The organism is Methanoregula sp., from assembly GCF_035543475.1.
Classification (GTDB): Archaea; Halobacteriota; Methanomicrobia; order Methanomicrobiales; family Methanospirillaceae; genus Methanoregula.
Genome location: NZ_DATKKA010000010.1, coordinates 1 through 57,289, shown reverse-complemented (window position 1 = coordinate 57,289; position 57,289 = coordinate 1). Strand labels below are relative to the sequence as shown.

The window sequence follows — 57,289 nt, the reverse complement described above, 5'->3', positions numbered from 1 at the left end:
GCAAAAGAGATCCACTCCGGGAGGGTGCATTTTTTATGCCGGATGAAAAGAAGAACGCCGAACTGAAGATCACCGGGATGCACTGCGCCACCTGTGCAGTCACCGTGGAAGAGGCGCTTGCAAACGTCAGGGACGTTGCCGGGGCGCAGGTCAATTTCGGGACCGAGACTGCACGGGTGGAATATGACCCGGCCACGATCTCGATCCACGATCTCGAGAAGGCCGTGCGTGAGGCCGGGTATGACGTGATCAACCGCGAGGTGACGATCCGGGTCGGCGGCATGATGTGCGCCACCTGCGTCCAGACCATCGAGGCGGCACTCCGGGCACTGCCCGGTGTGGTTGAGGCAAATGTCAACCTGGCAAACGAGCAGGCCTACGTTACCTATAACCCGTCTGTTACGGCGATCCCGGAGGTGAGGCACGCGATCGAGGATGCGGGGTACCAGTACCTCGGGATTGCAGGAGAGATCAGTGACGAAGCGGAGAAGGCGGCACGGGATGCCGACCTCCACGACAAGCTGCTCCGGTTCTCTCTTGGTTTTGCGGTCGCCATCTCCCTGATGGTGCTCATGTGGGTGCCCCTTGGGATCCCCATGCAGCTCCTCGCATACGGGATGCTTATCGTCTCCACCCCGGTCTTTGTCTACGTTGCGTACCCCATTTTCCGGGCCGCGTGGGGATCGCTCAAAAACCACGTCCTCTCCATGGACGTGATGTACGCGATGGGTACCGGCGTTGCTTTCGTGGCAAGCGTGATGGGCACGTTCTCGGTTGTGCTCACGAGCGAGTACATGTTCTACGATACCGCCATCATGCTCGCGGCATTTCTCATGCTGGGGCGGTACCTCGAGGCCCGGGCCAAGGGGCGAACCTCGGACGCGATAAAGAAACTGGCCGGCCTGCAGGCAAAGACCGCGACCATCATCCGCGAAGGAAAAGAGGTGGAGGTGGCTGTCGCGGACCTTGCGGTCGGCGATATTGTCGTAGTAAAACCCGGCAGCCGGATCCCGGTTGACGGCGAGGTGGTAGCGGGCGAGAGCTACGTGGACGAGTCGATGATCACAGGCGAACCGGTCCCGCCCCTGAAAAGAAAGGGGAGCCGGGTAGTCGGCGGCACGATCAGCACGAACGGGATCCTCTCGGTCAAGGCTGCAAAGATCGGGCGGGACACGGTACTTGCCCGGATCATCCGGCTCGTGGAGGAGGCGCAGGGGTCAAAGCCTCCCGTGCAGCGGATCGCGGACGTGGCGGTCACGTACTTTATCCCGGCTGTCCTCATCATCGCCGCTGCGGCGTTTGTTGCCTGGTACTTCGTGCTCCACGCCACCCTTCTTTTGGCCCTGACCGCGCTCATCTCGGTGCTCGTGATTGCCTGCCCCTGTGCGCTGGGACTTGCCACGCCGACCGCGGTGACTGTCGGGGTCGGGCGCGGGGCAGAACTGGGGATCCTGATACGGAATGGCGAAGCGCTGGAGACCGCGGAACGGGTGACCACCGTGATCTTCGACAAGACCGGCACGCTCACGAAGGGCCGTCCCGAGGTGACCGATCTCGTCACTGCCGGGGTTACCGAAGAGACGCTCCTCTCCCTTGCAGCCTCGGTCGAGAAGAGCTCCGCCCACCCGCTTGCGCAGGCCGTGGTCCGGGCTGCAGCACAGCGCAGGGTTGCGGTCGAACCGGCGGAGAAGTTCGATACGGTCGGGGGAAAGGGCGTGACGGCGGAGGTGCTGGGCGAACCGGTCTTTGCAGGCAACCGCGCACTGATGCAGGACCATGGTATCGCAGTGCCCGCAGATCTCGAGACCCGGATTGCTGCGTTCGAACAGGACGGGAAAACGGTCATCCTCGTGGCATCCTCCGGTGGACTTGCCGGGGCGATCGCGATCGCCGACACCCTCAAGGAGACCAGTGCTGAGGCGGTCCGGCGTTTTAAGGCACACGGGCTTGCCACCCTCATGGTGACCGGCGACAACCCTCGAACCGCCCAGGGCATTGCCCGGATTCTCGGGATCGACCGGGTGGTGGCCGGTGTCCTCCCGGACCAGAAAGCCGCAGAGGTCAAAGCCCTGCAGGCGAAGGGGGATGTCGTGGCCTTTGTCGGTGACGGGATCAACGATGCCCCGGCACTTGCGCAGGCGGACGTGGGGATCGCGATCGGGAGCGGGACGGACGTGGCCATCGAGAGCGGGGAGATCGTGCTCGTGCGTGACGACCTGCTCGACGCGGTGGCGGCGCTGGAACTCTCCAAAAAAGTGATGAGCAGGATCCGGATGAACATCTTCTGGGCCTTTGCCTACAACGCGGCGCTCATCCCGGTGGGCGCCGGCATCCTGTACCCGTTCACCGGCTACATGTTCCGGCCGGAGCTTGCCGCCCTTGCGATGGCCGCGAGCTCGGTCACCGTCGTCACCCTCTCGCTTCTCCTCAAAGGGTATATACCGGAAGCAAAGAAGAAGGATCCTAGGTGAAAGAGTATGGCCATTGACCCGATCTGCGGCATGACCGTCGATGAAAAGACGGCAAAGTTCACCAGCGACTACAAGGGGAAAAAGTACTACTTCTGCGCCCCGGGCTGCAAGAAGAAGTTCGATGCCGATCCCGCGAAGTACGCAGGCGCTTAAGAGAAAGGAAACCGGGCGCATACATCCGCGCGATCGCGCCAATCTTACCAGATCTCCCTTTTTTAACCGGATTTCCCCGTAATGTTGATATAGAAACGACGGCATATGTTGTGCAATTTAACCCCGCCGCCCCGGCGGGCCAGATGACCTCCTCCCGGACAGAAGGCAAATACCGTGGCATTCTACCTTGTCAATCCCGAGATCTTCAACTACGTTATCATCCCTCTGCTCATCTTCCTTGCCCAGATCGCAAACGTCTGCATGGAGACGCTCCGGATCGTCTTTTTGTCCAAGGGGATGAAGTATCTCGCCCCGGTCATCGCGTTCTTTGAGATCATCATCTGGCTGCTGGCGATTGTCGGTGTTCTCAACAACCTCTCCAATATCTCGTACTTCCTTGCCTATGCATTCGGGTTTGCGCTGGGGACGTACGTGGGCCTTGTCATCGAGGAGAAACTCTCGATCGGGATGGTGATCATGCGCATCATCACGACCGATGGCAGCGGTGACGGGATCATGCAGTTTATGCAGGCGGAGAACTACGGCACCACCTGCCTGGATGCGAAAGGGGCCCGGGGCGGGGTTACGATGATCATCTCGCTGGTGAACCGCGACGATGTCCCCCGGATCACCCGGCATATCGAGGAGACCAACCCCGGTGCATTCTTCTCGATCGAAGATGTCAGGTACGTCAACCAGGGCGTCTTCCGGCCCAAAAAACAGGATCCCCTCACCGGCTTTATCCACTCCCTTGCCCGGCCCCGGAAAAGGCCGTGACCGGACCCTGCAGCACTCCCGGTTTTTTTTGATTTTCCGGCCCCGTGAGCAGGATCCTAACGTTTTTCCCTCTTTACGTGAAATCTACCCGTTACGTCAGGTAAGAAGATATGGCGGTGCAGCAGGATGAAGACGGGAGAGGATGACGGGCCATGAAGACCAACATGCCCCTCACCCGGCCTATCCGCCGGTTCATTGCGGAGACCGAGCGGATGCTTGACACCGAGGTCACCCTGCTGCGCAAACCCGAGGCTCCCCCGGGCGGGACGCTCATCGACGTCTATTCGTATAACCTTGACAAGAACATCATCATCTTTCCTGCAAACTACATCGGCCTGTTAAAGGACTTTGTCATCGCAAAACAGTGCACCCACCTCCTCGTCAAGGGGGCGGCAGCAAAGACCGGCGGGTACCGGGTCCTCTCGTACAACGCGGACACGGTCTATACCGGGATGCGGCAGGTGTACCTCGACGCGCTCAAGGACGAGGCAAAGAAGGACAAAAAGCTGCCGGTCAAAAAACTCATCGACATGCTTTTTATCCTGTATAAGCAGTTCCACGATGATATCAACGAACTGCCCTGGAACCCGGTGGTCAACGCCCGGATCTATTATCGGATGGAGCAGCTGCGAAAGACCCAGCTCTACATCCTCCTCAAGGACGGCAAGCAGGACATGGATGAGATGATGGACATGATGGAGATCATCCCCCGGCGGTACTTCGTGCTCGACAAGTCCATGTTCTATGCCCGGGACCTCTACCTGGCAAAGACGCTTCCCGCCGACAAGCTGATGCCGGTAGTAAACATCCCCCAGATGAAGAAGTTCGACCACCTCGAGGTCAAGGAGATGCTCACCACCCGCTGGACGCATACGGCATGGTACCAGTCCAAGGTCTTTGGCGACAACATGCTCACGATCATGGAAAAGCACCTGACCGCAGACTGGAGTGCAGATTCCAGTCTCGAGTATTACGGGAACCTGTACAAGGTTGGGGTGAACCTCACCAACGCCATGCTCGCCTACATGACGATGAAGGACTGGTTTATCTGGGAAACGCCCCAACACCTGCTTGCCGCGGAGCAGGAAGCGCCAGTGTACGAAAAAGCAGCCTTAAAAAAGATCTTCGGCGACCTGATCGACGAATCCTGAGTATGACCGACCCATCCCATCACCTGGAAAAAGCCAACCCGGCCGGGAGCACCGTATGCCGGTGAGCGAGATCCCCCGCATCCTGAAGCGGGCGGAACAGTACGTCCGGCAGACCAAGTACAAGGAAGCCCTTGCACTGTACGACCAGGCGATCCGGCTCGAACCCAGAAACCCCGAGTGCTGGAGCCAGCGGGCGGGGGCGAAGATAGAGATGGAGCGTTTTGCCGATGCTGTCGCGGACTGCGACCAGGCACTCGCCCTCAACCCGAACCAGGCCGATGCCTGGTCGAGGAAGGCTCTGGCCCTTTCTCAGGTCGGGCAGTACGTGCCGGCCCTTGCTGCTGCCACCCGGGCCTCGACCCTCAATGCTAACGATGCGGTGGCCTGGTACGTGAAGGGGATCTGCCTTGAGGAGACCGGGAAGAGCGATGAGGCAGAGATCGCTTTTGCAAAATCGCTCGAGCTGGAGATCCTTCTCGATATCAAGGAAGAGAAGAACCGGATCCGGCGATAACCCGGGCCGCCATCCTTCTTTGCCCGCTTCCGGGTGGGCATCCCGTTTTTCCCGGACATTTGTTGTCACGGGCGATACCCTTATTAAAAACCAAATCAATCTCACGCGCATACAGGAGATCTTAGTATGTTATCCAAAACCATGGAAGAAGCACTGAACCGCCAGGTCAACCGCGAACTCTATTCCTCGTACCTCTACCTGGGAATGTCGGCTTATTTTACTTCGGTCAATCTCACCGGCTTTGCCCACTGGATGATGATCCAGTCCAATGAAGAAAGAGGGCATGCCATGAAGTTCTACGAGTACATTTTCGCACGGCAGGGGAAGGCAACTCTCGACACCATCGAGGCTCCCAAGGCAAAGTGGTCGTCGTCCGGCAAGGTCTTTGAAGAGGTGTATGCCCACGAGCAGAAAGTGACCGGGATGATCAATGCCCTTGTTGACCTCGCAATTAAGGAAAAGGATCACGCGACCTTCGAGATGCTCCAGTGGTTTGTCAAAGAGCAGGTCGAGGAGGAAGCAAATGCTGCCCTGATCGTGGATAAGATAAAGACCCTGGGGGATATTCCCGGGCACCTCTTCTATCTCGATCACGAGCTCTCCAAGCGCGCCTGATAATACATCCTTTTTTATCTTTTGCCGGATAAAAACGACATAACGGTCTGACATGCTCTCAGTGCTTATTATTGACGATGAGACGGAGGTCCTCAACGTCACCCGGCAGTTCCTGGAGCGGTTTGGCGAAATGAAGGTGATCACTTCCACCTCCGCAAAGGAGTCCCTGACCCTTTTAAACACCCAGACCTTCGATGCAATTATCGTGGACTACGATATGCCGGAGATCAACGGGATCGAGTTTTTAAAGATCCTCCGGTCCAAGGGGGACTCGACACCGGTTATCATCTTTACCGGGGTAGGCCGGGAATACGCGGCCATCGAGGCGCTCAACAACGGCGCGAACTTTTACTTAAAAAAAGGCGAGGAGATCCAGCCGCAGCTCCGGGAGATGGTCCACATGATCCGGCGGGCCGTCGAAGGCAAAATCGTCGGCAAAGGGATCGGGACCTCCCAGAAGATCCTTTCCGATGCTGTCCACTTCTTCTCCGAGCCGGCCTTTGCAATCGACCGGGACGGCAAGATAATCGCCTGGAACAAGGGGATGGCAGACCTCTCGGGTGTGGCTGCAGCGGACGTACTGGGAAAGAAGGACCATGCCTATGCGGTCGCCTTCTTCGGCAGCAAGGTGCCGTTCCTTGCAGACATGGTCTTCGAGGACGAGGCGGTCATCCGGAAGAACCGGTACTCGGTCATCGCAAAGGAGGACGGGATGATTACTGCCTGGATCAAGGCCCCGGCTAAGGAAGGAGGGGAGCGGGTTCTCTGGATGAAGGCAAAGGCGCTGTATGACGGCCGCGGGATCTTTGTCGGTATCATCCAGGCCATCCGGGACATCACCCATACTATCGGGACCGACCTCCTGCTCCAGGAAGAAAAGGCAGAAAAGGGAGAAAAGCCTGCCACTCCTGCCGGCCAGGGAAAGATGTTCGACCGGCTGCTGGGCAGGTCCAAGTCATATTACCAGGAAGGGCTCCGCCTCTATTACCGGGAGGGGAAGTACGAGGAGGCCATAGCCGCCTTTGACAAAGCGCTCGAGATCGAGCCCTCGCATGCCTTTGCATGGCATGACCGGGGTATCTGCCTGCGTGCCCTGGAGCGAAACGAGGAGGCCCTTGCCTCGATCACAAAAGCACTCGAACTTGCCCCCTCGGAAGAGGAGATCCTCTTTACCTGTGGGGAAACCCTCCAGAAACTGGGGATCCTCCGGGACGACAGCAAGATCCTCTCGGCCGCAGTGGACACCTACAACCAGCTGCTGGACAAGAACCCTGCCAACGCCGCGGCCTGGAACAACATGGGGATCTGCGTCCAGGCAATGGGGCGTGACGACCTCTCGCGCCAGTACTTCGAGCGGGCAAAGGACCTCAGGCGGTACAACAAGGAAAAGATCCGCAAGCGCAACCTTGACACACTGGTCTGAGGGTGCGGGCACGACTTTTAGATAGGTGTTGCGACAATAATCCTTCCGGGGATGAGTTCGGAAATGAAAAGCACCGTCTGGTTTGCCAGCATGCGGGCGCGATCGCCAAACGAGAGTACCGAGGCAAAGGTCCGCAGGCTCTTTGAGGCCGCGGGTTTTGATGCCTGTCTCCAGCCGTGGGACCGCACGGCGATAAAGCTCCATTTCGGGGAGCAGGGAAACGACTCCTACATCAGCCCGGTCTATGTCCGGCAGGTGGTGGAGAAGGTTAAGGCAGCAGGTGCCCTGCCGTTTGTGACGGACACCAATACCCTCTACCTGGGGAGCCGCTCAAATGCCGTTGATCATATCACGACCGCGATCCACCACGGGTTCGATTACGCAGTGGTCGGGGCGCCGGTGATCATTGCCGATGGCCTCTGCGGGAAGAACGTGGCACACGTGCAGATTAACAAAAAACATTTCAAGACCGTTCTGATCGCCGGAGATATTGCAGCGGCGGAGAGCATGATGGTCCTGACGCACTTCAAGGGGCACGAGGTGGCAGGCTTTGGCGGGGCGCTCAAGAACCTTGCCATGGGTTGTGCCCCGCCCCAGGGGAAGCGGGCGCAGCACCAGGCAAAGCCGTTCTCGATCCGGGATGCCTGCACCGGCTGCGGGCGGTGCGTTGAGGTCTGCCCGAAGTCGGCGATCACGCTCGTACACGAAAAGTCCTCGATCAACCACGAACTCTGCATCGGCTGCTTCGAGTGCATGACGGTCTGCCCGGCCCATGCGATCGATATCGACTGGGAGACCGAGATCCCGCTCTTCACGGAACGGGTGATCGAGTACGCGTACGGGGCGGTGCAGGGAAAGGCCGGAAAAATCGGTTATATCAGTTTCCTTACCCGGATCACACCTGACTGCGACTGCGTGCCGTGGAGTGATGCGTCCATTGTTCCGGACATCGGTATCCTCGCCTCGAAGGACCCGGTGGCGATCGATGCGGCGGCCTGCGATCTCGTGAACCAGCAGGCAGGCTTTAAGGAATCGTTCCTGCCCCGGCACCACCATGCAGGAGAGGACAAGTTTGCCGGCATGCGACCGAATACCGACGGGCCGTGCCAGCTGCGGTATGCCGAGGAGCTCGGGATGGGCACCCGGGATTACGAGCTGGTCCGGCTCTGATTTTTCAGGGTGTGGCCGTGGCTCTGGCGGTCCAAAAAACCTCTCTTTTCACCTGACGATCTCCTGCCGGTCTCTTCCGTAGCCCGCCAGGATCTCTTTTACGGGAAGCGGCAGAGTGTCTTTTGGTAAAAAGGGGAATTATAATTAATACGTTGTAAAAGGATCATTGATTCGGGGATGGTACCTTCTCCCCGGTGATTTATTATGGAGATTAAAAAACCCGAAGTCTCGGAAAAAGAGCTCAAGGCCGGCGTCATGAACCTGAGTAAGGGGGCACAGGGATTCAGCGAAGAGTTCATGGATTTTTTGAAGAAATACCAGGTCATCGGTCTTGCCGTTGCATTTGTCATAGGCACGGCTGCATCGACCCTGGTGACGGCACTGGTAAAGGACATTATCATGCCGTTTGTAGGCGTCATCATCCCCGGCGGGGACTGGCAGAACATGGTACTGCAGATCGGGCCCATCAAGTTCATGCCCGGGGATTTTGCGAGTGCCCTGATCAATTTCGTTATCATTGCCCTGGTGATTTTCCTGCTCGTAAAGTACATCATGAAGGGTGATGTGTCAAACAAAGTCTGAATTTTTTATCCCGATCCCGATTATTTTTCGGGCTTCCGGGCCCTGATCGGCCCAGATGTGCTGGCCGTACTTATTATCAGATCCGTGCGGTTCGGCCCGGGAGTTTTCATTCACCGGCAGGCAGGGAATTTTCCAGGACGTGGAATCCAGGCAGCTCAAGGGGAATACGTATCCCTCTTCCCCTGTTTTTCCTAGAGTACCCCAAGGCATACTGCATAGATCCCGACCTGTAAGAGTGTCAGCGGTACGCCGATCTTTGCAAATTCAAAAAAGGTAAGGGTTTCTCCCCGTGATTCCGCCTGCTGGATGATGATCACGTTGCTTGCCGCACCGAGGATCGTGAGGTTGCCGGCGATCGTGCTCCCGGCGGCAAGCGCCATGAGCCGGGCGGTGCCGCCGCCGGCCTGGAGGATGAGGGGCGAAAAGAGGGCAACAAAGGGCACGTTCGAGATGAACTGGCTGATGACCACGCTTGTTGCAAGGATTGCGGGGACGGAAGTCACCCCCGCGGTGCCGGCCACTGACTGGAAGAACCCGGTCTCCCAGACCGCTGCCATTAAAACAAACATCGCGGCAAAGAAGACGAGCGTGCACCAGTCAATGGACCGGAGCACCGCGACCCTCCGGGACGAGAAGACCAGGACGGGGAGGGCGGCGGCAACCCCGATCAGTGGCAAGGGGATGACGATCGCACCGGTGAAAAGCGATGCGATAATGTTTGCCAGTGCGAGCCCGACAAGGATCGCAAGCGAGCACTGCACGATCCGGGTGAGTGCGGGGTCCGGTGCGGTTGCCGGGCCGGTCTCACCGGCCAGCGGAACACCCAATTCCTTCCGATAAAAGAAGAAGAGCACCAGCCACGTCGCGGCAAGAGAGATCACCGTCGGCAGGAGGAGCGAGGAAGCAAACGTGACAAACGGTGCGGTCATCCCGCTGTTGACCGCCACAAGAAGGTTCTGCGGGTTACCGATCGGGCTTGCCACGCTCCCGGTGGTGATGGCAAAGGCGAGGGCGAGAAGGAGCATCTTTGCCGGGAGGCGGGACCGGGCGGCAAGTCCCAGAACGAGTGGCGTACCGATGATGGCGAGCGTATCGTTCATGAGCAGCGCAGAGAGGATCCCAAAGCAAAAGAGTACAAGGATTACGAGCTCCCCCGGGGTGCGTGCATGACGGAAGAGCCGGCGGGCAAGCATATCGAGGTACCCGCTCCGGGAGAGCGCCTCCCCCACGACGAACATCCCGAAGAGAAAGACCATCACGTCAATGTTGATCGCATAAATGGCGTTGACCGGGGAGATCTGGCCCAGGAGGAGGACTGCCAGTGCTCCACCGAGCATGACCTGCCAGATCCGGAGGGTGAACCTGCTCACCTGCCTTACGGCGATCAGGAAAAAGACCGCGGCAAGGACAATAACCGCAAGATACGTAGCAGATTATTTTCCCGTGCCGGCAAAAAAAGCATCGGACAAAAAAGCAGATTAGCGCCGGACGGTCCAGTGGAGGAGAACACCGTCGTCCACCCGGGTCACGTCCGCAAGCGTGAGCCGGGCAAAATCGCTCTCCCGTACCCAGCCCTCGCCGTCGGCAAGGGTGGGTGCATCCTTCCCGCTGATCACGATACTCCCGATGTAGGTGTAGATCTCGTCTACAAGCCCGGCCCGGACGAGCCCGGCAATCAGCGTTCCCCCACCTTCTACCATCAGGCGCCGGATGCCCATGTGCCCAAGCTCATCAAGCACCCGGGGGAGGTCCACCTCGTCCCTGCCCGCGGTGATGACCGTTGCTTTCTCCCGGAGCGTCGCCACCCGTGCCGGGTCGGCCCGCTCTGCAACTGCCACGACCCGCAAACCGTCGCCCTTATTGAGGATCGCAGCTTCGGGAGGTATCCGGGCCCCGCTGTCGATGACGACCCGTACCGGGTGCTCCGGCCTCCCCCCCTGCTGGCGCTCTGCTTTGAGATCGGGGTTTTTCACCGTCAGCGAAGGGTCGTCGGCAAGTACCGTCCCGATCCCGACCATCACCGCGTCGCACCCGGCCTTGAGCCGGTCCACGCGGGCAAAATCATTGCTGCCGGAGATCTTCACCTGCCGGCGTTCGCGGGTGGAGAGCTTCCCGTCCGCACTCATCGCCACGTTGACCACGACCGAGGGGCGCATATGCATAAGTGTCTCGCTGTGGTAATTTTTATATTCCCCGGTGCCCGGGCAGACTATCATACCGGCGCCGAGAAGAGCGGGATGATCTTTCCTGCCTTCTCGTCCGTGATAAATAAGACCAGCGTGTCCCCGGCCTCGAGGCGGAGGGACGGGTCAGGAGTGGAGAAACGCATCGATCCCCGGCGGAACCCGAACTCCCGGATGCCAAAGCGCTCTTTTAATGCCAGTTCACCGATGGTCTTTCCTTCCACTTCAGAACCTGCCTCCACCTGGACCGTGTGGATGTGCGTTGCCTTAAAAAGCGTCTCAAAGTTCTGGACCTTCTGGTGCTGCGTGGGGTCGGTGCACCGGGTAAAAAGAGCGTCGCCCAGGCGCCGGGTCCGCTGGATGATCCGGTTCACCTCCTCATCGGGGAACTCGTAGCGTTTCAGGGCCCGGACAAAGATCTCGAGGGCCGACTCAAACTCCTCGGAGATGACCTCGTCCGCCCCAAGGTCGAGCAGGTGCTGGGCATTCCTGACATGCCGGGTCCGTGCAAGGATATGGACGCCGGGTGAGAGCTGCCGGGCCGTGTGGATGATCCGGGGAACGGCCTCCTCCTCGGAAACGGTGACGACCATCGCCCGTGCATGCCGGATGCCGGCGTGTTCGAGCACCTCCTCCTGCACGGCATCGCCAAAGATGAAGTTGGGACGGTACTGGGATCGCTCCTGCCGGATGATCTCGGGGTTGAGCTCGATGACCATGTAGGGGATACCGGCGAGCGTTGCCGCCCGTGCCACGCTCTTGCCGGTAATGCCGTAGCCGGCAATGACGATGTGGTTGGAGAGGATCTCGGCCGGGGAACTCTCTTCCGGCTCCGGGGTCTTTTGCCGTGACGATCGCGCCGGGAAGACCCGGTAGAAGAGGTCTACCGCGCGGGGGGATGCGCGCATGGCAAAGGGCGTGAATGCCATGGTTACGATGGCGCCGGCCAAAAAGACCTGGTACACCGGCTCCTGGATGACCCCGGCATCCCGGCCGGTCCCGGCAAGGACAAAGGAGAACTCCCCGATCTGGGCGAGCGCAAGACCGGTAAAGATGCAGACCCGGGTGGGCATCCTCAGCACCGTTGCGGCGAAGGACCCGGTCAGGACCTTGACGAGGAAGATCCCCAGGATCGTGATCACGACAAAATAGAGATTGTCGAGTATGGTGCCCGTGTCTAAGAGCATCCCGATCGAGAGGAAGAAGATGGCGGCAAAGACATCGCGGAAGGGGATGATGTGGCCCAGGGCGTCGATGTTGTAATCCGATTCGCCGATGATCAGGCCGGCAATGAATGCCCCCAGCGTAAACGAAAGCCCGGCTTCGCTCGTGAGCCAGGCAATGACGATGCAGATGCCGGCAATGGTGAAGAGGAAAAGCTCACGGCTGCGTTCCTTTGCAACCTTGAAGAGGAGCCGGGGGATGCCCCAGTACCCCAGGACAACGATCACAAGGAAGATGAGGGCTATCTTGGCTGCCTCGTAGGGGACCTCGGAGAAATCGAAGGTTGAGCTGTTCCCGGCCAGGAGCGGTACGATCAGCATCATCGGGATGATGGCAAGGTCCTGGCAGATCAAAATCCCCAGAAGCGTCCTACCCTGGAGCGTGTCCACCTCCCCCTTGTCCTGGAGGATCTTCATCACGATCGCGGTGCTCGAAAGGGAGACGATAAAGCCGAAGAGCAGTGCCTCGTTAAACGGCATCTGGAACGCCAGGTTGATCGCGGTCGTGGCAACGATGGTAGTGCAGATCTGGGCAAGGCCGCCGATGATGACTGCCCGCCACGAGCGCAGGAAGGACTGGAACGAGAACTCGAGACCGATTGTAAAGAGGAGCAGGACGATACCGATCTCCCCGATCGTGGCAATCAAAGACTGGTCAGTGATGAGTGCAAGGCCAAAAGGCCCCGCTACCATCCCGATCACAAGAAAACTGACAATGCTGGGCAGGCCGAAGCGGTGGCCATAGTACAGGAGGATAATCGACAGGACAATAACACCGACGGCAGCAAGCATGATGTCCATGAAAGAATCCTCCCTGAGTACCCCACAACGAAGTACCAGAGTTCCGTCGGGAAAAGTATTATAGGTTCCGGGAATCCGCCGGGCCGGTCACCAGGGGCAGGAATTGCCGGATAGGGGCCTCGCTGCCGTACAGGACATGGACGTCCCCGGGCTGAATATCAGGTAAAAACAGAAACAATTATTGCGGGTAATGATCTACCCCGTCATATGTCTAAGAAAAAAGCCATTGTTTTTCTTGCCCTTGTTTGTCTTGCGGTGATTTTTGTGGCTGGATGTACCAGCAGCACGACCAGTTCCAGTGCTCCGGCTGGCACGGTGCCGGCTTCGCCGGCCACAACACAGATTTCAACACCTGGCGCGGCAACTCCGGCAGCAGCACCCGGAGCTGCAGCATCGCAGGATCCTATTGTCGGCAAATGGTCAACTCCCACGGTACAGGGTGACAGCGCACAGGTTGTCTTCGGTGCTGACGGAAGTTTCACCGGTTATCTCAACGGGGGGAGCCAGGTAATGAAATCCGGGACCTGGCAGAGTGCCGGCAATGGCAAGTATACCATAACGATCACGGGCCGGACTGCACCGGCGAACTGGGTGCTTGATGCCAGTTCCGGTACGGCCCATGATACCGAATATCCGTCACTGGTATATTCACGTGTCAGCTGAAAGGAAGGTAGTTTCACCTTCTTTTGCAGGGCCATTTTTTACTTTTTTAAGTATCCCGGGACAACGATAACGAGAAAGATGAGGGCTATCCTGGCTGGCCCGTAGGGGACCTTGGAGAAATCGAACGTCGGGCTGTTCCCGGCAGGGAGCGGTACGATCAGCATCACCGGGATAATGGCAAGGTCCTCGCAGATCAAAATTCCCCGGGCAGCTTAGGCAGGGGCCGGTACATCATGCCTTTCAGAACCTTATCGGCACCGAAAAGAGGGGGACTATTTTCTCCGTAGCGTAAAGAGAGCGATAAAAAGCACCAGGATGGGGACGAAGAATATCGAGGTTTCACTTGGTGTCAGGGGCCTCAGGGATATTGTGGTGGAAGTGGTGGGGGCAACGATCACTTTCTGTGGCACAACAGATACCAGCGCGAACATGGAAAGTCCCCCTGGTGATTCGCCGGTATAGATCATATTGAAAGAGCTATCCAGTCCGGAAAATTGTGTATTGAGCAGCTGGGATGTCCCGTCATCTGCCAGCCGGACGATTTTCACACCCGAGATCCCGCCGTGGTTCAGCACCCACGATGGCGCAATGCTCATGGTGACAGAAGATTGACCGATATAGGTCTTATCTGCAAGATCCGTCTTTTTAACCTGCGCAGTATAGGCAACTGCATCCAGACGATATCCATTTTCATTGACGGTATTCCCGATTACGGTCGCCGTATGGGCATCCGGCTTTTCGGCAAGAGAAAGCCCGACCAAGGCATCTTCAGGAGGCATATTATTCATTTCTGAATGGAATGCCGCAGAAACCATGCCTTTTCCGGCAAACTGCGCGGTAACGGGGAAACTTTGCATTGAAATTGATCCAATTTCTGCAGAAATTTGTCCGTTATTCACTGTCGGGGCTGATTGAGGTGTAATGGTGATTACCACCGGGCCATTCTCCAACGAAATGGCATTATTATGTTCTGAAATTTTCTCTCCTGAACGTTGGGCTTCCTGCTCGTTGATGGTGATCATCTTGCCCGTACCAGCAGAGCTTACTGTTGCTCCCTTGACACCTGCCGTGACAAAATAGGATCCTTCACGCTGGGTTCCTGTTTGCGCCTGCCCCTGATTCCCTCCGGAGTTACCGTTTCCGGAATTGGCATTATTCCCGGATCTGCCTTCTCCGGAATTGCTGTTTTTGGAGTTACCGTTTCCGGAATTGGCATTATTCCCGGATCCGCTCCCTCCGGAATTGCTGTTCCCGGAGTTACCGGCCCCGGAATGGCCGCCTCCATTGCCACCACCGGATCCACCGCCACCGGATCCACCGCCACCGGATCCACCACCGGATCCACCACCACCGGATCCACCACCACCGGATCCACCGCCGCCGTGGCCACCGCCGCCGTGGCCACCGCCACCGCCATGGCCGCCGCCTCCACGTGCCAATAATGGTGTGGTGGAGGCAGAAGAATCAGGGACTGCCATTGCGGTCACCGGAACCGAATTTCCGGAACTGCTCTCCTGTATTCCTGCTCGTCCCGAACCATTCTGTGAGAACGATGACGTAAGCAACACACCATTTACCGTCATCTGCATGACACTCAGAACAACAAGGAACACCAGAATTTTTCTGATGTGCATGTACAGATTGGGTCCAGACATCCGTATCCTGACCAGATACTCGTTCTTACCAACATATTTTGATATTATATGCGACATTGTACCCGTTTTTAAAAAAATATACGATTGAGGGTAGGTTCTGCTATCCTAGTATGGAATGATAAATTTTTCGCATAATTGTCATTAAATAAATCCCATTGACAAAATGATTTCCGGAAATCCCCGTAGTTATCTCCTGTACTAAGGGAGACCAATTGTTTTTAACATCCGGGATAAAAATTGAAACGCGACTGTTGTTTTATTTTTTTCCCAGGCCGTAATATTTCCGCAGGAATTCGCGGATTTTTTCAGATTCAATATAGCCTTGGTCGAGTTTACAAACAATCTCATTTATCATTTTCGCCAGCCGGATGAGTTTTTCTTTATGGACATCCTCCATCAGATCGGCGGTCCCGATAATACCCTGGATGGGATTTCGCAGCTGATCATTGAGGATTGCAAACTGCTGCATGTTCTTCTCGATCTGCTGGAATGCTTCCCTCTTCAGTCGCTCAACATCCTTTCGTTCGGTGATGTCGCGAGTGATGATCAGAACCGCTTTTTCACCAAACTCGTCGAAGGTGTGAGCAATGACTTCGATGGGGATCAGGGTTCCCTGCTTTGTGCGATACGATCCTTCAAAATGAACCTTCCCGTTTGAGATAAGCTGCTGTATCAGGGAATCATGATCCGTTGAATTTTCTGTTGCAAGGAAATCAACCAGCTTCATTGAGGCCAGTTCAGGGCGGGAATACCCGAGTATTTCAACTGCTGCATTATTCGCCTCAATCAACTCGCCGAACCCCTGCTCGTTACTGAACCGCCAGACAAGAACGGGATCAACGATACTGTTAAAAAAAAGCTGATAACTTTTCTCTCTCTGGTCCAGACGGCTTTTGAGATACTGCTGGGACACTTCGAGTTCACCCAGCATGGAGTTGACACCGGTGGCCAGTTGCGCCACTTCATCGGTCCCGGTAACCGAAACACGCGCCGAGAAATCCCGGGCAGCTCCGATAGAGTTCACGCGATTGCTCACGTACAGGAGCCGGGAGATAACGGTTTCATCGAGCAGCATCAGCATGATCACTCCCAGGGAGATCCCTAAAATGACCAGACATGCAAAGAAGTAAATAATCGTCGAATTTCCTTCGGCATAGATAAGCCGGGGTATGGTAAGTCGCAGGATAAGCAGTGGCGACCCGTTTATGTCCCGTATGAGTGCGTAGGTCCCGATATTGTTACTGTCAAGGACTGCGATATACACCGGGGCGTTGACAGTGATGGCATCGTTTCCCTGGATCTGGACAAAAGGTTCCGTTCCGTTCTCAAATGATGCCATCGCCGCTTCATAGTCCCCGGGAGGGGCAGGGTCGTCATAGCGACGTATCTCAAGTGGCAGCTGTACCAGGTTGCCCAACCGCTGAACTTCGGCTGCATCGAGATACCTTGCCATGAGTATATAGCCAACCGGTGTGGCTGATGAGTCAGGACCATATACCGGCTGGACTGCAAGGAGAAGAGGATCCTTTGGATCACTCATAATACCGATGAAACCGGTCCCCTGCGATTGCATGGTTGAAATAACGGCCGGAGACAGGGGGATGGTTACAAGAGATAATGGGACCGGTGTCTCCTGCTGTTTTTCTATATCGTACCCTGTTCCGGCGATTAATCCCCCGGAAGCGTTATAAAAAAGAATATAGTTGAACCTGAGGTGATCGAGCGTTCGGTTATCGAGTTCCAAAAGAAGGCCGGGTTTATTCGCCTGTACAATGGAATCCTCTATTGAATTCCGCGATGACCAGTCCTGGGCGACAGCATCGAGCTGGTTGGTATCTGCTGCCAGTATCGAGAGGGCACGGTTCGTATCTTTTTGGGCACTCTGGACTTCAACGGTATGAAATGCATCCATAACGATGGTTTCCGAGGCGATCAAAAAAACGAGTAAAATGGCGACAAGCGTTGCAGAGAAGATGAGGATGGTCTTTGTCCGGATTTTCACAACGTATCCGCCACCACGCTGTTCTGCTTAGTTCTGGTAATGATTCCCCGGGAGTTATTACACTATCGCCAGTACATTTCCCGGGTTTTCATCGACCAATTCAGGATGACCCGGCGACCTGAAATCCGCAGAAATGCCGGAACTACACCACGAGAATTGTATTATGTGTAATCTGCAAAGGGAAAATGCGGGCAAATAAAGCCCGAAAATAAAATCAGGATTTAACCCTTTGTCCAAATGCCCCAGCCCGGATTTGAACCGGGGACAACCAGATCTTCAGTCTGGCGCTCTCCCAGTCTGAGCTACTAGGGCAGGAGTACAAATGTTGGCACTTGTGCTTAATAAATGATACGCCCGGCCGGGGATCATCTCCCCTGACGTCTCCTATTTATATCCCGCCATGCCAGTATTAACCTGATGCCCCCCCCGCCTTCCTACGAGGATGATGCCGGCCTGGCCCGCGCCGTAGCGTCCCGTACCGCTCATGTGGTCCACCTGACCCACAATGATCTCGACGCGGTCGGGGCCGATGCAATCCACCGGATGAGGTTTGGAAAGGAGGGCGTGTTTACCATCTGGTGCTCGGTGGGAAAGTTCCCCGGGCTCTTCTCTCTTGTTGCGTCCTGCCCCGGAAAAGGGGACCTTCTCTCGGTCTCCGACTTAGGCTGCCGGAAGGATATGAAAGAGACGGTTGCACGGGCACGGGCAAACGGGTGGGTGATCGAGTGGCGCGACCACCACCGATGGCGCGAGGAGGAGATCGCAGGTGTCAGGAACGCAGTCTCTGTTCTTCATATCGATACAGAGATCTGCGCCACGGGGATCGTTGCCCGCGACCTCTTGCCGGACAACCCCGTGGCGGCGGAAGTGGCCCGGGTTGTCTGCGATTATGATCTCTGGCGGCACGCAGATCCCCGGTCCGCGGTACTGGGCCAGGTGCTCCAGCGCAAGAAGAACCGGGAGCATGTCCGGGACTGCCTGGTGGCGGGGATCTTCTCCGATGCACTCATCGAGGCCGAGAACGCTGAGATCCGTGCAGAGATGGCAGAGATGATGAAGCGCAGCCTTGCCCATGCGAGCTTCCGGGGGAAGAAGTACCGGATTGTCTTTGCCCCGCTCTACGGGTACCCGAGCGAGACAGCACACTTCATCAGGAAGGAGAAGGGGACCGATATCGAGGTGATTATCGGTAAAGACGGGAAGTTCTCGATCCGATCGGTACCGCCGGTCAGCCACCTGATCGCCCGGGAGTTTGGCGGTGGGGGCCACCCGAACGCGGCAGGCGGGAGTTTCTCCTTTACCGTTGTCGAGCGGTTCACGTGGTGGCTTTTCAAGAAGAGCCGGCATTTCGATGACTTGGTTACCGTTGCCGAGCGGCTCTGAGAGCCGCCGACCTGTTCTTATCCGGAAAAACACCATTTTCCTGTGCAGGAAATCCGATCCTGAATGATCCGGGACATCCCCGGGAAAATAACCGCTTCTCCGACGTAATTATGGTGTCAGCAGCAAGCCTTTATAGCTAAAATTGTAATCTAAACCTGACACCTATGAAGCGCAGTTATCTGATCCTTGGGGGAATCCTCATTGTTTTACTGGCGGTCATGCCGGCACAGGCATTCACCGCAAAGACGCTTACCGTGACCTTAAACGGGAACGGCGATGCACAGGCAGATATGCAGTACGATCTCTCGTTTGTGGAACAGGCTGCGATCTTTCTCCACGCGGCCAACCCCTCTGCCACCCTCCAGAACGCCCTTTCAGAGAACCTCGGCCGGCCGGTCACCGTAGTCAGCGCCGACATGTCCTCGGCAGACGTGATCATCCCCTCTTTTGCCAGCGTCGTGCAGTCGGGAGGCAGTACTATCATGACCACACCGGCCTTCTCCTTTGCAAATGCCCAGCAGGAAGTCAGGAACGAATGGTACGGATCCCTGATCTCTGCCAATTTCGCGCCGCAGACCACCACGATCACCTTCCCGGACGGTTACCAGGCGGGCTTCAACAACCAGATCAGCATCCCCTCCCTCACTCATACGCTGGCAGCACAAACCGGCGCCTGAGAACCTATTTTCCCGGAACCCGGGAATTAATATAAAAATCTTTATCGTGGTGCACGCCGGAACGGTTCATTGGTGCCTATGGCCACGAATGTATCTGCCGGCGACAATACTACCGGCGTAAAATGGGGAGCTCTCGTGCTTCTCGGTTTGCTTGCAGTAATCTTTGGTCTTCTGGTTGTTCTCTTCCCGACACTCTCAGCAACGGTGCTTGTTGAACTGATCGGGATCCTGATCATCCTGTCCTCGTTTGCTGCGGTGATGCTTGCCGCTCTCTCGCCAGGAGGCTGGAAAGAATCGTTCCTCCTTGCGTTGCTTGCGATCATCGGGTTCTTCTTCGGGATTGCCACGATTATTGCTCCCATAATCATGGGTCAGGTGATCATCGTGATCGCCGGCATCGCCCTGTTCCTGGGAGGCCTCATCGGGCTGGTCCTCGCTGTCGGTGAACCGCACATGATGCACCGTGGCCTTTTCGCTCTCCAGGGGGTCCTTGCGATCATCCTGGGTCTCCTGATCTCCCTGGTCCCGGTTATCGGTGTTGCCCTGATGGTGATCATTGTCGGCGCACTTCTGGTGATCTACGGGATCGTGGGAATTGTCCTCGGGTACTGCGTCCGCGCTGCCAGCACAGCCTGAACAGCAGAAAACATCATCTTTTTTTCCCGAAGGGATTGCCTGTCCTTCTTCCGGCATCATTCCCGTGCCGGCGTGAGTGCGGGGCGCCCGGAAAAGAGGATCAGGGAAAAAGTGATAATTAAAATAAAACAGAAAAAACCGCCGCCGGGCCTAGTCCAGCGGTATTGTCTCGAGCTGGGACACCAGCTCCCAGATCCGGGTCCGTGCATGAATGGGCATGTTGGGATCATTGGAGATTTCATCGATTTTTGAGATTGCTTCTGCAGCGCGCAGGCCCATGGCCTTGTTGTTGTTGGAGAGCAGGATCCGGGTTTCATCGGCAACACGCCGGATGTTTCTCGGGATCGTGCTGTCCTCCTGGATGTGCTGCAGCATCAGGATACAGTTTTCCATTGTCTTTTCGGGATTTGGCATGGTATCACCTACCGCGTACCTGTAGTTAATACGTATAACTCGCATATATAGTTTGGATATTAACCAGACGGTGACGTATGCCCGAGAAAAAAGACGATGAGATCATGGCCGAGTATCTCTTGAAAGGGGGAAAGATGCTCGAAAAGTCCTGCCCGGTATGCGGCTGTCCGCTCTTTGAATACAAGAAAAAGACGTTCTGTGTTGTCTGCGCGGAGAAAGATGCCGCGGCAAAGCTCGCGAAGACCACAAAGGCCCCTTCAGCGCCGGCGGCAGCAGACCCCCATTCCCACAACCACGCCATAGGATGTTCCTGTGGCGGGGATCATAATGCTGAGCCCTGTTCATGCGAAGAGGAGGAAGGAGGCATGCTTGCCGAAGAAATTGCGATGACGGTCCATGCGCTCTGCGAACGGATCAATAACGAAAAAGACCCAAACCATATCCTGACGCTGATGACCGCGGTGAAGACCGGGGCCGAGGCACTTGAGATTTTGTGCCGGTTGTAAGTGGAATATTTTTGTAAACATTTTTTTCACCGGTTCACATGGGCTGGTGTGCGACCTCTTCCCGTCAAGGGGCTTTTCCGGGACACGGCGGGACTGATTGTTAACGATCTGATGCATTTGCAAAATGAGTTTTCCCATCCCTTTCGGGGACCTCGACAGGCCCTCGCTGGGCAGATTACCTGTTTCCCGGCTAGCAGGTGATTGAGGCCGCCGTGGGGCGCCCTTCAGGGCGGCGGCAAGGCATCGTTGCAGGTCTGGCGAAAATTACAAAAAAGAATTCAGAGATGGTAGATTTGGCTCAACGGGAGTAAAGCATCACGTTATAAAATTGAATGTTTGAATTGTCAGACACAATTTGCACAATAAATATGGTAAATTCGCCACTCCCTTCGATCACAGCAATGGAAAAATAGAGTGATCACCCGTACTTTCTCCGGCACAACTCAAAGATCTTCGTCCCCGTCTTCTCTCCGATCCCCTTCACCGCAACCAGTTCCTCAAGCGTTGCATTTGCAATCCCCTGGATGGATCCAAAATGCGCCAGCAACAGCCTTGCGTTCTTCAGTCCTATCTCGGGAAACGCCGAGATAATATATTCCTGCTCCTCTTTTGCCGACGTAAATGACTTGTGCGGATGGAGTTTGCGCTCACCGCGTTCGCCTTCCTCCCTTTTTGCCATTACAAAGAGCATCTGCGCCGTGTCCTGCTCGTCCCGGGTGAAAAGCAGGGTGATGCCCATATCGATGGCTAGTGCTGCGAGCACCCCGCGGAGTGCGTTCGGGTTCATATCCCGTTGCATGTAGATGTCGCCTCCCTCGATCACCATGACCGGCCGCGGTACGGCATCCGCGAGTGCCTTGGCCTGCCCGAGAAGGTCGCGGTTGATGAGGGTATCGACAAAGTCCCGTGCGGTCTTGCGCTCGACAAGGATGCGGTCACCGATGGCATAGTCCCCCCGGGGCAGGCGTTGGAGCCGGATCGCCGCTCCCATGCCGGAGAGTTCCTCGACAACTTTCGAGGAAGTCTCGCGGTCGTCGATCCGGATCGCCGGGCCCTGCGGGGTGAACTCCTCGATCCGGGTCTGGTCGGCCACAACCGGTTGCTGTGCCGTGATTCCCTGTCCGCTCATCTGCCGCAGGTTCTTCTGCATCTGCCGCTCCTTGGTCTGGCTCACGTACCGGTACACATCGTCTGATGTTCCTTTGGTGGTAAGCACCACCACTCTTCCTGCACCAGACCGCCCGGTCCGCCCCTTGCGCTGGATGGACCGGATCTCGGAGGGGACCGGCTCGTAGAAGATCACGAGATCGGTGGAGGGGACATCAAGTCCCTCCTCGCCGACGGAAGTGGCGATGAGCACCTTGAATTCCCCGGCCCGGAACCGGGCCAGGGCAGCGATCTGCCTCTTCTGCGAGAGTCCTTTCTCCGCGTCCTTCGTGGCCTGGCCCACGAACCGTTCACAGGAGATCCCGTTTTTGGAGAGGTAATCGACGAGAAGCTGGACCGTGTCCCGGAAGGTGGCAAAGATGATGATCCGGCTGTCGGGATGAGTATCGATCTGCTCTTTTACAATCTCAAGGACTGCTGCGGGTTTGGGATGAAGTTCCCCGGTCCAGGTAAGCGTCTGTTCGTACAGGGTATGGAAGGCAGGGTCCCTGCTCAGTCGCTGGCTTGCCTTGCTCCCACCTGGACCCGTCCCCTCGGCCACCAGTTTTGCGATGTAGCCGCGGAAGACCTCACTCCCCTGTGATTCGGCAAGGGTCACGGCATGTTTGAGTTTTAAGCACTCCGCGTACACCGAGGCGGCCGAATACCCCGCCGGGTCGCGGTTCTGGATCCGCTGCTGGATCTGGGCGTTGATACCAGCCAGCTCCTTCATCGACAGCCTGTCCCTTTTTGGGACTGCAAAACCGAGTGAGGCCAGGAGTCCCAGCCGATCATCGATCAGCGTGTGAATGGCGTGGATGGCGCCTTTAAGTTCTGCCGGAAGATCGATCTGGTGGACTTCAACTTCGCGCTCGTGGACATAGGGGCTGACATCGGGATCGCTCTCGGTCCTGTTCTCGATCTGGGCGATGCCGAGATTCGCGCAGACATCGCTGACTTTCTCCTGCACTCCCCCGGGCGAGGCGGTCATGGCCAGGAGGAGGGGTTTTGCAGCGGTGTCGTGGTAGCGACGGGCGAGAAAGACATAGGCATAGTTTCCCACTGCCCGGTGGCATTCGTCAACAATGAGGAGCGTTACGTCCTGCAACGTATAGCGCCCGGCAATAAGATCGTTTTTTACCACCTGCGGGGTGGCAAAGACCACCTGTGAGCGTTCCCAGTCTGCAGTGCGTTCGGCGGGCGGGGCCTCGCCGGTAAACATGGCAAACGGCGAACCTTCAGCGCCTGCCGGGCTCTTCGCGATAAGGTACTTCTCGAAAAAACGGAGGTGTTGCTCTACAAGTGGTTTTGTGGGGGCAAGCATCAGCACCCGTCCCCCCTCGTTGTAAAGCCGTGAAGCGGCAACGAGCAGGGCGACAGCAGTCTTCCCAAGACCCGTGGGGAGGATCACCATCGTATTGGCATCCAGCGCCTTCATCGCGATCGCGAGCTGGTACTCCCGCGACTCGATACTGTCAGGACGGATGAGGGGATGGCTGATGCAGGGCATATTTCTGATGAGGATTTGATCTCGCCGGGTAATATAGGGAATTGTGGGGGGAAAGGAGAATTCTGTTTCCGTTCTCTCATTGGAGCGAGGGCTCCCTGCCTCAGGGCCCCCGGGGCACGGCGGGGCAAATTACCGGTTTTGTCGGCGGGAAAAGAAAAGGTAATTGAGGCCGCCGCGGGGGCGCCCCGTCGGGGCGGCGGCAGGCATCGTACTCTCAGGGAGCAAAAATTTACTAAATGATATAGGTAGTAACCCGAAAAAGGATATCTTATCCCAGTTCCGCGAATTTTTTGTCGCCCCTGACCAGTGCACTTATTGTGCCCGGGATGCTGTCAATAGCCACCCGGACCTGCTTCATGCTGTCCCGGTCCCTGAGGGTAACAGTGTGGTTCTCTTTCGAATCATAGTCGACCGTGATCGCAAACGGGGTTCCGATCTCATCCTGCCTGCGGTAACGGCGACCGATTGCACCGGAATCGTCGTACTCCGCGAGGATACCCTGCTTCTGGAGCGTTGTCGTGATCTCCCCGGCCAGGGTGTCGAGGCCGTCCCGGGCCATGAGCGGGAAGACGGCAACCTGTACGGGGGCGACCTGCGGGGAGAGCCGGAGCACGGTGCGCTTCTCGCCGTCCGCGGTGTCCTCATCGTAGGCCTGCTCGAGCACCGCATAGCACATCCGGTCGATGCCGTACGAGGGTTCAATCACGTGGGGCACGATCTCTTCGCCCCGGATATCCACAACCTCATCTCTTACCTCGAAGAGGTTGGCCGGGATATGGATGGTCTCGCCATCCACGGTGACATCTGCACCTTCTGCAGTCGGTGTTGCGGTCTCGAGGGCGGCAAAGATCGCCTTTGCCTTCTGCCGGTACTGCTTGCCCAGCACTCCCATGTTCGGGATAATGCGCCGGCGCTCTACCTTTTTTGGCGTCTCGTACTGGATGAAGACCGTCATCGAAGTGCCGCTCTGTCCTGCATGAGCATTGAGATCGTAACTGGTCCGGTCGGCGATCCCGACAGTCTCGACCCAGCCGAAGCGGTCCGAGTACACTTCCGCATCCCAGCAATCTGTGGCATAGTGCGCCCGTTCGTCGGGAAGATGCTGCCGGAACCGGAGCCGGTCCGGCCTGATGCCAACGGTCACCAGCAGTTCATGGGTGAGGGCTACATAGTAGGCGACATACTCGTTTGCGATAATACCGCCGTCTACCGCGTCACGCATCGACATTTCAACTGCGGGTTCACATTTTTGCTGGTGCGTGTAGGTCAGCAGGGGCATCCGGTAATTCGCATATCGCTTGAATGCCGGGTGGCGGTTCTTCTCGGCCGGGTGGACAAAGATCTCGGCTTCTGCCTGGGTGAATTCGCGGAGCCGGATCATACCCTGCCGGGGCGAGATCTCGTTCCGGTAAGACTTGCCGATCTGCACCGCCCCAAACGGAAGCTTGTCGCGGTAGAACCTCAGGAGCCGGGAAAAGTCCACAAACATACCCTGTGCAGTTTCGGGGCGGAGGTACCCGACGCGCTGGGACCCGGGGCCAATCGTTGTCTGGAACATGAGGTTGAAGTTGTATACGTCGACGTTCCCGAGTACCTCATCGCAGGCAGGGCACCTACAGGTTGCAATCGCAGCGGCAAGCGTTGCATTGTCCATTGTTGAGGCTCCGCAGACCCCGCCGCCATCAGCCACGTGGTCGGCCCTGAGGTATTCCTTACAGTGCGGGCACTGGCACATCTTGTCGGAGAATCCCTTGACGTGACCGGAGGCGATAAAGACTGCTTCCTGGGCGATCGTCGGGCATTCGATCTCGTAATACCCTTCCTGGACAACGTAAAAATGCCGCCAGATATTCTCTATCCTCCGCTTCATCATGGCACCGAGAGGGCCGTAATCGATAAAACCGGCCACCGCCCCGTAACATTCCGAGGTCGGCCAGATAAAACCCCGACGCTTGGCCAGATCCATTACATTTTCAAAAACATCGCTCATGCAGGTTCCCTGAATCTTCTCTTATACAGTTGCACCACTCCCGACAAAAAGGCTCGCGTCCGGGTCTTGCATGACCGCATGGGGTGTTTGGCAGCAACAGGATCTGTACTGATACAGATTTCATTTATCCAGTCCGGAACTGCATTTTGTGCGCGAATCCCGAAAGTCCATAAAATGCGATCCAGCGCTAAATAAAAGGTTTCTGGTCAAAAGAACTGTAAAGATAGCATTAAATAGTTGACGAAGTATTGTATATCCTAATCCCAAGACGGGGTATCCAATGACGGAAGACAAACGGAAAGCACAGTTGCTGGAACTCTTCAGCACCATGTCCGGCAAGACAAAGATTGTCGAGCCGATGAAAAACATTCATGGCACCCTCCGGGACAGTGATGCGATCGAACGCGAGGTCGCCCTCGTTATGCGGGAGATCATCGAACAGGGGATCTTCAAGACCTCGCTCAAACCCATCCAGCTCGCGAAGCTGGTCACCTCCTTCTATGCCGGAAAGAACGATACCGAGATCGCCCGCGAACTGGGAGACGAGAAGCTGAGCAAGACCGTCGCAAGGGCAAGGGTGCGGCTCAAGCTCTTCCGCGACCTGGATTTCAGAATGCCGTTTGACAAGGAGAAAATGGAAGACCTGATAGCCTCGGGAAAGACCATGAAGGAGGTCTCCGATGAACTTGGCGTCAGTCCCTCCACGCTTCGCGAATACCGGCATGTCATTGAAGAACAGGAAGACCCCACCATCGATCCGTACATCCATCGGATCCGGGACGTCATGGAAGACCGCGATCTCTCCGAACAGATGACCCGGAGCGCGACCGCTGACAACCTGGGCGAATCCATTGATATTACGGAAGCCGAACTGATCGATGTGACATAAAACCGTTTCATTATCTCCTTTACCCTTTTTTTCGCCCCCCTCCCGGCCATAAAAATGTTCATCCCTGCGCACGCCCCACCGGTATATATGCACCTCACGTGGTTTGGCCATGCCTGTGTCCTGCTCAGCGGTACAAAAAAAGTCCTCATCGACCCTTTTGTTGATGAGGGGAGCATTGCCGGCATCGATCCGGACCTTGTTCTGGTTACCCATGGCCATTTCGATCACCTGGGAGAAACCATACACCTTAAAAAACCAACCGTGGCAATCGGCGAGTTAGCCCATTACCTTCAGGCCAAAGGTGTTCCTGCAGAGGGCATGAACATTGGCGGTACTCTTGACATCTGCGGTGTCAGGGTCACCATGACCCAGGCACTTCACTCTTCAAGGATTGATGATCCGGCCATGACAGGAAGTACTGGCGCAGCTGCAGGGTTTGTGGTCCGGATGGACGGGGTGAGCGTGTACCACGCCGGGGATACCGGACTTTTTTCTGATATGAAACTGATCGGCGAGCTTTATCATCCCGATGTTGCCCTCCTCCCCATTGGCGGAAGGTATACAATGGGGACCCGGGAGGCGATGATGGCAGCACAGTTTGTCGGTGCAAAGACCGTGGTGCCGATCCATTACAATACCTGGGAGAAGATTACGGCAGATGCCGGAGAGTTTAAGATGGCCATCGAGCGGACCACGGATCTCACCGTGAAAATATTGCAACCCGGAGAAAGTCTTGAGATCCCCTCAGGGGCATAAACACATCCTGTCTCCTCGATTCCCTCATCTGCCCCGCACTTGTGTTTTTCGTTTCTGTACCCGTTATGGGAAAAACCGGGAGAGCAATTCACGAGATATTTAAGCATCCAGCGAGAACACACGGTAGATATGAAAAAACCCCGGCCCCATGATATCGATCTCAGGACCATTGCGTGGCGTGCGATGGAAAAGTACGGATTTGTGGCCCGGTTCCCCCCTCCGGTGATGGATGAGGTCAACGGGATGCAGGAACGGATATTTGCCGGATGTCCCGAGGAGACCTGTGATCTCCGGCACCTGCTCTGGTCATCGATCGATAACCACGATTCACAGGACCTTGACCAGCTGGAATACTGCGAACGTACTCCGGAGGGGGCGATCCGCGTTAAGGTTGCCATCGCCGATGTCGATTCCTATGTTCACCAGCATTCCCCAACTGACGAGTACGCGGCCCACAACGGGACATCGGTCTACACAGGGGTTATCACTTTCCCCATGCTTCCCGAGCGTCTCTCCTATGGTATTACCTCCCTCCTGCAGGACCGGGACCGTCTTGCCGTAATTATTGAGTTTGTCGTCAACCGGGACGGGAGCTTTACCCCGAAGGAGGTCTACCGTGGGCTGGTGCGCAACCGGGCAAAACTGGTGTACGAGAAAGTGGGGGACTGGCTTGACGGCACCGGTCCGATACCCCCGGCGATAAAGGATATTCCCGGGCTCGAAGAACAGGTCCGCCTCCAGAATGAAACCGCACAGCTTTTGCGCACCTTCCGCAGGGCTCAGGGAGCGCTTGAATTCGATACCCTGGAAGCCGAAGTGGTCATGGAGAATGGCGAGGTGCGGGGACTAGTGACCCGGACTCCCGACCCTGCACGGGCCTTAATCGAGGAGTTCATGGTGGCCGCGAACGGGACCATGGTCGCGAGGCTGGGTGCTGCCGGTGTCCCGATGATCCAGAGGGTGGTCAAGACCCCCAGAAACTGGGCCGGTATCTTACTCACTGCTGCAGCCCTTGGCGAGACCCTGCCCGACAAGCCGGATGCCAAAGCGCTTGCACGTTTCCTCGCCCGGCAGAAGGCTGTTGATCCGCTCCATTTTCCGGATCTCTCCCTTACGATCATCAAACTGCTGGGTCCGGGAGAGTATACCATGCTTGAACCGGGTGAGACCCCGACCGGTCATTTTGCCCTTGCGGTTGTCGATTATACGCACGCCACAGCACCGAACCGGCGATACGTGGATATCATCAACCAGCGCCAGATAAAGGCCATCCTGACGAAGAGTCCCGGTCCCTACTCTGCTGCCGAGCTTCAGGATAAGGCGCTCTGGCTGACGGACCGGGAGAAGGCGTCAAAGAAGGTGAAGAGGTTCATGCGGAAGTCCGTTGCTGCCATGCTGCTCGAGGACAGTCTCGGTAAGACGTTTGAGGCGCTGGTGACCGGGGTTGCGGACAAGGGAACGTACGTGCGGCTCCTGACGCCCCCGGCAGAAGGGCGGGTGGTGAAGGGAGAGCGTAATCTCCGTGTGGGCCAGAAGGTACGGGTCCGGCTCCTGAAAACGGATCCTTACAATGGCTTTATCGATTTCGAGTGTATCGCCCGGGAAAAAATGGACTGAGCGGGATCCCCCTTTTTATTTTTTTTATCCGGTCACGTGCCACAAAGAAAAGCGGGATGCCCGGGGAACCCCGGGGCCCGTTACAGTTCCCTGCGTCCCGAATGCCTTCTGCCCCCGGAACGGCCCCGGGAGTGGAGAATATAGGCGATGCCAGCCAGGACCAGGATCACGATGCCTATCAGGGGAAGCGTCCATGAGGGGGATGTTCCGGCCGGTGCTGATGTTGCGTTTGTCACTATTGAGGAGGGTGTCTGCGCTGGCTGTGCAGTTGTCCCTTGTGCCGTCGGGAATGTGGTTGATGCAGCGGCCATGGTCGGGGTGGCGGTTGTAAAGGGTTCGGCAACCGTGATAAATCCCGGCATGACTGTGGTATTGTGCCCGCCCGGATTTACCGTTGTGAGGCTGACGGAATAGGAACCCGCTGTGGTATAGGTATGCATGGGGTTCTGGTCGGTACTGGTAGAACCGTCGCCAAAGAGCCACTGCCAGCCGTTCGGGGAATTACTCGAGGTGTCCTGGAACTGAACCGTCAGCGGGGCATTTCCCGACCGGATATCGGCACTAAAGGAACTTGACGGTGCCGAAAGGGCATTGGAGACCGTAATATACGCGGGCATGGTAGTCGTGTTGCTGCCTGCAGAGTTGGTTGCACCAAGCGAGACTGCATAGGAACCGACCGTTGTAAAGGTATGAATTGGGTTCTGGAGTGTGGAGGTTCCACCGTCACCAAAAGTCCAGTACCAGCCCGTCGGAGTATTGTTGGTGGTATCGATAAACTGGACACTGAGTGGATTTGTCCCTGAAGTCACGTTGGAAGTGAAGGCCGCCGCCGGCATGGCCGCGTTTACGGTGATGTACCCGGGCTGGGAGACGGTATTGCTCCCCACAATGTTTGATGCGGTAAGGGTGACCGTATAGGACCCGGCTGCAGTGTAGGTATGTGACGGGTTCTGGAGTGTGGAGGTTCCGCCGTCACCAAAAGACCAGACCCAGGAGTTCGGGGAGTTCGTGGAGGCGTCAACGAATTGGACGGTCAATGGCTCGTAACCGCTGGTTATGGTGGTCTTGAAGATTGCTGTGGGGACGACCGTGACGGGGAGGATGGTGATGTAGTTACTCATTGATGTGGTGTTGCTGCCTGCTGCATTCGTGGCGGTGAGTGTCACCGTAAAGGAACCGGACGAAGTATATGTATGTACCGGGTTGGGGCTGGCCGATGTTCCTCCATCACCAAAGGACCAGACCCAGGAAGCCGGGGAATTGGTTGACGTATCCAGGAACTGCACGGTGAAGGGTGGGGATCCTGCGGTAACATTGGTCACAAACGAGACCACCGGTACTGATGCGGCCTTCGTTGCGGTAACGTATCCCTGGTACGTTGCGGTATTGGTTCCTGCAGAGTTTGCAGCGATCAGCGTCACCGTGTAGGTGCCGGGGGTTGTGTAGATATGTGACGGGTTCTGGAGGGTAGATATCCCTCCGTCGCCGAATAACCACGTCCAGGACGTCGGCGAGTTCAGGGATGAATCCACAAACTGTACCGTGAGCGGAACGTTTCCTGAGGAGGCATTCGATATGAACGATGCTACCGGAACCGCTCCAAGCGCCGGGCAGGTGATTCCTATACCACAGACAAAGAGAACTACAATACAGAAGAATGGTGTTATTTTCATGCAGGGTCTCCGATACCGTTTTTCCCGGGGACGAGATGAGACGGTCGCTTTTTATATGCACCATCTGTCCATTGTACCATTGCTTTTATCTCCTGTTATTAATGTTTGCTCCCCCGGTCATCCCGTGAGGAGGCTGTATACCCTGCTGGCAGGCATGAGATTCACCGGGGGGAACGGCAGCCGGCCAGATACGATGGGTCCACGTATGACCTGGTCACCGGGTAAAATAATGATCTTAAAGGAATGCATATGCAGGTATTTTTTTTGCGGATGGTTCTGTCATTTTCTCCCTGTGCAACACCGGGAGATATCATTTGCTGTATACCGCATGCTCCACAAGATGGGACCAGTAGGCGTCGCATTCCGCTGTACAGTACCCTCCGACAATCACCTGGTCCGGATCAACATGGGATAATAGAAGCCGTACATCTTCCTCGTCGGGGTCCATCACGATCCAACGGTGGACCTCATACTCGTTTGCGAGATCCAGGGCCTTATCGAGCATCTTCGGGCTGACAGCTGCCTGGCGCTGGTATTCCAGCAGCGGTATCAGGTCCTTCTCTTTGGGTGCCGGAGCAAAAAAGAGGACCTTCTTTCCGGCCAGCCGGGAGATCTCCTGTTCATCCACGCGGTCACAGATAAGCACATGCCCCCCAATCCCCTCGTCCCGCATCGCCCGCATCAGAGTGCGGTAGGCTGCGGTGATCGCGTCGTGCCACTCGTCATCATCGCCGTAATATCTGTCGGTGATCCCCAGTGAGCAGGGAGCCGGAAGTGCACACCAGGCCTCTTTTTTCTGTGCGGTAAGCGATCTTGCATCCTGAACAAGGAATTCCGTATCCGTATGCAGGTCACCGGTAACCGTATCCCGGGCCGTGTTCAGGCCGGCAAGACTTTCGCGAACCCGATCCCGGCAGAAGAGACCTCCGCCACAGGGAGAAGTAATCCCGGCAGATATTTCCTGGACAAGCGATACATCGAGCCGGTATGCAAAAAGATCAGCAGCCATTCCCCGATGGTCGGCTATCCATGCAGCGAGAGCATCGCGATCCGGGATGCCGGGTTCGGCTCCAAGCGCCCGGGTGGGAAGTGGTACCATCTTTGGCATGGTACATGAATTATTACCTATCGCATGCTAAAAAGTACCTTCAATGACTCAACCACCGCTGCTGGTCACCTGCGGGCTCCCTTACACCAATGGGCCCTGCCACCTCGGGCATCTGCGAACGTACGTCCCTGCCGACTGTTACGTCCGCTACATGCGGCGGACCGGTGAAGAAGTTGTCTTTGTTTCAGGTTCTGACAACCATGGGACGCCCATCGTGGTCTCTGCCGAGGAGAGGGGGATCTCCCCCCGGGCGCTCTCCGAGCAGTACCACCGGCATTTCGATGAGACGTTCAGACGGATAGGAGTGGAATTCGATCACTTCGGTATGACAGATAACCCGGCTAATCACCACCGGACAAGGGCGATTGTGGCAAACCTGGAAAAGAACGGTTATATCTACAAACAGGTCGTTCACCAGGCGTATTGCCCCACCTGCAAACGCTTCCTCCCGGACCGGTACGTCGAAGGTACCTGCCCGTACTGCGGCAAGCAGGCGCGGGGGGACGAATGCGACCAGGGGTGCGGCAAGCACCTCGAACCGGGCGAGATCAAGGACCCGGTCTGCAAGGTCTGCGGGACAAAGGCGGAGTTCCGGGACCAGGAGCATTATTTCTTCCGGCTTTCAGCGTTCAAGGAATACCTTCTTCCCTTCCTTGACAAGCTGCGGGGTACAAGCAACGCAAAAAACTATGCAATCGGCTGGATCCGGGATGAGTTGCATGACTGGTGTATCACCCGCACGCTTGAATGGGGCGTGAAATTTCCGGACCGGGACGATCTCGTCGTGTATGTCTGGGTCGATGCACCGATCGGTTATATTGCGTTTACCGAAGAGTGGGCGGCCAAAGCCGGGAAAGACTGGAAGAAGTACTGGTGCAATGAAAACCGGGTCACCCACTTCATCGGCGGGGATATTATCTATCACCACTGCATTTTCTGGCCGGGGCTCCTGAAAGGCGCCGGGTATGGTGAACCCTATGCTGTGGTAGCAAGCGGGATGGTCAAGGTCGATGACCACAAGTTCTCGAAGTCCCGGGGGTACGTGGTCTGGACCAACGAGGATTATCTGGACAAGGGCCTTTCCCCTGATTACCTCCGGTACTACCTGCTCGCGTATACCAGCCACACCAAGGAGCTGAATTTCTCGTGGAAGGTCTTTGGCGAACGTATTAACAACGAGGTCGTCAACATTCTCGGGAACTTTATCTACCGTTCTCTCTTCTTTGCCCACAAGGAGTTCGGGGGGATCCCTCCCGGGACGGTTGATCCCTCTATCACGGCAGAGATCGAAAAGTGTCTTACCGGCGTTGACCGCCAGATGAAAGAGTATGAATTCAAGGGGGCCGTGGATACCGTCATGGCTCTTGCCGCTTTCGGGAACACATACATCCAGACGCAGGCGCCGTGGAAACTGGTTAAGACCGATCGCGCAGCGGCCGCCCAGGTGATCAGGAACTGCATCCAGATTGTAAAAGCCCTTGCCCTCCTCATCGAGCCGGTAATGCCCGTACAGGCGCAGGAGTGCTGGACGCAGCTGGGATACACGGATCGTGTGGCCTCGCACCGTATCAACGAGGCACCCGGCCCGGTGCCGGACCGCACACTTGCGGCCCCGGTCCCGCTCTTTGGGCGGCTTGAGGAGAAACAGATTGCGGAGCTGGATGCTGTTCTCCAGCGTCGCGTTGCGGAGGCGAATAAAAAGATGGAGAAGGTACCGTTAATTTCGATCGAGGATTTCGGCAAAGTAGAGATGAAGACCGGGAAGATACTTGCCGCCGAGGCAATTCCCAAATCAAGCAAACTCTTAAAACTCAGGGTGGATGTCGGAGGCGAGATCCGGCAGATCGTCAGCGGTATCGCCCAGTTCTATAAACCTGAGAATCTGGTGGGAAAGGAGGTTGTTGTCCTGACCAACCTCGCACCGGCAAAGATCTTTGGGGTAGAGAGCAATGGTATGATCCTCGCGGCCGGGGATTCCGCATCCCTGCTCCGGCCGGAAAACCCGGTGGAGCCCGGCACGAAGATCCGGTAACCCTCGTTTTTGTGTTACCTGATCTCAACGGGGATAGGCATTCTCTTCACGGGTTGCGTATTCCTCGATACTACCCCCCCTCTTTACCCGGGGCGTATCATCATAACCATCTATTTTTTATTCCGGTATCGCCCTTTCGGGACGACAATTTCAAAGCGCACGCCCTGTCCCGGTTCTCCCGTTTCAGCGATGGCAATCCCGGTAAATCCGAGTAACTCCCGGATCAGGAAGAGACTGACCATATTGTCCTCGCTGTATCCGAATTCGAAGATCCGCTCTTTCTCCCCTGCAGGAATACCCCCGCTGTCATCCTCGTAGACGAGGATAAGGGAGTCATGGCTCTGGTGGGTTGTCATCCGGATCGTGGAGAGTGCCGCCCCACCATGCCGGAACGACAATGAGAGGAGGCTGAAGAAGATCCGCGGGAGCAGGGGGTCGGCAAAGATCTCGAGATCCCCGACACCGGTGGTGATATCGACCTCATGTTCGGGAAGCATCTGGATTGCTTCGGCAAACGCCTGGTTTACGGACTGCCACCGGGGTGCTATAACACCGGGGTTCTGGAGAGCCCGTTCGTACGCAATCTGATTCTTGATAGACTCCACCGATCCGATCGTCTTGTCAAAGAACATCTGCATCTCTTCATGCGTGGTTTTGAGCTGGGCCCGTTCAAGGTACGTCATGATGACTGCCAGCTGATCCAGGATGTCACTTCTGGTGATTGAGAAGATCAGGTCTCTTTTGATGGTGACCGCTTCATCGGTGACATCTTCTGCTATGCCAAGCATGTACCGTACCGATCGCTTCGAATCGTAGATCGGGACGATGATCATATGGATAACGCGTTCTCCCCGGGTCTTTGATGTGATCTTTTTATACCTGATCTCTACCCGGGATGCCAGTGCATCGCTATCCTCCTTACGGATCTGCTCCGCCATAGCCGGAGTGAATATCTCCTCGTCTCTCTTTCCGATTACCTCTTTTGCCGGCCGTTCGAATATCTCCTCGCTGGCACGGTTCCAGAATACATAGGTACCTGTCTCCGATTTTTTAAGAAAGATTCCTACCGGTAACTGATCGATGAGATCCCGGTGGAAGATCTCTTCGTCATCCAGTCGCTGGATGGCAGACTTGAGCGAGTCAACCATCGTGTTGATGCTTTTTTCAAGAGTGACAAATTCGCGGGCATCCGTCGTGCCGATACGGTGTTCGAAGTTCCCTCCGGCAATGATATCCGCGTCATGTGCAATGTTTTCTATCGGGCGGGTCATCCTTCGGGAGAAGATATAGGCAAGAAGACAACCGATTACAAGCGCACAGCACCCGAAGACCAAGTGGACAAAGAGAAGATGGTTGAGCTCATCCTGGACCCGGCCGGTGTCATAGGTGAGCTCCACGATCCTGCTCATGTCAGAACCATAGCGGGGATTTTTGAGATTGACAAAGAGATACCGTGTTTCCGTATGGTTAACCGGGTTCATGGTCTGGAGGGTTGTCTGGAGAGCTATCACCTGTTTGATATCTGCTTCCGTGGTGTTGTCCGGTAGAATGTTATCCTCAGTGGTCCGTCCCAGGGTGTCGAATACCTGGTAGTTCACGATGAAGGGATTAAATGATACCGATCTCGCGATATTACTCATATCGTCAAGCCTGAGGTACGTGGTGTTTAAATCAGAAGGCGAGTAACCCAGCTCCATGATATACTGGTGATCCGGGGTAGGTTCATAGGCATACTTCATGAATCTTCCATCGGCAATATCCCTCACGACACGATCCGGGAAGAAACCCTGGGACTGCCTGACGGTCGTAAGATAACTGTAAAAATAGGGTATGCTCCGGAAATCCTCACCCTGTTCCGGGGGATAGGTGGTATAGACAATAACACCGGACTGGTTAATGATATAAATATCGTACCCGCTTCCCAGTTCTCCCTGCACGAGGGAAAGATTCATTGCCGCCGGGTTCCCGCGGGTGCGGTTGTACTCGGCGAAGAGAACATCGAATCCTTTTATCATCTGATCGTTGAGCTGGTCGTCCAGCACAGTTGTTGCCGAATCGTCCATCCGCAATGCGGCAGCAATGCTGTCTTCAGTCTGGTTCTGCAGTGTTGAAAATTCAGTATCGATACTGCTCTTGAGATTGATATAATCGTAAACGGTCATGAGACCTACAAGAAAGAGAACAAGGATCAACATTATGATGAGCAAAGATCGTGAGAAGGAGTGAGTACTCCCGGGTACTGGATTGCTGGTTCCCATGCTGCATCACCATGAACACTGCTAGCACAGAGCACTAATGTATGTCATCTTATGAATCGCTCTCAAGTTAATGATAAAGATACGGAAATGATCTTTTGATTGGAGAATCAATAAAAATGGTATTTCCCCGGTCAGAAAACCCTCTTAACGACAATGCGTCTCTCATTCTGCCTTACTTCCGGAAGGGACAGAAAACGGGATCCACCTGGCAACTTACCGCAGTGCTTCTGTCATTGCCTTCCGGACATGCTCGTCTTTTTCTCCGGCCATAGCCTCAGTAATTGCCTGGCGGGCCTTCGTTCCTCCGATGGCGGAGAGTGCCTTTATGGTCATCATCCTGACAACCGGATTTTCGTCCTTTAAGAGGATGATCAGGGGATCGATTGCCGTCGAATCACCAAGACCGGTCAGCCCCTTTGCCGCCATGTACCGTACATGATCGCGGCTGTCCTGGAGCCCCCGGATAAGGGGCTTTACGGCGTTCTCATCAGCGAGCCTGCCCAGTGCTTCAGCGGCACGGTAACGTGTCTCCCACTTAGGATCTTTCATTGCAACAGAAAGGGGTTCGATTGTGGCTTTGCCGGTTGCAACGAGAGCAAGCATGGCCTGCTCCCGGACGGATTTGTCCAGATCCCCGAGCGCTTCGATCAGGGGCCTGATGGCATGGTGTGTCCGGGCATTGCCAAGAAGAAATGCAGCATATCGCCTGACGGCGGGATCAGCATTGTTCTTCAGGGTGCTGATCAGGACTTCGATCCCCTGCCGCTCCAGATCCTCGGCCCCTTCAGGAGCCGGAGGTTTGGTGGTGTCAGTCATAATCTCTTCACCCACAACTATGGATCACGAACCTCTTAACAGTTGCACCATGAAAAAAGGGGAAAACCGGGCCGGTTACGCGGAGGCCGTGACAGTGACTTTCCCATAGGCCGCGCTTGTGTTACTGACGGAAAGTTGCCTGCCGTTCTCGTAGATTCCCACGGTCAGGGGGTGGGTGGTTGTCCCGTCCGTTTTCTGGAATACTGCGGTAACGGAACCGGTGACGTTACCGATCTCATAAACCCTGGATCCCGAACCGGTAACCGGCGTGGTATCGCCACCCGCCGTATATGTGCCATTGAATCCGCCGATGTAGCTGACACTAATGGCCACCCCTGTGGCCGGCACGGATGCGGGGGTCTGCGTGGCAATCACAATCGTGGGCGTTGCACCTGCGCCCGTTGTCACCGTGGTGACCGGTAATGCGGTCGTGGGCGTGACGCTCCCGGCTCCTGCGGAACTGTGGGTCCCGCCACTTCCCAGTTTTGGGAGGACAACAACCACGGCGGCGACCGCGATAAGGATGATCACAATGATGCCGGCCACGAGCAGGATCTTTTTCCGGTTTGAGGGTTTTTTGGGCAGGGGTGGAGCTGCCGTGGGCATGGAAGAGGGAACAAGCGGCGTGGGTGGCAAATCTTTTGGAGAGAAGAGTTTTGGAATAAAATGTCTCTTTGCCGGGGGAACATCAGGAGACGAGGCTTTTATCGCCGCCGGTTCATGAATGACCGGTTCCGGTGTGCCTATTACAGGGAATTCCGGGAGGATCACTTCAGGTGTGGGCCTCGCCGCCGGGGCCGCCCCTCGTGGAATCGTTACCGGTTCTGGTGAGAATGGGGCGGACGGAGGTGCAAGGGGGGCTTCGCCCGCAGCAGTGATCGGGGCTCCGCAGCGGGTACAGAAACCGGATCCTTCTGGAACTTTGGTTCCGCACCGGGTGCAGTAGGTACCGAGAATGGATCCGGTATCCGGCTCGGGAGCCGGGGGTTGCCATGGTTCGGGCTGGGTTTTCACAATCTTTTTGGGCGCGGGGGAAAACTCTGCGGTACGGGACGTAGGTACCGAAGCCGGAGTCCGTTCCGGTACAGTCCTTTCCGGCATGGGTTGCTGGGGTTCCATGCCCGGAATAACCTTTCGGATTACCTGCTCGAACGAGGGAGTAAGAGACGCCTTAATCTGACGGACCCATTCATCCCGCTCTTTGCTCCGATTCCCGCCTCCTTCCCGGGAGAAGGTCAGCACCATCTGCCTTGTTCCTCCGGATTTGGTCACAACTCCCAGGATAATGGTCAGCTCCCGGATTGCATTTTCTCCCGGTTCAATGGACTGGACGGTGGTAAGCGGGATCTCCTTGGGCGGCAGTACATTTTTCAGCCGGTCAACAAGGATAATGCGCTTGTTGGTAAGGATTGCCTCAAATGAGATCGACTTTACATGGACCGCCTGGGTCCGGATGAGGATCCGCTCGTCACCCTGGAGTTCTGGATCATCCATTCTGCATCTCCCTCCTTCAATACGCAACGGTGGGATGTATGCCATGAAAAAGATATTTGTCGGTATGTATTCCTCATCCCTGAAATCTTACCCTTGGGGGATCCTTTCATGTCTCCTGCCACATTCCGTATCCTTCTCTGGCGAAAGGATTTCTTCCGGCAAGCATATTATCTGGTCTGGACAATAGTTTCTCATGGAGCGGGGGTACGGAATCCTCGGGCTTTTCCTTTTCGTGATTCTGATGAGTGCAGGCTGTCTGTCGACCATTTTTCCGTCTCCACCCGGGGGTACATTAACCCCCACTCCGACGCCGGCACCAGTCCCGACCACGAGCAGTCCGTCTTCGACAATTCCGGTCTCGCAGATGGCACTTCAACCCTCTGATTTGCCTTCTGATTACATCCTCAAGGACCGGTCTGATATCACCTATCCCGAAATGGATCAGATCTCGCTGAACCTTGGGTGGAGAGCAGGGTATAAGGTTACGTATTACCGATTCAACGAGCAGCAATATGATATGACCGAAGTCAGCCAGGTGATCGAAATCTTCACCCCGATAAATATGAACACGGTATTTAATATCCATGAGGATGCAATCACCGGACAGGCAACTGGAATTGATCAGATCTACGAACTTCCCTGCCCTAATATGGGTGATCATACCTATGCATACCGCAAAACCGAAACGCAGGGCCCCCTCTCATCTGTTACCTATGGTATCCTCTTTACAAAAAAGGACGTATATGAAGAACTGACCATGAGCGGGACCACAACTGATTTCGAAGCCCTTAAAAGCCTGGCCCAGACCGCAGCCGGGAAAATCCAGTAAATTCCAGGAAATGCATGGTAAAATTATCAGGTGACAGGATATGATCACCATCATTCTGAAGAGATCCAATTGCCGATTGGGGCGATGGCAGTGACATTTACCTGCAGGCAGTGTGGAACCTGCTGCATGTACCTGGGCGATTATATTGTTATCAACAGGCAGACAGGTCCCTTTGAGTTTGCCTGCGAATCGGTGTCCAGCGGAACGGAATTTACTGCCTGCGTTGATGAGGACAAACGGGAGATCTTCGTGGACCATTCATTTCCCGAGAGCCACCCCCATGCTTGCCGGTTTCTCCGCCCGGATGGTGATCTCCTGCGGTGCACCATTCACAACGACAGCCCGGCCCAGTGCAAATTTTACCGCTGTATCGTTATGCGGATCGCGGACCGGAATGGTAATGCCGTGGGAGTTGTGACCGGTACACTCCACCTCCATTCAGATGATCAAATGCTTCGGGAGGTATGGGGAGAAGCGGAACAGTGTATCCCGGAATCCTCTGTGGATGCTGAAAAACGCCGTCAGCAGTTTCTGATCGGGCGTGGGTACCGGATCAGCTGAACCTCCCGGGGTTTGCCGTCCTCCGGGAGCCGTTTTTATGGCGTATATCTTCTCTCTTTTTAGATGTAAAAATGGGTGATGATGGAGAGCAGGATAATTGTGGAACCCGGGTACAGAGACCTCCCCCACCAGGGGGAAGATGAACGCGTCCCGGATTCCCGGTCCCGTATTCGCAGATATATTAAAATCCTGAAAAAGAATAGTCATCTGGGCTGGTGTCCCGGAAATGCTTCCCGGTCAGGGAGGAAGAGTCAGGATGGACACCTCATGGACAATGACTGCTTTACCGTCACCCGCAGAAAATGAGAGGCTGATGCCTTCGGCTCTCGGTTATTATGCAGAAGGAGTCTCGCGGGGAAAGGAAGGCCGGCATGATGAGGCCCTTGCACTGTTCACTCTGGCCCTTGCTCTTAATCCGGTTCTTGCCATTGCATGGGCTGGGCGTGGGTTTGCGCTTGGAAAACTGGGGCGGTATCAGGAAGAGATAGAGTGCTGTGACCAGGCTCTGCATATCGATCCGGTCTGCATTGAAGCCCTGAACTACAAGGCATTTGCCCTGGGAAAGCTGGGCCTTTTTGAGGAGAAAATTGCCTGCTGCGACCAGACCCTTTCCCTCGATCCGGAGAATGCGTCGGCCTGGAACAATAAGGGTGTGGCACTGGGTATGCTGGGGCGGTACGAAGCCGAGATCCGGTGCTGCGAGAGAGCCATCCGGCTGCGGCGCCGGTACCTGTCGGCGTGGGTAAACAAGGGATACGCCCTTGGAAAACTGAAACGCTTTGACGAGGAGATCTCCTGTTACGACCGCGCCCTGAAGATCTATCCCTTTTATTTTTCTGCCCTTCACAAAAAGGGTGTCGCATATATCAACCAGAAAAAGTACCGCGAAGCGCTTGATGCTCTCGAGGGTGCGCTTGCGGTTAACCCGCATCATCCGCAGGGCCTTTACCGGAAAGGGCTGGCCCTCTCCAAGCTCGGTATGCATGAAGAGGCCGTTGTCTGCCTCCGGGCAGCACTGTCCTTGGATCTGACTATGGCGGATGCATGGGTGGTACTGAGCAATTCCTGTTTTGCGCTGGGGCATCTGGAGGAATCTGCCCATGCCTTTGACCAGGCCTATTATATTGACGCTCATGATGTCAGGGAGGGAATCGTCAAGGGGCTGGCGTTCTTCAAGGCAAAAAGGTTCGAAGACGGTCTCCACTGCATCTCGGAAGTTCTCGGTATCCTGCGACGGTGATCCCGGCCAAAACAGGAATGTACCGGTGGTATTTATGGATCTGGCACGAATACGGATGCATGGATGTGGAGGAATATGCCCGGCGTCATCTGGAAGCCGGTGAAGATGAACAGCGCATCATACAGAACCTTGCCGGAAGGATTTCGGAAATAAAAAAGTCGAAGGAAACCTATACCACTGCCTTTGCCCGGGCCGTTGTTGAAGAAGTTAAAAACACACAGGGATTATCTGGAGATTTTTTCTCCTTTGAACCAGCCCGCGTCCGTATGGGAGAGTTCGGGGTAGGTTCGCGGGGAAAAGGGGATTTTTTTGCCCACCGCGAGATCGCCCGGATTATCGGAAAGACGCAGGCATCGGTCGGCGTGGATGAGATGGACGATGCCGGGGCTGTACAAGCCGGGGGAGAATATATTGTCTGTACTGTTGACGGGATGCATTCACGGCTCTCGGATTATCCCTATCTGGCTGGTTTTCATGTGACCCGGGCGACTCTCCGGGATCTCTATGTGATGGGGGCAGCCCCGGTGATGCTCTTTTCCGATATCCATGTTGCCGACGACGGGGATGTGGCCAAGATCTTTGATTATACGGCGGGGATCACGACCGTGGGTGAAATGATGGGTGTCCCCCTTGTTACCGGGTCAACCCTCCGGATCGGAGGAGATATGGTTCTGGGCAACCGTCTGACCGGTTGTGTCGGTGCGGTAGGAGTGGCACACCACCTGACTGCCCGTAAATCCACGCAGCCGGGGGATGTGCTGCTGATGACGGAAGGGGCAGGTGGAGGGACGATTGCAACCGCGGCGATCTATTCCGGTTTCCCCGAGGTGGTCGAAGAAACGATCAACCTCAACTTCCTGCTCACCTGCGAGGCGCTGATAAAGAGTCCCGTTTTTGACAAGATCCACGCGATGACCGATGTCACCAACGGGGGCCTGCGGGGAGATATCTTTGAGATGGCTGAGACCGCCCGGTGCCGTCTGGTAGTCAGGGAAGAGGATACGCTCCCCCTCGTCAACCCCAAAGTAAGAGAGATGCTTGAGGCACTGGAGATCGATTATCTGGGGGTTTCATTAGATGCCCTGCTGGTAGTCGCACCGGCATCGTCGGCAGGTGAGATCGCCCGTGTCATCCGGTCTACCGGTGTTGCCTGTCGTGAGATAGGGTACGTTGAAGAAGGGGAACCCGCGTCCGTCCTGATAACCGAGGGAAAAGAGCATGACTTCCAGCCCCGGTTCCGGGAATCTGCCTATACGCCGGTAAAAAAAGTGGTGGATACGGAACCCGGGGATTTCGAGGAGATGAAAAAGGGTGTTCTCCGGGCATCACAGGCAGCTATCGGGAAAAAAGAGCGAGTACTTGCACAGCTAAAGAAAAAGGGAAATTTCTCCAGATCAGGTATGGCATCTTAACAGAAGTCTGGATAATTATTTTCTTTTTCAAATCTTAAACCTGTGAACTGGATTTATAGGATGAAAATAATTACCGGGGCTTTTTTATTACTGTCCTGAAGATCCTGCTAATCTTCTATCTGCTCAGATCTCCTGGGCAAGAATATGGTAGAACTCTTCTGCAGCATTCCGCTCGATCCATGGACGATGTCCGCATTTTTTCAGGGAGATAAACCGGAAATTCTTCAGTTCCTGCTCAAGAGGGATCTTTACCCCGTCCGCCGGATGGGGATCATAATCCCCGTGAATCGCGATCACCGGGCAGGTAATTTCCCGTGCCATATGAAGAAGCGCCTTTTTGCGGCGGAGATCGCACGCATCGTCCCATACCCCTTTAAAGACATCATACTGGCAGCAGAACGATTTTTCCTCTGCCATCTGGGGGGCATAACTGTCGGCATGGGCAAGCAGATCCCCCAGACGGGCAAAAAGGGCATTTTTATCTTCCGGCCGGTCTTCTGCCGCAGGTGTCTCTATCATTGTCAGGAGCACCTGTGTCTCTTTCCGGGTCTCCGGTGTCAGGCGGTCGAGGCGGGTCTTTGTTATCTGTGCGGCATATTGCTCGTCAAATGGGGGGCAGCCGACAAGAATCAGTTTTTTTATCAGAGCAGGGTACCGGGCGGCGACAATCCATGATAAATACGCCCCCCATGAAAAACCAACCAGAGTAAGCGGCTGCATGCCATGCTCGGTGATGACGGATCGGAGCTCCCGGACCTGTCCTTCAAGGGTGGTTTCAGTCTGGAACGGCTCGAGTATCCCCTTGACCGTAGAAAGCTCCCGGGCAACCGGGGCCATCTCCCCCGGGGCACCCGGTCCGCCATGAATTACTGCAACCGCATACGGGCCGACTCCCCATTTCCGCACCGGGCTCATGCTGATATCCTGTTACTTCTCTGGTTATAAAGTGTTCATCGTGCGGGAAACAGGATCCTCAAAATTCTGGAAATTTCTGTCGCCACACCGGGGTGTTGCGACAGGGTGAGATCCATTCTCCCGGTTTCTTCTTGTAAAAAGGCGTTAAAGACAGGCTTCTATCTCAGTCATGATCCGGTCAGAGACAATCCTGCCGATCCGGGTGAGTTTCCCGTTTACCAGCACTATCGGGATGGGGGGGTAATCCTTTTCAAGGATGACACGGATGTGCTCCGGGACATTGTCATCGATGAGGGTCAGTTTCATCGTAACCCTGTCACTGTAGGTTTCAGCCACCCTGTTCTTCAGCGCCTCAAATGCCTGCACCAGTTTTCCCGAGGGATAGCATGCCGACAACCCGCAGGTCCGGTTCCCGTCACAGGGAAACGGTGAGCACTCGGATGATTTCAGTCCGACAATTTCGACAAGGATTGTATCACTCATGGTGGATAGGTTGGTGCGAAACTGTATTTTTAGTATTGGGAGGGGGCATCGCTCTCGGGCCACATCTTTTAGCCGGGTTCTAAAAAAAGGAGGGTGAGGGGTGAGGGTGACCTCTCTTGATGATCGGCCGGTCCGATCATTTTTTTGCGGTGCGACCTCCCCCTCTCGTCTGAAAGTCCAGGGGAAACACAAGTCAGAAGACTGAAACAATACAAGCCACCTCGACCGATCTCGGAGATCGATCGGTCCGATCAATTTTTTTGCAGTGCAGGGGGTAGGGGGGAGGGGGGCGACAGATTTTTTTAGAGGTCGGGGTCACCCCCCCAAGATCTTTTTCCGGAATTGCCTTCACGGACCCGGAGTTTTCCGGAAATTTGTGGGCGGGCCGGAAGATCCGGGTTGTGTGTGGAAATAGAGGGGGGACTGTCGCACCCCCTATCCCTCCGCGGGGAGAGATGCAGCTCCCAAAATACACCCGTAAAACCGTCCGTTTCGGTTCGTGTGGAATAAAGCCAATAAATCTATTTATTTGCCAAAATAAGCCCAAAATGAGCCCCATATAATGCCTATAACCGGCCCATAGTGGCCTTTTTTTGGCCTCTTTTTCCGAGAATGGTCAAATGCCTGTTTGAGGTGAGATCAGGGCATGAAATGGCCTTTATGAGATTCATTAAAATCGTCCGATTGCTAAAATACGGCCAATTTGGACTCTGATTTAAACAGAGCCCGATACGGGCTCCGATGGGGTCCCGGAAAAGGGTAATCCGGGCTCAATCTGGGGCCGGATGGGGGTGGCTTAGAGCGGGTGGTGAAGATATCACGGGGGCTGTCGCCCTTACACCCCCATGAACGAGCAGTGCCGCCGCCCCCGGGAGGAAGCCCCTGCGGCGGATCAGTAAGAAGAAAACCGCACTCATTCAGCGAGGGGGGCGGAATCACACTTGATGGGACCTAAAAAAAGGTCAGACAAACCTCTCAAACCGCTCTTTTGTCGCTTTGCATATCGGGCAGACGCCGGGCGGCTGCTCACGGGCACAGAGATAACCGCAGACCTTGCAGCGCCAGACCGGCAGGGGAAAGATTGGCATCGCTGTTGTTGAAGTGACCTTGACCGACGCGGCTTTTCCACGCTGGGAACGGGGCGGGCGGCGCTCGGGAACCGGTGCAACCTTCTGTTGTCCCCGGGCAATGGCCTCGTTCACGTACAGGGCGCAGTAGCAGGCCCCGTACTCCTCGAGATCGTTGTCCCGGTAATCGCAGGGGCAGACAATGTCAAGATCCTCGTCCTTTTTCCCGGAAGCAAGACGGCAGGGGCAGGAGTGGTACCCGTACCGTTGCTCGTTTTTCAAAAGACCCCGTACCAGGTTCTTGGTGAACTCTGCATCCGGGTTCAGCCGGTACCCGTTTTTCTCGGCGTCCGTCCTGAGCGCGAGGTATGCTGATTCAACAGAGCTTTCCGTAACTTCGGGCACATTCATACCTTAAGTGCCTCCCGGATCTCCTGCTCCCGGAATCCCACGATGGCACGTTTATTGCCGATCACAAGAGTAGGAAACGATCCGCTTGGGTTCCAGCGCTCAACGGTATTCATTGCATCATCCTGCTCTTTTCCCTCGAGAAGGTCGACGTAATCATAGTCAAACGCCACCCCGAGCTCTTCCAGCAGAACTTTCGTCTTATGGCACCACTGGCAGGTTGAAAGGGCATACAGCATTATCGAACCCCGGTCTTTTCCGTTCACGTGCATTCCCGTGGTAAACACTTCCGGGAGAAAATTGCGGCGGGTACTATATAAAAATGGGGATGTGGACGATCCCCTTCCTGTCACTTCTCCCCGCACAAAAAGAGCGGTCCGTGCTGAGTGCCGGGGTCTGGGTAACACCGGCTGCCTTATATTTCAGATCCTGTCCTCCCTATTCATATTCTGACCACTTTAGGGTGATCCTCCCAAATGAGCCCGCTTCGTCCTTGTGCATCAGCGTTAATAACTAATCCGGCACATAATATATGGACATCATGAAGGCGGTTCTGGGATTCGAGGACGGGGATTTTGTTATCGGGGAAGGATTCGGGATACAGGGTGAATGTGCCGGGGAACTGGTTTTCAACACCCAGATGACCGGCTACATGGAATCCCTCACCGATCCGAGCTATTTCGGGCAGATCCTGATGTTTACCTTCCCCCAGATCGGCAATTACGGGGTTGATCCCCAGAATTTCCAGAACCCCCGTGTCTGTGCGCTGGGGTGTATCGCAAAGGAGATCTGCGAGAAACCCGAACACGGACCAACCATCAGAACCTTTTTTGAAGAAAATTCCCTTCTTGGCATGACCGGTGTCGATACCCGCGCCCTGACCATCAAAGCCCGGGTCCATGGCACCATGCGCGCTGCCCTCGTAGTGGGAAGTGATGATAGTGCATATGCCGTAGCACTGGCGAAAAAGACGCCTACCATCTGCGATATCATTCCCATCCCGGAAGTATCCTGCAGGGAGCCGTATCATATCCCCGGCAGCGGGAAACGCATCGCTGTCATTGATCTGGGAATCAAAAAGAATATGCTTTCCAGTCTCTCGAAAAGGAACGGCGACCTGTATGTCTTCCCGTACAATGCCACCGCTGACCAGGTCCGGGCCTGCAAACCGGCCGCTCTCTTCGTGAGCAACGGCCCGGGAGATCCCAAGCAGGCACCTGACGCGATACGCTGCATCCAGGACCTTCTCGGGGAGCTCCCGATCTTCGGGATCTGTATGGGAAACCAGGTCTCTGCTCTTGCCCTGGGTGGCGATACCTACAAACTCAAGTTCGGCCACCGTGGAGCAAACCAGCCGGTGCGTTTTGTGGACGGCCGCATCTTTGTCACTACCCAGAACCATGGTTTTGCAGTGGATGCAGAATCCCTGCCGGAGGGTTGCCGGGTGACTTATACAAACGTTAATGATGGCACGGTGGAAGGCTTTGAGAATAAAGACCTCCGCCTGACCACCGTGCAGTTTCACCCTGAGGCACATGGCGGGCCGCGGGACACGGAGGCCCATTTCTTCGATGATCTTTTCAGGAGGCTGGAGTAATGCCGAAACGGACGGATATCAAAAAGGTGCTCCTCATCGGTTCCGGCCCCATCCAGATCGGTCAGGCCGCAGAGTTCGATTTCTCGGGCTCGCAGGCCTGCCGGTCCCTCAAGGAAGAGGGGATCGAGGTCGTGCTGGTCAACTCCAACCCGGCAACGATCATGACCGATCCGGATATGGCCGATGAGATCTACATCGAACCGCTCCGGGCAGATATTATTGCAAAAATCATCGAAAAAGAACGGCCTGATGGGATCCTCTCCGGTATGGGCGGCCAGACCGGCCTCAACCTTACTGCGGAGCTCGCGGAGATGGGGGCGCTCAAGGGTGTGGAGATCCTCGGCACGCCGCTTGAGGCGATCTACAAAGGCGAAGACCGGGAGAAATTCCGGGACCTCATGAACGAGATCGGTGAGCCGGTCCCACAGAGCACCATCATCAATACCTTGAGCCAGATCGATGAAGCGATCGCAAAAATCGGTCTGCCGGCGGTCGTCCGCCCTGCCTATACCTTGGGCGGGGCCGGGGGCGGTATTGGCAGGACCCGGGAAGAACTGACCCGGATCGTTGAACTGGGGCTCTCCCGTTCCCGTATTCACCAGGTGCTCATAGAAGAGAGCGTGATGGGCTGGAAGGAACTGGAATTCGAGGTTATGCGGGATTCCACGGATACTTGTGTCATCATCTGCAGCATGGAAAACGTTGACCCGATGGGCATCCACACCGGGGAAAGCGTTGTGGTAGCACCCATCCTGACGCTCCGCGATGATGAATTCCAGATGATGCGCAGCGCCGCCATCCATATCATCCGGGCCCTTGATGTCCAGGGAGGCTGCAACATCCAGTTCGCATTCCGGGACGGGGACTACCGGGTCATCGAGGTCAACCCCCGGGTCTCCCGTTCTTCTGCACTCGCTTCAAAGGCAACCGGGTATCCCATCGCCCGGGTCGCGGCAAAGATTGCGATCGGCCTGCGTCTGGATGAGATTAAGAACTCGGTGACCGGGTGTACCGCTGCATCCTTCGAGCCGACCATCGATTATATCGTGGTCAAGGTTCCCCGCTGGCCGTTCGACAAGTTCAAGGGTGCGGACCGGACGCTCACTACTTCCATGAAAAGTACTGGGGAAGTGATGGCAATCGGAAGGACGCTCGAGGAGGCTTTCATGAAGGCCAAGCGGTCGATCGACACCGATGTACGGACCCACACGAGCCAGAGCGAAATCCGGATGATCCTCTCCCGTCCGACCGATGAGCGCTTCCACTGCCTCTTTGATGCCTTCCGTCAGGGTTTTTCTATCGACGAGATAGCCAGTCTCACGTCGATTGTCCCGTTTTTCCTGGAAAAGATCAAAAATATTGTCGATCTGGAAAAACGCCTTACTGAAGAGGGTTCTGATGAGAACATATTCCTTGCGAAGTCCTATGGGTTTACCAACACGGAAATTGCCGCACTCACCGGCAGGGAACCGGATGCAATTGAGAACCTGGTAGGTGCCCCGGCCTTCAAGATGGTGGACACCTGCGCAGCAGAGTTCCCGGCAAGCACGCCCTATTTCTATTCGACCCGGGAAGGGACCACTGAGATTGTCAAGGATACCAAACAAAAAATTCTCATCCTCGGTTCAGGCCCGATCCGGATTGGGCAGGGGATAGAATTCGATTACTGCACGGTCCATGCGGTAAAAGCGCTCCGGGAAGAAGGGGTGGAGGTCCATATCGTCAACAATAACCCGGAGACCGTCTCCACGGATTTCGATACCTCCGACCGCCTGTTCTTCGAGCCCATGCAGCTCGAGGATGTTACAAACATTCTTTTAACGGATGAGTATTACGGTGTGATGGTGCAGTTTGGCGGCCAGAACGCGGTGAATCTGGCGGTTCCCCTGGAAAAGGAGATGAAGAGGCGGGGACTTCGTACACGGATTCTCGGGACGACCCCGGATGCAATGGATGTTGCCGAGGACCGTGACCGTTTCAGTATGCTTCTGGACACCCTGCAAATCCCAAGCCCGGCCAACAGCTCTGCATATTCGGAGGCTGAAGCCCGGGAGAAGGCCGAGAGGATTGGCTACCCGGTCCTTGTCCGGCCATCCTATGTTCTTGGCGGCCGGGCAATGGAGATCGTCCACAATACGGCCGAACTTGAAACGTACATGAAGGAGGCTGTACGGGTAAGCCAGCATCACCCCGTACTGATTGACTCCTACCTGAGGAATGCCATAGAACTCGATGTCGATGCGGTCTGTGATGGCGAAGATGTCCTTATTGGGGGGATCATGGAACACATTGAACAGGCAGGCATCCATTCCGGGGATTCTGCATGTGTCATCCCCACGCAATCGCTTTCCCCCGAGACTATTGCCACGGTCCGGGAATATACCAAGAAGATTGCGCTTGGTCTTGGTGTTGTAGGTCTCGTCAACATCCAGATGGCGGTCAAAGATAATGTGGTGTATATTCTCGAGGCAAACCCCCGTGCAAGCCGGACTGTCCCCTTCGTCTCAAAGGCTACCGGTCTTCCCATTGCGAAAGTAGCCGCAAAGGTGATGATCGGAAAGAAACTGTGTGACCTGGGATTCCGTGAAGCAAAGATCGATCATGTGGCCGTAAAAGAGGTGCTCCTTCCCTTCAACAAGCTGGCCGGTGTCGATACCATCCTCGGGCCCGAGATGAAAAGCACGGGAGAAGTGATGGGGATCGATTACGATTTCGGTCTCGCCTTCTACAAGGCCTGTATTTCCGCGGACAACGAGCTGCCGCTCAAGGGGAATGTCTTTATCTCGGTCAACATCGGCCAGAAGGATGAGGTGATCCCGATCGCCCGGCGCCTGCGGGATCTTGGCCTCACGCTTTATGGCACCGAAGGCACGGTTGACTACCTGCACGAAGCCGGTGTTGAAGCGCATCTGGTGCGGAAAGTGCAGGAAGGATCGCCCAACGTGCTGGACATGATGCACCATGGCGAGATCCGGCTCATCATCAATACCCCCCAGGATCGCCAGTCCCGCCAGGATCATTACCAGATTATGCGTGCGGCAGTGGACTTCGGGATCCCGTATATTACCACCCTGCAGGCAGCGCGGGCAGCTGCACTGGCGATCGATGCGATCAAGCGCGAGAAGATGACGCTTGAACCGCTCAGCCATTATCTCTGCTGATACCGACGACAAAATTATCTCCCCTCTTTTTTTGCTATCCGGGACAGGAAGACACCGGTGTTCCGGAAAATTCCTGATCGTGTAAAATAATTGAATACTCTTATATACCGAGATAACAAAAAAACATGCATGAAGAAAGTATTTGTTGTTCTTGCAGTCCTGTTTATCGGGATCCTGTTTGCGGGATGCACATCCCAGCAGTCCGCGCCTGCAGCCACGCCGACACCGACACCTGTTCCCACAACAGTTGCTACCCCCGTACCGACCGCTGTTCCCACTCCAGTGGCCACTTCAAATGTAACGGCAAACGTGACTGCTAATGTAACTGCAGTGCCGACCCCTGTACCTACCCCGAATGTTGTAACGATCAGCTTTACCCAGGCTCTAACCCTGTCACCTATAGGGACACTTTACGTGCCCGTGGGAACGACCATTTCGTGGGTTAACAATGACCCCTACAAGCCCCATGGTATATCCTCTGTTGGTACTAACAGTGGGTACAATTTCGGCACGGTAGCAATCCCGTACAAATCAATGTTCAATGTTACGTTTAACAACAAGGGCGCATACGACTACGTCACTGTGTTCCAACCGACTGCCAACTGGAAGATTGTTGTAAGCTAAATTTCCTGATATACGCGTTCGGGAATTCATCCCGAACGTTCCATTTTTGATCTTGGCTGTTTTTACTTTGGACTCTCTTTCACTCTGGTGTTATTCGGATAATCCTTTGCAAATATATGGTCAGACATCCAACCGGATGATCTGACAACGGAAGTAACCATTATGGGAAAAGGTACTATCGTACTCGCGTATTCCGGAGGGCTTGATACCTCCATCTGTATCCCGCTCTTGAAAGAACGGTATGACTACGACCGCGTAGTCACCGTTGCAGTTAATGTCGGCCAGAGCGACGATGAGATCGAGGTGGCCACAAAAAAAGGCCGGAAACTTGCCGATCGCCATTATACCATAGATGTTCGTGAGCGTTTTGTCATTGAACAGATTATCCCTGCCATCAAGGCAAACGGATCCTACGAGGGATACCCGATGGGCACTTCGCTTGCCCGGCCCCTGATTGCAGAAGAAGTAGTAAAGATTGCAAAAAAAGAGAAAGCCACGGCTATTGCCCATGGCTGTACTGGCAAGGGTAATGATCAGCTCCGCTTCGATTTTATTATCCGTGCCGCAGGTTTTGAGGTTGTTGCACCAATCCGCGAGCTGAACCTGACCCGGGACTGGGAGATCGAGTATGCAAAGGAGCACCGGATCCCGGTACCGGTCAAAAAAGACAAGCCGTGGAGCATGGACGAGAACTGCTGGAGCCGGAGTATCGAAGGCGGCCGGCTTGAGGATCCCGCGTATTACCCGCCGGAGGAGATCTACCTCTGGACGGTCTCTCCCGAAAAGGCCCCGGCGAAACCGGAAAAGATCACCATCACGTTCTCCCGCGGGGTTCCGGTAGCCCTCAACGGGAAGAGACTATCAGGGTATGACTTTATCCGGAAACTCAACACCCTTGCCGGAAAGCATGGGGTAGGCAGGAACGACATGATCGAGGACCGCATCCTCGGTCTCAAGGCACGGGAGAACTACGAACACCCTGCAGCAACGGTTATCCTCACCGCCCACCGCGATCTGGAAAGTCTTGTCCTCACCCGGCAGGAACTGGTGTTCAAGCGGATGGTGGATGATAAGTGGTCAGAACTGGCCTACAAAGGACTGGTGTATGAACCCTTGTATGCCGCTCTCAATGCGTTTATCGATACTACGCAGGAACGGGTCAATGGCCGCGTTGATCTCGAACTGTACAAGGGGTCGGTACGGGTTCTCGGCCGCAGTTCCCCTCAGGCGATCTACTCCGGGGATCTGGTCTCCTTCGACAGTGCATCCATCGACCAATGCCATGCCATCGGTGTCTCCCAGTATTTCGGGATACAGGCACGCCTTGTCCATGCCCTGAACGCAAAGACCCCAAAAAACGCCGGTAAAAAATAACCTCCCAAAATATTCCTTTTTTTGTATGAGGTAAAACGTTCCGGAATCTCCTTTCAGAAAAGCGGGAAAAAAGAAACATATATGCCATCACACTCCGATCGTTAGAATATGTGCCCTGGTTTTTTTTCCCGCTTTTCAAAACCCCATCCCCATATCGTGGAAAGCCCCACGCCTCCCTCCATTGTGCACGGCGCGGGTATGCAGATCCCGGAATACAAGAACAAGCCCTATTTTATCGTGGCCTCTGTGGAGATGGGAAATACCACCACCAAGTGCATCCTGACCGGGGTGAGTCTGGAGACCGGCAAATCGTATGTTATCAACAAGACGGTCAGCATGAGCCGGGATATACGACCGCCCAAACCGGGAGAGGAGGTTTTTGGCGAGACCCTGGACGGGACAAAACTCTCCCGTCAGGCTGTCACCGAACTGGTACGGGACACCCTCATCCAGTGCCACAAGGAGGCGCGCCTTGACATCCAGATCGATCTGGATTTTGTCGTCCGCAGTACCGGTGTGGTGGCCGAGATGGACTCGCCGGATCAGGTCGGGGATTTTGTGATCGCCCTCGCGAATGGCTGCCTCGTCGCAGGCGTTCCTCCAAAGAAGATGACGCCTCCCATGACTAAGGCCAACCAGTCCGAGAAACTCCAGCCGTTCAGTTTTGCCGATAAGGTTGTTTTCGTAGGTGCGGTTGCCGGGGTGATCCCGCCGGTGGGATCGACCGGTGTTGAGATGGTTGCAAACGAGATGGAAGGGGAACTTGCGATGGCCGGGATCAAGGAAGGCGCAAAGTGGACTCCGGTCGATTTCCGCAATCCCTGCATCTCCGTCGATTTTGGGACAACGCTTGACGGGCGGATCACCAGTGATGTGAAGGCTGACGACGCGAACCCGTTTGCAAAGACCATCGGGAATTTCTGTGGTCTTGCCGGGGCCATCCCCGATGCAATCGTCCGGGGTACCGGCCTTGTGCAGGAACGGACCGGTACTGCCCTTGACATCTTTGGCGAGCACAGCGTCAGCGGGGGTATCTTTGCCGGGGGCAACCGCAGGACTGTTGATGAATTTGTCCGGCGGTGTCATGAGCACATCGACATCAGGATTGTGCCGCCGGACCGCGACCGGTTCGGGCGCGTGCCGGTCAACGCCCGGCTGGCAATGGAGTCCGGGGTGGCGATGATCGGGTGTGACTGCGGGGTCAATTCCGGCGATCTCGACAAGCTGTTTGAGATCGGCGCGGAAATCCACAAGAACTATAACCTGTCGTTCCTCAACGAGGTGGTCGACCGGGTTTGCGCACAGATGGCGCTTCGCCTAATTGATGTCGCTGTCGAAGAGCACCTGGTACCGCGGAATTCCTCGATCGGATTTACCGGGCGGGCGGCCATCTCCGGAAGGAAGCCCGAGTATATCCTGGAAGGGATCACACAGCGGAATCTTTTCGATGAGCCAAATGACCACCTCGTCTTTGTTGATGATGGCCTTGCCCGCGGCGCCTCCCTCATGGGCCGGTGCATGAACTCGCTGGGTAAGCCCAAGAATCCCATTGGCGGGGTAAGGGGCGGGCCCTGTATTATGAACCGGCGCATCAAAATAGGTAAGTAGGATGAATCAGACCATGACAGACCAGCCCGATCCCGCTCAGAACCAGAACACACCGACACCCGATGAAGATCTCTATGATGTGCTGATACCCCCCGGCGTACCACGCGGCATTATCATTGAGATTGCAAAAAAATTTGATGTTGAAGTCGTGGAACGCAAACAGAAGCTCAGCTTTGCCAATATGGATGGGGATGAGCGGGAGCTTCTTGCCTTCCGCGCCAAACGTGACGTGGCAGAACAGGTAGAGAAATACATGATCGATCAGGTTCGCCGGTTTATCGGGGAGTAAAAGCTTTATTCCGATAACCGGGGGAACTTTTCACCCTTATTTTTTGAGAATTTTGACCAGCAGTGCTTTCTGGGCGTGGAGCCGGTTCTCCGCTTCATCCCACACAAGGCTCTGCGGACCATCGAGGACATCCCCGGCGATCTCCTCCCCCCGGTGAGCAGGGAGGCAGTGAAGTACGCGGGCATCCGGGGCAGCGTGCCGGACTAATTTATCATCCACGGTGAATCCACGGAACGCCGCCAGCCGCTTTTCCCTCTCCTTCTCATCCCCCATGGAGATCCAGGTATCGGTGACGATCACATGGGCGTCCTTTACGGCTTCTGCCGGAGAGGATGCGGTCTTTACTTTCCCTCCTAGCGTTCGTGCCCGTGAGATGATATCCTGATCCACCTCATAGCCTTTGGGACTTGATACGGTGACCGACATGCCTGTCAGAGCTGTCGAGAGAACAAGGGAAGTACAGACATTGTTTCCGTCCCCCACCCATGCAACATTGAGATCCCGGACATCGCCAAAGTGTTCACGTATCGTCAGGATATCCGCAAGGAGCTGGCAGGGATGCTCCAAGTCAGAGAGTCCATTGATAACCGGGATGGTGGCGTGCTGCGCCAGTTCCTCAATGGTACTATGGCGGTTGGCACGGATCATCACGGCAGACACGTACCGGGATGCGACCCGGGCCGTATCGCGGATCTCTTCTCCTCTGCCAATCTGGAGATCCTTTGCATTCAGGAAAAGCGCATGGCCTCCCAGCTCGTGCATGCCCACCTCGAACGAGATGTGCGTCCTTGTTGAGGACTTCTCGAAGATCATGGCAAGGGACATTCCCCGTAACAGTTCATGGGGAACCCCCGCACGTTTCTGGCGCTTGAGACGCTCTGCATCGGAGAGGATCTCGCCAAGTTCGGCCTTGGTGATATCGAGAATGGAAAGGAAGTCTTTCTTCATCGCAGCTCCTTCATGTGGGCGATCCGCCGGTTGAGCAGAGCCGCTGTCCCGATATCACGCCGGTGGTGGACACTTCCCGCGACTGCTGATGCAGCCTCTTCTGCGATCCTCTCCGCCTCCGCAAGGGTGTCACCCTTCCCCACAAAGGCAAGTGTCCGCGAGGTAAGTGTATAGAGAATGCCGCCCCGTTCCTCCACGTTTGCGTAATAGAGAAGTGCATCTCCTTTCCGGCCCAGGGATAACGGCCTGCCGGTCACCGGTGCTCCCGGGTATCCCTCAGGCACGAGATACTTACAGACCGTTGCCGCATGCTCGAAGGAGATCTTCGATGCAGAGAGTGTGCCCTCGGTAATACCGGTAACTGCTTCGGTCAGGTCCGATGAGAGGAGTGAGAGCACGTTCATTGCCTCGGGGTCACCGAACCGGGCATTGAACTCTATCACTTTCGGCCCCTGTGCAGTGTTCATGAACTGGCCGTACAGGATGCCTTTGTAGGGATACCCGTCGGATGCCAGGGCAGCCACAACCGAAGCCATGATGGAGAAGGCCGCCGTGAAATCCTTTTTGGTCACAAACGGAAGCATGTGGTCCGTCATCGTGTACGATCCCATCCCTCCCGTATTAGGTCCGGTATCTCCCTCAAACGCCCGCTTGTGATCCTGGACAAGCGGCATGGGGACAATATGCGTGCCATCGACGAATGCCTGGAGAGTGAATTCTTCACCCTGCAGCCGTTCTTCAAGCACGACCCCGCCGTTGATCTCCCGGATATACCTGATGGCCCCGTTGAGATCAACCTGCTCTCCCATGATCCTGACGCCCTTTCCCCCAGTCAGGCCGATAGGCTTAACGGCCAGATCGCCATCGTGATCCTTCACAAACGCAATGGCCTCCGAAGGATTATGGAAGACCCGGTAGAACGGGTTTCCTTCAATCCCATGCTCTGTCATAAGGTTCCGGCAGAACGCCTTATCTGTCTCGATCCGTGCCGCTGCTTTGGTCGGGCCGACACAGGCAATGCCCTCTGCAGAGAGCTGATCGACCACACCCGCCTCAAGGGGGGCTTCCGGTCCGATAAAGGCATGGGTCACACCTGTCTTCTGCGAAAATGCCGTGATCTGGGCCAGATCCGTCTCCGGTGCAAGGCAGATATCCTGTGCAAGGTGGGCTATGCCGGGATTTTCCCGCGACATCACGGCATAGATCACATTTCCGCCGGAACGGGAAAGAGCGGATGCGATTGCATGTTCCCGCCCGCCGCCACCGACAACGAGGATCTTCATTATCCATCACATGGGTTCTATTGGTTAAAAATGGTTTATGCTTCCGGTCAGCCCTCGTCAGAGAATTTCGCTGACTCTGACCAGACTGAAGAGATCGATGGCCTGCGCTCTGAGTGCTGCCGCAGCACCCTGTTCACGGTCAACAACAGTAACAACCCGGTCTGCCCGGGCACCGGCATTCCTCAGCATTGTAATACCATACAACGCCGATCCCCCGGAGGTCGTGACATCTTCGACCAGAAGGATAGTCTTTCCTTTGACCTCTCCAATGATCGGGTTTTTCTTACCGTGATCTTTCTCATCTGCCCGAATGATGGCAAACGGTTTCTGTGCAGCAAGAGCTGTTGCAACGGCAAGAGGTACCCCTCCCACAGCCACGCCGGCTACAACATCAAATTCATATCGTTTCGCAATCTCACGGGCAATGGCTTCAAGGAACTCCGGATGGGTTACCGCGGTCTTTACATCAACGTAGTACCGGCTTTTTGCACCGGAGGCGAGGGTAAAGTCACCAAATTCGATGGCTTTGTACCGGATGAGGAGATCTGCTATGGCATTCATGACGTTTCACCAAGGTTCCTTTTTAACTCCGCACACGTATCCGATGATGTTGACCGTCCGGTGAAGGATCGGGGTGAGGATCAGGATAACAATAAGAACAGGCAGCGTGACGGTGGCAAAAAGCCATGCGGGATCGAAGACCAGCATCAGGATAAATGCCCCGGCCACAAGGTCATACTGGTCAGCGATCGGCCATGACTGCCCGCGGTCTTTCCCGAGACGTCTCTTGACAAAACTCTTTACCATATCCCCGAGAAGTGCCCCGAATGCGAGGATCGTAATCGAGGCAGCGGTCTGCTGGGGAAGGAATGTCCAGCCATAGGTCCCGGCGAGCCAGATCTGGAGCGCCCCGGCTGCTATCCCTGCGAGGACCCCGCATGCAAGGCCCCGGTAGGTCTTACCGTCTCCAAGGATCCTACGTCCGTCAGAATAGTTCTTACGAAAATCTATGGGGGTTCCCCCGCCGCAGAGTGCTGCAACGGGGTTGGGAACATATGCAGGAACCATGATCCAGAATGCGGCGAGCAGTGTCGAGAGCAATGGTATTATGAATGACTCAGCACTAATAATGTAGCACTCCAATACCTCTAATAAAGAGCAGCGAAAAAGATTAAGGTTACTCAAAATGCCAAAGAGTGTCG

51 protein-coding genes and 1 tRNA gene are annotated in these 57,289 nt (G+C 55.7%); 28 read left to right on the top strand and 24 right to left on the bottom strand.

Annotation, left to right across the window (positions count from 1 at the left end):
- The first annotated feature begins 35 nt into the window (after window positions 1-35).
- From VMS83_RS04415 to VMS83_RS04375, 9 genes are all read left to right on the top strand, one after another.
- Window positions 36-2,471: a heavy metal translocating P-type ATPase gene (locus VMS83_RS04415; protein WP_325410258.1), complete on the top strand. Its 2,436-nt coding sequence runs from the start codon at window positions 36-38 to the stop codon at window positions 2,469-2,471.
- A 6-nt stretch (window positions 2,472-2,477) separates the two neighbouring features.
- A complete protein-coding gene (locus tag VMS83_RS04410; protein WP_325410256.1) occupies window positions 2,478-2,624 on the top strand; it encodes a YHS domain-containing protein in 147 nt (48 codons plus the stop codon).
- A 174-nt stretch (window positions 2,625-2,798) separates the two neighbouring features.
- A complete protein-coding gene (locus VMS83_RS04405) occupies window positions 2,799-3,401 on the top strand; it encodes a DUF2179 domain-containing protein (protein WP_325410254.1) in 603 nt (200 codons plus the stop codon).
- A gap of 152 nt (window positions 3,402-3,553) precedes the next feature.
- On the top strand, window positions 3,554-4,552 hold the full coding sequence (locus VMS83_RS04400) for a hypothetical protein (RefSeq protein ID WP_325410252.1): 999 nt from the start codon (window positions 3,554-3,556) through the stop codon (window positions 4,550-4,552).
- A gap of 55 nt (window positions 4,553-4,607) precedes the next feature.
- Window positions 4,608-5,066 carry a tetratricopeptide repeat protein gene (locus VMS83_RS04395; protein ID WP_325410250.1) on the top strand — a complete coding sequence of 153 codons (459 nt, stop codon included), beginning with the start codon at window positions 4,608-4,610 and terminating at the stop codon, window positions 5,064-5,066.
- A 126-nt stretch (window positions 5,067-5,192) separates the two neighbouring features.
- Window positions 5,193-5,681 (top strand): ferritin, encoded by a 489-nt coding sequence (locus VMS83_RS04390; protein WP_325410248.1) that lies wholly within the window; start codon window positions 5,193-5,195, stop codon window positions 5,679-5,681.
- Between the two features lie 52 nt (window positions 5,682-5,733).
- Entirely contained in the window at window positions 5,734-7,104 is a 1,371-nt protein-coding gene (locus tag VMS83_RS04385; protein ID WP_325410246.1) for a response regulator, read from the top strand.
- A gap of 63 nt (window positions 7,105-7,167) precedes the next feature.
- A complete protein-coding gene (locus VMS83_RS04380; protein ID WP_325410244.1) occupies window positions 7,168-8,274 on the top strand; it encodes a DUF362 domain-containing protein in 1,107 nt (368 codons plus the stop codon).
- Window positions 8,275-8,478: 204 nt separating this feature from the next.
- On the top strand, window positions 8,479-8,856 hold the full coding sequence (locus tag VMS83_RS04375) for an MscL family protein (protein WP_325410242.1): 378 nt from the start codon (window positions 8,479-8,481) through the stop codon (window positions 8,854-8,856).
- 191 nt (window positions 8,857-9,047) lie between these two features.
- On the opposite strand, the gene VMS83_RS04370 is transcribed toward VMS83_RS04375, so the two are convergent.
- From VMS83_RS04370 to VMS83_RS04360, 3 genes are all read right to left on the bottom strand, one after another.
- Window positions 9,048-10,226 carry an SLC13 family permease gene (locus tag VMS83_RS04370; RefSeq protein WP_325410240.1) on the bottom strand — a complete coding sequence of 393 codons (1,179 nt, stop codon included), beginning with the start codon at window positions 10,224-10,226 and terminating at the stop codon, window positions 9,048-9,050.
- A gap of 108 nt (window positions 10,227-10,334) precedes the next feature.
- Entirely contained in the window at window positions 10,335-11,012 is a 678-nt protein-coding gene (locus VMS83_RS04365; protein ID WP_325410302.1) for a 2,5-diamino-6-(ribosylamino)-4(3H)-pyrimidinone 5'-phosphate reductase, read from the bottom strand.
- A gap of 56 nt (window positions 11,013-11,068) precedes the next feature.
- Window positions 11,069-13,063: a cation:proton antiporter gene (locus VMS83_RS04360; protein ID WP_325410238.1), complete on the bottom strand. Its 1,995-nt coding sequence runs from the start codon at window positions 13,061-13,063 to the stop codon at window positions 11,069-11,071.
- Window positions 13,064-13,270: 207 nt separating this feature from the next.
- On the opposite strand from VMS83_RS04360, the gene VMS83_RS04355 reads away from it, so the two are divergent.
- Window positions 13,271-13,726 carry a hypothetical protein gene (locus tag VMS83_RS04355; RefSeq protein ID WP_325410236.1) on the top strand — a complete coding sequence of 152 codons (456 nt, stop codon included), beginning with the start codon at window positions 13,271-13,273 and terminating at the stop codon, window positions 13,724-13,726.
- 38 nt (window positions 13,727-13,764) lie between these two features.
- On the opposite strand, the gene VMS83_RS04350 is transcribed toward VMS83_RS04355, so the two are convergent.
- The 5 genes from VMS83_RS04350 to VMS83_RS04330 form a co-directional block, all read right to left on the bottom strand.
- Entirely contained in the window at window positions 13,765-13,923 is a 159-nt protein-coding gene (locus VMS83_RS04350; RefSeq protein ID WP_325410234.1) for a hypothetical protein, read from the bottom strand.
- A gap of 75 nt (window positions 13,924-13,998) precedes the next feature.
- The gene (locus tag VMS83_RS04345) at window positions 13,999-14,748 is read right to left on the bottom strand and encodes a hypothetical protein (protein ID WP_325410233.1); all 750 of its coding nucleotides are present in this window, start codon (window positions 14,746-14,748) and stop codon (window positions 13,999-14,001) included.
- Window positions 14,749-14,768: 20 nt separating this feature from the next.
- Window positions 14,769-15,143: a hypothetical protein gene (locus tag VMS83_RS04340; RefSeq protein WP_325410232.1), complete on the bottom strand. Its 375-nt coding sequence runs from the start codon at window positions 15,141-15,143 to the stop codon at window positions 14,769-14,771.
- 494 nt (window positions 15,144-15,637) lie between these two features.
- Window positions 15,638-17,383, bottom strand: coding sequence for a CHASE4 domain-containing protein (locus VMS83_RS04335; protein ID WP_325410230.1), 1,746 nt, complete (start codon window positions 17,381-17,383; stop codon window positions 15,638-15,640).
- A 238-nt stretch (window positions 17,384-17,621) separates the two neighbouring features.
- Window positions 17,622-17,695, bottom strand: a tRNA-Phe gene (locus VMS83_RS04330).
- Between the two features lie 105 nt (window positions 17,696-17,800).
- On the opposite strand from VMS83_RS04330, the gene VMS83_RS04325 reads away from it, so the two are divergent.
- From VMS83_RS04325 to VMS83_RS04315, 3 genes are all read left to right on the top strand, one after another.
- Window positions 17,801-18,766 (top strand): phosphoesterase, encoded by a 966-nt coding sequence (locus VMS83_RS04325; RefSeq protein ID WP_325410228.1) that lies wholly within the window; start codon window positions 17,801-17,803, stop codon window positions 18,764-18,766.
- Window positions 18,767-18,930: 164 nt separating this feature from the next.
- Complete coding sequence (locus tag VMS83_RS04320) at window positions 18,931-19,443, top strand: hypothetical protein (RefSeq protein WP_325410226.1); 513 nt, start codon at window positions 18,931-18,933, stop codon at window positions 19,441-19,443.
- 78 nt (window positions 19,444-19,521) lie between these two features.
- Window positions 19,522-20,079, top strand: coding sequence for an HdeD family acid-resistance protein (locus tag VMS83_RS04315; protein WP_325410224.1), 558 nt, complete (start codon window positions 19,522-19,524; stop codon window positions 20,077-20,079).
- 150 nt (window positions 20,080-20,229) lie between these two features.
- Here the strand turns inward: VMS83_RS04315 and VMS83_RS04310 are convergent, their stop codons facing one another.
- Entirely contained in the window at window positions 20,230-20,493 is a 264-nt protein-coding gene (locus VMS83_RS04310) for a UPF0147 family protein (RefSeq protein WP_325410222.1), read from the bottom strand.
- Between the two features lie 77 nt (window positions 20,494-20,570).
- Here VMS83_RS04310 and VMS83_RS04305 point away from each other — a divergent pair, with 77 nt between their 5' ends.
- Window positions 20,571-20,999, top strand: a complete 429-nt coding sequence (locus VMS83_RS04305; protein WP_325410220.1) for an autoantigen p27 domain-containing protein — start codon at window positions 20,571-20,573, stop codon at window positions 20,997-20,999.
- 418 nt (window positions 21,000-21,417) lie between these two features.
- Here VMS83_RS04305 and VMS83_RS04300 read toward each other — a convergent pair whose 3' ends face one another.
- Both VMS83_RS04300 and glyS read right to left on the bottom strand, forming a co-directional pair.
- Window positions 21,418-23,655 (bottom strand): DEAD/DEAH box helicase, encoded by a 2,238-nt coding sequence (locus VMS83_RS04300; RefSeq protein WP_325410218.1) that lies wholly within the window; start codon window positions 23,653-23,655, stop codon window positions 21,418-21,420.
- Between the two features lie 268 nt (window positions 23,656-23,923).
- Window positions 23,924-25,645 carry a glycine--tRNA ligase gene (gene glyS / locus VMS83_RS04295; RefSeq protein WP_325410217.1) on the bottom strand — a complete coding sequence of 574 codons (1,722 nt, stop codon included), beginning with the start codon at window positions 25,643-25,645 and terminating at the stop codon, window positions 23,924-23,926.
- Between the two features lie 280 nt (window positions 25,646-25,925).
- On the opposite strand from glyS, the gene VMS83_RS04290 reads away from it, so the two are divergent.
- The 3 genes from VMS83_RS04290 (at window position 25,926) to VMS83_RS04280 (ending at window position 28,907) form a co-directional block, all read left to right on the top strand.
- Window positions 25,926-26,534: a response regulator receiver protein gene (locus VMS83_RS04290; RefSeq protein WP_325410215.1), complete on the top strand. Its 609-nt coding sequence runs from the start codon at window positions 25,926-25,928 to the stop codon at window positions 26,532-26,534.
- Between the two features lie 87 nt (window positions 26,535-26,621).
- Window positions 26,622-27,290: a metal-dependent hydrolase gene (locus VMS83_RS04285; protein WP_325410213.1), complete on the top strand. Its 669-nt coding sequence runs from the start codon at window positions 26,622-26,624 to the stop codon at window positions 27,288-27,290.
- Window positions 27,291-27,419: 129 nt separating this feature from the next.
- Window positions 27,420-28,907, top strand: coding sequence for an RNB domain-containing ribonuclease (locus VMS83_RS04280; protein WP_325410211.1), 1,488 nt, complete (start codon window positions 27,420-27,422; stop codon window positions 28,905-28,907).
- Between the two features lie 80 nt (window positions 28,908-28,987).
- On the opposite strand, the gene VMS83_RS04275 is transcribed toward VMS83_RS04280, so the two are convergent.
- Window positions 28,988-30,580, bottom strand: a complete 1,593-nt coding sequence (locus tag VMS83_RS04275; RefSeq protein WP_325410209.1) for a PKD domain-containing protein — start codon at window positions 30,578-30,580, stop codon at window positions 28,988-28,990.
- Between the two features lie 310 nt (window positions 30,581-30,890).
- Window positions 30,891-31,688 (bottom strand): hypothetical protein, encoded by a 798-nt coding sequence (locus VMS83_RS04270; protein WP_325410207.1) that lies wholly within the window; start codon window positions 31,686-31,688, stop codon window positions 30,891-30,893.
- Window positions 31,689-31,731: 43 nt separating this feature from the next.
- Between VMS83_RS04270 and metG the strand changes: the two genes are divergently transcribed.
- The gene (gene metG, locus VMS83_RS04265; RefSeq protein WP_325410205.1) at window positions 31,732-33,720 is read left to right on the top strand and encodes a methionine--tRNA ligase; all 1,989 of its coding nucleotides are present in this window, start codon (window positions 31,732-31,734) and stop codon (window positions 33,718-33,720) included.
- Between the two features lie 110 nt (window positions 33,721-33,830).
- Here metG and VMS83_RS04260 read toward each other — a convergent pair whose 3' ends face one another.
- From VMS83_RS04260 to VMS83_RS04250, 3 genes are all read right to left on the bottom strand, one after another.
- Entirely contained in the window at window positions 33,831-35,882 is a 2,052-nt protein-coding gene (locus tag VMS83_RS04260) for a PAS domain-containing protein (protein WP_325410203.1), read from the bottom strand.
- A 309-nt stretch (window positions 35,883-36,191) separates the two neighbouring features.
- Window positions 36,192-36,794, bottom strand: coding sequence for a HEAT repeat domain-containing protein (locus VMS83_RS04255; RefSeq protein ID WP_325410201.1), 603 nt, complete (start codon window positions 36,792-36,794; stop codon window positions 36,192-36,194).
- 75 nt (window positions 36,795-36,869) lie between these two features.
- Window positions 36,870-38,288 carry a zinc-ribbon domain-containing protein gene (locus VMS83_RS04250; protein ID WP_325410199.1) on the bottom strand — a complete coding sequence of 473 codons (1,419 nt, stop codon included), beginning with the start codon at window positions 38,286-38,288 and terminating at the stop codon, window positions 36,870-36,872.
- Between the two features lie 193 nt (window positions 38,289-38,481).
- Between VMS83_RS04250 and VMS83_RS04245 the strand changes: the two genes are divergently transcribed.
- The 4 genes from VMS83_RS04245 to VMS83_RS04230 all read left to right on the top strand — a co-directional run bounded on the left by VMS83_RS04245 (window position 38,482) and on the right by VMS83_RS04230 (window position 42,330).
- Window positions 38,482-39,117, top strand: coding sequence for a hypothetical protein (locus tag VMS83_RS04245; protein ID WP_325410197.1), 636 nt, complete (start codon window positions 38,482-38,484; stop codon window positions 39,115-39,117).
- Window positions 39,118-39,201: 84 nt separating this feature from the next.
- The gene (locus VMS83_RS04240) at window positions 39,202-39,678 is read left to right on the top strand and encodes a hypothetical protein (protein WP_325410195.1); all 477 of its coding nucleotides are present in this window, start codon (window positions 39,202-39,204) and stop codon (window positions 39,676-39,678) included.
- Window positions 39,679-39,934: 256 nt separating this feature from the next.
- Window positions 39,935-40,918: a tetratricopeptide repeat protein gene (locus VMS83_RS04235; protein ID WP_325410192.1), complete on the top strand. Its 984-nt coding sequence runs from the start codon at window positions 39,935-39,937 to the stop codon at window positions 40,916-40,918.
- A 59-nt stretch (window positions 40,919-40,977) separates the two neighbouring features.
- Window positions 40,978-42,330 carry an AIR synthase-related protein gene (locus VMS83_RS04230; protein WP_325410190.1) on the top strand — a complete coding sequence of 451 codons (1,353 nt, stop codon included), beginning with the start codon at window positions 40,978-40,980 and terminating at the stop codon, window positions 42,328-42,330.
- Between the two features lie 123 nt (window positions 42,331-42,453).
- On the opposite strand, the gene VMS83_RS04225 is transcribed toward VMS83_RS04230, so the two are convergent.
- The 4 genes from VMS83_RS04225 to VMS83_RS04210 all read right to left on the bottom strand — a co-directional run bounded on the left by VMS83_RS04225 (window position 42,454) and on the right by VMS83_RS04210 (window position 45,475).
- Window positions 42,454-43,245 (bottom strand): alpha/beta hydrolase, encoded by a 792-nt coding sequence (locus VMS83_RS04225; RefSeq protein WP_325410188.1) that lies wholly within the window; start codon window positions 43,243-43,245, stop codon window positions 42,454-42,456.
- Between the two features lie 144 nt (window positions 43,246-43,389).
- Window positions 43,390-43,728, bottom strand: a complete 339-nt coding sequence (locus VMS83_RS04220) for a hypothetical protein (protein ID WP_325410186.1) — start codon at window positions 43,726-43,728, stop codon at window positions 43,390-43,392.
- 962 nt (window positions 43,729-44,690) lie between these two features.
- Window positions 44,691-45,206 (bottom strand): ferredoxin-thioredoxin reductase catalytic domain-containing protein, encoded by a 516-nt coding sequence (locus VMS83_RS04215; protein ID WP_325410184.1) that lies wholly within the window; start codon window positions 45,204-45,206, stop codon window positions 44,691-44,693.
- Window positions 45,203-45,475: a glutaredoxin family protein gene (locus VMS83_RS04210; RefSeq protein ID WP_325410300.1), complete on the bottom strand. Its 273-nt coding sequence runs from the start codon at window positions 45,473-45,475 to the stop codon at window positions 45,203-45,205. Before VMS83_RS04210 ends, VMS83_RS04215 begins: the two co-directional genes overlap by 4 nt.
- Before the next feature lie 269 nt (window positions 45,476-45,744).
- Between VMS83_RS04210 and carA the strand changes: the two genes are divergently transcribed.
- The 6 genes from carA (at window position 45,745) to VMS83_RS04180 (ending at window position 53,856) form a co-directional block, all read left to right on the top strand.
- Complete coding sequence (gene carA / locus VMS83_RS04205) at window positions 45,745-46,800, top strand: glutamine-hydrolyzing carbamoyl-phosphate synthase small subunit (RefSeq protein WP_325410182.1); 1,056 nt, start codon at window positions 45,745-45,747, stop codon at window positions 46,798-46,800.
- Window positions 46,800-49,961, top strand: a complete 3,162-nt coding sequence (carB, locus tag VMS83_RS04200) for a carbamoyl-phosphate synthase large subunit (protein WP_325410180.1) — start codon at window positions 46,800-46,802, stop codon at window positions 49,959-49,961. The genes carA and carB overlap by 1 nt, the downstream gene beginning before the upstream one ends.
- 129 nt (window positions 49,962-50,090) lie before the next feature.
- Complete coding sequence (locus VMS83_RS04195; protein WP_325410178.1) at window positions 50,091-50,585, top strand: hypothetical protein; 495 nt, start codon at window positions 50,091-50,093, stop codon at window positions 50,583-50,585.
- 162 nt (window positions 50,586-50,747) lie between these two features.
- Window positions 50,748-51,959: an argininosuccinate synthase gene (locus tag VMS83_RS04190; protein ID WP_325410176.1), complete on the top strand. Its 1,212-nt coding sequence runs from the start codon at window positions 50,748-50,750 to the stop codon at window positions 51,957-51,959.
- Between the two features lie 108 nt (window positions 51,960-52,067).
- Window positions 52,068-53,567 (top strand): methanogenesis marker 14 protein, encoded by a 1,500-nt coding sequence (locus VMS83_RS04185; protein ID WP_325410174.1) that lies wholly within the window; start codon window positions 52,068-52,070, stop codon window positions 53,565-53,567.
- A 13-nt stretch (window positions 53,568-53,580) separates the two neighbouring features.
- Window positions 53,581-53,856, top strand: coding sequence for a hypothetical protein (locus VMS83_RS04180; protein ID WP_325410172.1), 276 nt, complete (start codon window positions 53,581-53,583; stop codon window positions 53,854-53,856).
- Window positions 53,857-53,892: 36 nt separating this feature from the next.
- On the opposite strand, the gene argF is transcribed toward VMS83_RS04180, so the two are convergent.
- Genes argF through VMS83_RS04160 form a run of 4 tightly spaced genes read right to left on the bottom strand, consistent with a single transcriptional unit; the run spans window position 53,893 to window position 57,155 of the window.
- A complete protein-coding gene (gene argF / locus VMS83_RS04175) occupies window positions 53,893-54,804 on the bottom strand; it encodes an ornithine carbamoyltransferase (protein ID WP_325410170.1) in 912 nt (303 codons plus the stop codon).
- The gene (purD, locus tag VMS83_RS04170; protein ID WP_325410168.1) at window positions 54,801-56,087 is read right to left on the bottom strand and encodes a phosphoribosylamine--glycine ligase; all 1,287 of its coding nucleotides are present in this window, start codon (window positions 56,085-56,087) and stop codon (window positions 54,801-54,803) included. Before purD ends, argF begins: the two co-directional genes overlap by 4 nt.
- A 57-nt stretch (window positions 56,088-56,144) precedes the next feature.
- Window positions 56,145-56,648, bottom strand: a complete 504-nt coding sequence (gene pyrE, locus VMS83_RS04165; protein WP_325410166.1) for an orotate phosphoribosyltransferase — start codon at window positions 56,646-56,648, stop codon at window positions 56,145-56,147.
- Window positions 56,649-56,654: 6 nt separating this feature from the next.
- Complete coding sequence (locus tag VMS83_RS04160) at window positions 56,655-57,155, bottom strand: CDP-2,3-bis-(O-geranylgeranyl)-sn-glycerol synthase (RefSeq protein ID WP_414674910.1); 501 nt, start codon at window positions 57,153-57,155, stop codon at window positions 56,655-56,657.
- Between the last annotated feature and the right edge of the window lie 134 nt (window positions 57,156-57,289).

What these genes read in the sequence shown, in the direction of transcription:
- VMS83_RS04260 (WP_325410203.1), bottom strand. Translation starts at nt 35,882, where the DNA reads ATGACCGTTTACGATTATATCAATCTCAAGAGCAGTATCGATACTGAA.
- VMS83_RS04355 (WP_325410236.1), top strand. Translation starts at nt 13,271, where the DNA reads ATGTCTAAGAAAAAAGCCATTGTTTTTCTTGCCCTTGTTTGTCTTGCG.
- VMS83_RS04345 (WP_325410233.1), bottom strand. Translation starts at nt 14,748, where the DNA reads ATGATCACCATCAACGAGCAGGAAGCCCAACGTTCAGGAGAGAAAATT.
- VMS83_RS04225 (WP_325410188.1), bottom strand. Translation starts at nt 43,245, where the DNA reads ATGAGCCCGGTGCGGAAATGGGGAGTCGGCCCGTATGCGGTTGCAGTA.
- purD (WP_325410168.1), bottom strand. Translation starts at nt 56,087, where the DNA reads ATGAAGATCCTCGTTGTCGGTGGCGGCGGGCGGGAACATGCAATCGCA.
- VMS83_RS04410 (WP_325410256.1), top strand. Translation starts at nt 2,478, where the DNA reads ATGGCCATTGACCCGATCTGCGGCATGACCGTCGATGAAAAGACGGCA.
- VMS83_RS04185 (WP_325410174.1), top strand. Translation starts at nt 52,068, where the DNA reads ATGTGCCCTGGTTTTTTTTCCCGCTTTTCAAAACCCCATCCCCATATC.
- VMS83_RS04310 (WP_325410222.1), bottom strand. Translation starts at nt 20,493, where the DNA reads ATGCCAAATCCCGAAAAGACAATGGAAAACTGTATCCTGATGCTGCAG.
- VMS83_RS04340 (WP_325410232.1), bottom strand. Translation starts at nt 15,143, where the DNA reads ATGGCGGTGGCGGTGGCCACGGCGGCGGTGGCCACGGCGGCGGTGGAT.
- VMS83_RS04375 (WP_325410242.1), top strand. Translation starts at nt 8,479, where the DNA reads ATGGAGATTAAAAAACCCGAAGTCTCGGAAAAAGAGCTCAAGGCCGGC.
- VMS83_RS04325 (WP_325410228.1), top strand. Translation starts at nt 17,801, where the DNA reads ATGCCCCCCCCGCCTTCCTACGAGGATGATGCCGGCCTGGCCCGCGCC.
- metG (WP_325410205.1), top strand. Translation starts at nt 31,732, where the DNA reads ATGACTCAACCACCGCTGCTGGTCACCTGCGGGCTCCCTTACACCAAT.
- VMS83_RS04215 (WP_325410184.1), bottom strand. Translation starts at nt 45,206, where the DNA reads ATGAATGTGCCCGAAGTTACGGAAAGCTCTGTTGAATCAGCATACCTC.
- VMS83_RS04290 (WP_325410215.1), top strand. Translation starts at nt 25,926, where the DNA reads ATGACGGAAGACAAACGGAAAGCACAGTTGCTGGAACTCTTCAGCACC.
- VMS83_RS04250 (WP_325410199.1), bottom strand. Translation starts at nt 38,288, where the DNA reads ATGGATGATCCAGAACTCCAGGGTGACGAGCGGATCCTCATCCGGACC.
- carB (WP_325410180.1), top strand. Translation starts at nt 46,800, where the DNA reads ATGCCGAAACGGACGGATATCAAAAAGGTGCTCCTCATCGGTTCCGGC.
- VMS83_RS04395 (WP_325410250.1), top strand. Translation starts at nt 4,608, where the DNA reads ATGCCGGTGAGCGAGATCCCCCGCATCCTGAAGCGGGCGGAACAGTAC.
- VMS83_RS04245 (WP_325410197.1), top strand. Translation starts at nt 38,482, where the DNA reads ATGGAGCGGGGGTACGGAATCCTCGGGCTTTTCCTTTTCGTGATTCTG.
- VMS83_RS04400 (WP_325410252.1), top strand. Translation starts at nt 3,554, where the DNA reads ATGAAGACCAACATGCCCCTCACCCGGCCTATCCGCCGGTTCATTGCG.
- VMS83_RS04210 (WP_325410300.1), bottom strand. Translation starts at nt 45,475, where the DNA reads ATGCACGTGAACGGAAAAGACCGGGGTTCGATAATGCTGTATGCCCTT.
- VMS83_RS04230 (WP_325410190.1), top strand. Translation starts at nt 40,978, where the DNA reads ATGGATGTGGAGGAATATGCCCGGCGTCATCTGGAAGCCGGTGAAGAT.
- VMS83_RS04415 (WP_325410258.1), top strand. Translation starts at nt 36, where the DNA reads ATGCCGGATGAAAAGAAGAACGCCGAACTGAAGATCACCGGGATGCAC.
- VMS83_RS04390 (WP_325410248.1), top strand. Translation starts at nt 5,193, where the DNA reads ATGTTATCCAAAACCATGGAAGAAGCACTGAACCGCCAGGTCAACCGC.
- VMS83_RS04160 (WP_414674910.1), bottom strand. Translation starts at nt 57,155, where the DNA reads ATGGTTCCTGCATATGTTCCCAACCCCGTTGCAGCACTCTGCGGCGGG.
- VMS83_RS04385 (WP_325410246.1), top strand. Translation starts at nt 5,734, where the DNA reads ATGCTCTCAGTGCTTATTATTGACGATGAGACGGAGGTCCTCAACGTC.
- VMS83_RS04380 (WP_325410244.1), top strand. Translation starts at nt 7,168, where the DNA reads ATGAAAAGCACCGTCTGGTTTGCCAGCATGCGGGCGCGATCGCCAAAC.
- VMS83_RS04275 (WP_325410209.1), bottom strand. Translation starts at nt 30,580, where the DNA reads ATGAAAATAACACCATTCTTCTGTATTGTAGTTCTCTTTGTCTGTGGT.
- carA (WP_325410182.1), top strand. Translation starts at nt 45,745, where the DNA reads ATGAAGGCGGTTCTGGGATTCGAGGACGGGGATTTTGTTATCGGGGAA.
- VMS83_RS04305 (WP_325410220.1), top strand. Translation starts at nt 20,571, where the DNA reads ATGCCCGAGAAAAAAGACGATGAGATCATGGCCGAGTATCTCTTGAAA.
- VMS83_RS04300 (WP_325410218.1), bottom strand. Translation starts at nt 23,655, where the DNA reads ATGCCCTGCATCAGCCATCCCCTCATCCGTCCTGACAGTATCGAGTCG.
- VMS83_RS04285 (WP_325410213.1), top strand. Translation starts at nt 26,622, where the DNA reads ATGCACCTCACGTGGTTTGGCCATGCCTGTGTCCTGCTCAGCGGTACA.
- VMS83_RS04180 (WP_325410172.1), top strand. Translation starts at nt 53,581, where the DNA reads ATGACAGACCAGCCCGATCCCGCTCAGAACCAGAACACACCGACACCC.
- VMS83_RS04190 (WP_325410176.1), top strand. Translation starts at nt 50,748, where the DNA reads ATGGGAAAAGGTACTATCGTACTCGCGTATTCCGGAGGGCTTGATACC.
- VMS83_RS04255 (WP_325410201.1), bottom strand. Translation starts at nt 36,794, where the DNA reads ATGACTGACACCACCAAACCTCCGGCTCCTGAAGGGGCCGAGGATCTG.
- pyrE (WP_325410166.1), bottom strand. Translation starts at nt 56,648, where the DNA reads ATGAATGCCATAGCAGATCTCCTCATCCGGTACAAAGCCATCGAATTT.
- argF (WP_325410170.1), bottom strand. Translation starts at nt 54,804, where the DNA reads ATGAAGAAAGACTTCCTTTCCATTCTCGATATCACCAAGGCCGAACTT.
- VMS83_RS04270 (WP_325410207.1), bottom strand. Translation starts at nt 31,688, where the DNA reads ATGCCAAAGATGGTACCACTTCCCACCCGGGCGCTTGGAGCCGAACCC.
- VMS83_RS04240 (WP_325410195.1), top strand. Translation starts at nt 39,202, where the DNA reads ATGGCAGTGACATTTACCTGCAGGCAGTGTGGAACCTGCTGCATGTAC.
- VMS83_RS04220 (WP_325410186.1), bottom strand. Translation starts at nt 43,728, where the DNA reads ATGAGTGATACAATCCTTGTCGAAATTGTCGGACTGAAATCATCCGAG.
- VMS83_RS04360 (WP_325410238.1), bottom strand. Translation starts at nt 13,063, where the DNA reads ATGGACATCATGCTTGCTGCCGTCGGTGTTATTGTCCTGTCGATTATC.
- VMS83_RS04320 (WP_325410226.1), top strand. Translation starts at nt 18,931, where the DNA reads ATGAAGCGCAGTTATCTGATCCTTGGGGGAATCCTCATTGTTTTACTG.
- VMS83_RS04235 (WP_325410192.1), top strand. Translation starts at nt 39,935, where the DNA reads ATGGACACCTCATGGACAATGACTGCTTTACCGTCACCCGCAGAAAAT.
- VMS83_RS04315 (WP_325410224.1), top strand. Translation starts at nt 19,522, where the DNA reads ATGGCCACGAATGTATCTGCCGGCGACAATACTACCGGCGTAAAATGG.
- VMS83_RS04195 (WP_325410178.1), top strand. Translation starts at nt 50,091, where the DNA reads ATGAAGAAAGTATTTGTTGTTCTTGCAGTCCTGTTTATCGGGATCCTG.
- VMS83_RS04280 (WP_325410211.1), top strand. Translation starts at nt 27,420, where the DNA reads ATGAAAAAACCCCGGCCCCATGATATCGATCTCAGGACCATTGCGTGG.
- VMS83_RS04365 (WP_325410302.1), bottom strand. Translation starts at nt 11,012, where the DNA reads ATGCGCCCCTCGGTCGTGGTCAACGTGGCGATGAGTGCGGACGGGAAG.
- glyS (WP_325410217.1), bottom strand. Translation starts at nt 25,645, where the DNA reads ATGAGCGATGTTTTTGAAAATGTAATGGATCTGGCCAAGCGTCGGGGT.